Genomic DNA, 57,671 nt, shown 5'->3' with positions numbered 1-57,671 from the left:
CTGAAGTCTTCTTTATTTTTCACAAAATCGAGCAGTTCCGCGCCCTTGTTATAGTGAATGCCCATGCTCTGCTCCTGGAACACCGCGTTGCGGGAGACAAAGTCGACGTGCAGACAGGCAGCCAGCGCGATTGGTCCGAGCGGGCAGTGCGGCGCCAGCGCCACATCGTAGGCTTCGGCCATCCCGGCAATTTTGTAGCATTCGGTGATGCCGCCCGCGTGAGAGAGATCCGGCTGCAGAATCGCAATGCCGCCCGCTTCGAGCACGCGTTTAAACTCGAAGCGCGAGAACATGCGTTCACCCGCCGCGATAGGAATGTGGGTCTGTTCTGCCAGCTTCGGATAGTACTCCGCCTGCTCGGCCAGCACCGGCTCTTCGATAAACAGCGGACGATGCGGCTCAAGCTCTTTGATCAGCACTTTGGCCATCGGCGCGCTGACGCGGCCGTGGAAATCCAGACCAAACTCGATCTCGTTGCCGAAGGCTTCACGGATTTGCGCCACGGTATTCACCGCGCGATCCACCGCGCGCGAGTTGTCGATAATGCCCATCTCTTCGCAACCGTTGAGCTTGAAGGTGTCGAAGCCGATGTTGCGCAGCTGCGTGATGCCGTCGATCACTTCCGCAGGACGGTCGCCGCCGACCCAGCTGTAGGCTTTTATTTTGTCGCGCACCAGGCCACCCATCAGCTGCCAGACCGGCGCGTTCAGCACTTTGCCTTTGATATCCCACAGCGCCTGGTCGATACCGGCGATGGCGCTCATCAGGATCGGTCCCCCGCGGTAGAAGCCCGCGCGGTACATTACCTGCCACAGGTCGTTGATGCGTGCCGGATCCTGACCAATCAGGTATTCCCCCAGCTCGTGCACCGCGGCTTCAACGGTGCGCGCACGCCCTTCAATCACCGGTTCGCCCCAGCCCACAACCCCTTCATCAGTCTCGATTTTCAGGAACATCCAGCGCGGGGGTAAACGGTACGTGGTGAGTTTGGTTATTTTCATTTCACTGCCTCTCGATACGCTTTCACAAATGCTGCCGCCTGCTGCGCGGTACGTTCCACGGACTGCCCGGCGCGATACAGATCGCTGCCCAGCCCCGCGCCCACACAGCCCGCGCTCATCCACTGGCCCAGGTTTTCTGGCGTTACGCCGCCCACGGCAAAGACCGGCACGCTGGCGGGTAAGATCGCTTTCAGCGCTTTGATGTAGTCCGGACCAAAGGCCGATGACGGGAAAATTTTGAGCGACTGTGCGCCCGCATCCAGAGCAGTAAAGGCTTCCGTGGCGGTGGCGCATCCCGGGCAGACGGTCATGCCGTAACCCACGGCGCGGCGGATCACCTCAGGCTGAATGTTGGGCGTGACGATAAGCCTGCAGCCCATTTTCGCCAGTTCATCCACCTGCTCCGGGTGCAGCACGGTGCCTGCGCCAATCAGCGCCTTCTCACCGAACGCCTCCACCACGGCCGAAATGCTTTTTTCCCATTCCGGCGAGTTGAGCGGGATTTCTACCGCGTCGAATCCGGCGTCGATAACCGCACCGACGTGGGCTAACGCCTCATCGGGCGTGATGCCGCGCAAAATCGCGATAAGGGGAAGATCAGTTTGCCACTGCATGAGCAATGCTCCTTATTCCTGCCTGAAATGCCGTGTCGCCGGATACCGTTGAAACGTTACGCCCAACGGCGCGAAACGCCTGCTCGTAGCGCGACGTTAGCGATGCGCCGGCGACAAGGGTGATGGCCTGCTCGTGCGCGACGAAATCACGCATGCTGGCGATTTCTGCGCCAATCAGCAGGCCGGAGAGAAATTCGCTGACCTGTTCGCGCGGGAGATTTCCCAGTACGTGCGAGGCGCGAACCTCAAAAAGCTGCGGCAAAACATCAGGGGAAGCGATCCCACGTTCAAGCCCGGCAGCAAATGCCTCTGACGAGGCTTCCTGCTCCGGCAAACCGGCTCCCACCAGTGAATGGTTGAGCAGTAAATGGTGCAGTTCGCCGGTCATTACGGTGCGAAAATCGTGGATTTGCTCAGCGTCGGCCTGGACCCACTTGCAGTGCGTCCCGGGCATGACGTAGACAGAAGAAGGAGAAAGCGTGCGCGCGCCAAGCAGCTGCGTCTCTTCGCCGCGCATCACGTTATGGTTATCGTCGCGAGAGACGCACAAACCGGGAATGATCCAGATATTGTCGCCAACGGACGTTAACTGCTCGCCAATAGCGGAAAAATGGGCAGGAACAGGCAGATATGGCGCGACTTTCCAGCCTACGTTACTGCCGACCATGCCCGCCATTACCACCGGCGTGGCGCTGTCGCGCCAGTGTTGTGTGACCTCTGCTAACACCGCCTCGGGGGATTTACCGTTCAGGCGCGTCACGCCTGCTTCTGATTGCCTGCTCTCCAGGCACTGCTCGCCCTGGTACAGCCAGGCGCGCAGATTGGTCGATCCCCAGTCAATTGCGATGTAGCGAGATGTCATGTGATTTCCTTCAGCCTTCGTGTCGAGCTGGCAATCATGGTAAGTGCCGCCTGCTCTGCCGCATCGCCGTCCTGATGCCGTATCGCATCGAACAGCGCTTTATGTTCCTGGAGCGTTTTCGGCATGTTGGCCTCATCGCCCATCCAGGTACGTTCAAATACTGCTCGCTGTAGCGAGCTGATCGCCACGCTAAGCTGCTGTAATACTGGGTTATGCACCGACTCCAGCACCGCTTCGTGATAGCGAATGTCCGCCTCGTTAAACGCCTCCCGGTTCTGGTTATTGGCGATCATGTCGTTTAAAGCCGACTCAATCTGGGCCAAATCGCCGGAGGTTGCGCGTTCCGCCGCCCAGCGGGCGATGGCCGGTTCCACAAGGTTTCGGACTTCGCTCATCGCGCCGATAAGCCGCGGGTCGTAGTCGTTTTCCAGCACCCACTGCAGTACGTCGGTATCGAGGTAGTTCCACTGGTTGCGCGGGGCAACAAACGCGCCGCGGTACCGTTTCATTTCAATGAGCCGCTTCGCCATCAGCGAGCGGAACACTTCCCGGATGATGTTGCGCGAGGTTTCAAACTCCTCACACAGTTCAGCCTCTGCTGGCAGCGGCGAACCGGGAACGTATTTGCCCCCCACAATCTGGGTGCCCAGCGTGATGACGATGCGATCGGTTTTATTGAGAGTCATGGAGAGTCCTTGTGCTCTGTATGTCCATCACTACTTTACCGCGACCGCTGAATTTCACCTCACTTTTGCAGTACAAACGTGAGAGAGTTCGTCTTTGCCGTGGTGACAATGTAGTACAATCAATTAATGTTGTACTACAATCAAGATCACAAAAAGAACAATCCAATAAATTCAGCGCAAAAAAAAGCCCCGGTTAATAACCGAGGCTTATTATTTAGAGCGACTGTTACTGCAGCACAAATTTCTCGATCGCGTAGGCAACGCCGTCTTCGAGGTTGGATTTGGTCACAAAATTAGCCACTTCTTTCACCGACGGGATCGCGTTATCCATCGCCACGCCCATACCCGCGAACTCGATCATCGCGATGTCATTTTCCTGGTCCCCCAGCGCCATGATCTCTTCCGGCTTGATACCCAGCGCATCAGCGAGCGATTTCACGCCGGTGCCTTTAGTGACGCGTTTATCGAGAATTTCGAGGAAGTACGGCGCGCTTTTCAGCACGGTGTACTTCTCTTTTACCTCGGCCGGAATGCGCGCAATCGCTTTATCCAGAATCTCCGGCTCGTCGATCATCATCACTTTCAGGAACTGCGTCGCCGGGTCCATTTTCTCCGCTTCACAGAACACCAGCGGAATGGTCGCAACGTAGGATTCATGTACCGTGTAGTAGCTGATATCGCGGTTGGCGGTATAGAGCGTATTGCGATCGAGCGCGTGGAAGTGGGACCCCACGTCGCGGGACAGTTTTTCCAGGAACAGGTAGTCATCGTAGCTCAGCGCGGTTTGCGCAACCGTACTGCCATCTGCGGCTTTCTGCACCAGCGCGCCGTTATAGGTGATGCAGTAGTCGCCAGGCTGATTCATGTGCAGCTCTTTCAGGTAGCTGTGTACGCCCGCATACGGACGGCCCGTGGTCAGGACCACATTCACGCCCTTTGCGCGCGCCGCAGCGATCGCGTTTTTAACGGCTGGAGAGATGGTGTGGTCTGGCAGCAGCAGCGTGCCGTCCATGTCGATTGCAATGAGTTTGATAGCCATGAGTTCCCCGGGATAAATGAGTGCTGCCTCATGCTAACGCGATTAAGCCCACAAAAATAGAGCTACATTGCGCAACAGAAACACCCCTTTTACGCTTATCCCGGGGAACAAAGGCTTACTCGCGGGTGAGAACGATTTTACCGAACGCGCCGCGGTCGAGGTGTTCAAACGCCTGTTCAAGCTCGTTAAAACGGTAGCGATGTTCGATCACCGGCTTCAGTCCGGTCACATCCACGGCGCGGATAAAATCTTCCAGCGCCCGACGATGGCCTACGCCAATCCCCTGAATGACGGGGGATTTCAGCAACAGTTCGCCAGCAGAGAGCGTAATCTCCGTCCCGGCCAGCACGCCGATAACGGAGATACGTCCGTGAACGGCAACGGCACGCAGGGAATGCTTCAGGTTCTCGCCACCTACGGTTTCAATAATATGGTCGATGCCGCGATCCTGCGTGAGCGCCAGCGTATTTTCAGCCCAGTCGCCTTTCAGCCGGTTGATGCCCTGGCTGGCCCCCAGCGTTTTGGCCAGCGCCAGTTTTTCATCGCTCCCCGAGGTGACAAACACCTCCGCACCGTGGGCTTTTGCAATTTGCAGGGCGAATATCGCTACGCCGCCCGTGCCCTGCACCAGTATCGATTGCCCGGCGCGGAGCTGGCCGCGCTCCACCAGCGCAAACCAGGCGGTAAGTCCTGCGCAGGGTAAGGTGCTGGCCTCGGCGTCATCCAGGGTCTCCGGGGAGGCCGCCAGCGCGTCTTCATTCACAATCACATACTCGGACAGCATGCCCTGGAAGTATCCGCCGGACGTTTTATAGGGCAGATTGCGCGCGTCCGCCTGCGGTTTACCGTCGAGCCACTCGGGAAAGAAGGTTGAGATGACGCGCGCGCCGGGTTTGAAGCGCGTAACGCCTTCACCAATGCTGTCCACCACGCCCGCCATGTCAGACGCCGGGGTAAACGGGAAGGAAAGCGGGATCGGCATGGTGCCTTCAACAACCATTTTATCGCGATAGTTAAGCGCAACGGCATTCACCCGTACGCGCACTTCACCCGGGCCTGGCTGTGGAACAGGCGCCTGAGTCAGCTTGAGGTTCTCGCGCCCGAGGGCGTCCATGGACCAGCGTTGCATTGTCTCTGTCATTTTATTTCTCCTGCCATCAGATGAGCTTTAGTCCTGACAGTCTACCGTTGACTAAAGGTCGCCAGTGGCGATAAGTTTTCCCTTTATTGACGCCATAATAGATACAATCCATGACCGATACGCTGAAGGATATTCCTGTTTTTGTGGCTGCCGTTGAGGCGGGAAGTTTTGCTCAGGCCGCAGTTCGCCTGCATTTGTCACGCTCGGCGGTAGGAAAAAGCATCGCTCGCCTCGAAGAGAGGCTGGGGGTACGCCTGTTTCAGCGCACCACCCGCAGCCAGAGTCTGACCGATAACGGCGCCCTTTTTTATGAACGCTGCCTGCGCGCGCTGGAGGAGATCCGAGGCGCGGAATCGCTGCTTGAAACAGGGAAACAGCAGGTCAGCGGCCGCCTGCGCGTTGCCATGCCGGTGCTGTTTGGCCGCCAGTGTGTCGCCCCGCTGCTGATAGCGCTGGCGCAGGAACACCCAGGGCTTGAACTGGAAATGTCGTTCAGCGACCGCGTGGTGGATCTCGTCGAGGAAGGGTTTGATATGGCGGTGCGTAACGGCACGCTTCAGGACAGCAGCGTTCTGGTCGCCAGGAAACTGGGGGAACACCGCATGGTGCTGTGCGCCGCGCCGGATTATCTGCTGAAGAAAGGCCAGCCGCAAAGCGTTGATGATTTATCCCAGCATACGGCGATTAACTATCTGCGCGCAGGCAGAGTGTTGTCCTGGCAACTGATGGATAACGAAGGAACGTCGCACACCTTTACACCCCGATCGTCGCTCAATATGGATGATTTGCAGGCGATTTGCGACGCTGTACTGGCCGGACACGGCATTGCATGGCTACCCTGCTGGATGGTCGTCAAAGATATTCACCAGGGTAAACTCGTCCCGCTCCTGAAGCAGGCACCGGATGTGCATTTCGACGTTCATGCGGTCTGGCAGCAGACGCCGCACCTGCCGCTGAGGGTAAGAATGGCGATAGATACGCTGGCGAGCCGTTTACCGTCCGTGATGTCGCTGGATATGCCTGCGCCCACAAAAAAGCCGCGCTAAAAGCGCGGCCAGTTATCGTGCGGTATAACGACGATTAAATATCGATATTTGCCGCTTTCAGGGCGTTCTCTTCGATGAAGGCACGACGTGGTTCAACCGCGTCGCCCATCAGGGTAGTGAACAGCTGGTCAGCAGCAATCGCGTCTTTAACGGTTACGCGCAGCATGCGGCGACTTTCCGGATCCATGGTGGTTTCCCACAGCTGATCCGGGTTCATTTCGCCCAGACCTTTATAACGCTGGATCGCGAGGCCACGACGGGACTCTTTCACCAGCCATTCCAGCGCCTGCTCGAAGCTGGCTACCGGCTGGCGACGTTCGCCACGTTCGATGAACGCATCGTCTTCGATCAGCCCGCGCAGCTTCTCGCCGAGCGTGCAGATACGACGATATTCCGGACCGGTCACAAACTCGTGTTCCAGCGGGTAGTCAGTATCAACGCCGTGGGTACGCACGCGAATAATAGGCTCGAACTGCTTATCGGCGTTCTGCTGGATATCGCATTTCCACATGCTGCCGTGCTGCTCTTTCTCGTTCAGATCGGTCACCAGGGCATTCACCCAGCGGGTCACGGTCTGCTCGTCGCTCAGATCGGCTTCGGTCAGGGTTGGCTGATAAACCAGCTCCTTCAGCAGCGTTTTCGGATAGCGGCGTTCCATACGCGTGATCATTTTCTGCGTGGCGTTGAACTCGGACACCAGACGCTCCAGCGGCTCACCGGCCAGTGCAGGGGCGTGAGAGTTCGCATGCAGGGTCGCGCCATCAAGGGCGATCGCGATTTGGTACTGATCCATCGCTTCGTCGTCTTTAATGTACTGTTCCTGCTTGCCTTTCTTCACTTTGTACAGCGGCGGCTGTGCAATATAGACGTGGCCACGTTCAACGATTTCAGGCATCTGACGATAGAAGAAGGTCAACAGCAGCGTACGAATGTGCGAGCCATCGACGTCCGCATCGGTCATGATGATGATGCTGTGGTAGCGCAGTTTGTCCGGGTTGTACTCATCACGGCCGATGCCGCAGCCCAGCGCGGTGATGAGCGTCGCCACTTCCTGAGAAGAGAGCATCTTGTCGAAACGGGCTTTCTCAACGTTGAGGATTTTACCCTTCAGCGGCAGGATAGCCTGGTTCTTACGGTTACGGCCCTGCTTCGCAGAACCGCCCGCGGAGTCCCCTTCCACGAGGTACAGTTCAGACAGCGCCGGGTCGCGTTCCTGGCAGTCAGCCAGTTTGCCCGGCAGGCCTGCTAAGTCCAATGCGCCTTTACGACGGGTCATTTCACGGGCTTTACGCGCCGCTTCACGGGCACGCGCCGCATCAATAATTTTGCCCACCACGATTTTCGCGTCGGACGGGTTTTCCAGCAGGTATTCGCTCAGCAGTTCGTTCATCTGCTGTTCAACCGCCGATTTCACCTCGGAAGAGACCAGCTTGTCTTTGGTCTGTGAGGAGAACTTCGGATCCGGCACCTTCACGGAGACAACGGCAATCAGGCCTTCACGGGCGTCATCACCGGTGGCGCTGACTTTCGCTTTCTTGCTGTAGCCTTCTTTGTCCATGTAGGCGTTCAGGGTACGGGTCATCGCCGCACGGAAGCCTGCAAGGTGAGTACCACCGTCACGCTGTGGAATGTTGTTGGTGAAGCAGTAGATGTTTTCCTGGAAACCGTCGTTCCACTGCAGCGCCACTTCCACGCCGATACCGTCTTTTTCGGTGGAGAAGTAGAAGATATTCGGGTGAATTGGCGTTTTGTTCTTGTTCAGATACTCAACGAACGCTTTGATACCACCTTCGTAATGGAAGTGGTCTTCTTTGCCGTCACGCTTGTCTTTCAGGCGAATAGAGACGCCGGAGTTCAGGAACGACAGTTCACGCAGGCGTTTCGCCAGGATGTCGTACTCGAATTCGGTGACGTTGGTGAAGGTTTCGTGGCTCGGCCAGAAGCGTACCAGGGTACCGGTTTTGTCGGTATCGCCGGTAACGGCCAGCGGCGCCTGCGGCACGCCGTGCGTATAGAGCTGACGGTGAATTTTGCCTTCGCGCTGGATAACCAGCTCCAGCTTCTGCGACAGGGCGTTAACCACGGAGACGCCTACGCCGTGCAGGCCGCCGGAAACTTTATAGGAGTTATCGTCGAACTTACCGCCTGCGTGCAGCACGGTCATGATCACTTCCGCAGCAGAGACGCCCTCTTCCGGGTGAATACCCGTTGGGATGCCACGACCATCATCGGTGACGGAGACGGAGTTGTCCGCATGGATGGTGACCACGATGTCTTTACAGTGACCCGCGAGCGCTTCGTCGATAGCGTTATCTACCACCTCGAATACCATGTGGTGCAGACCGGTGCCGTCATCCGTGTCGCCGATATACATACCCGGGCGCTTACGCACCGCATCCAGCCCTTTCAGGACTTTGATACTGGAGGAGTCATAAGAATTCGACATCAACGTTTCTCGCTCATTTCAACTTGGGTTAATCCGTTATTTTACCCTTTTCCACGGTAAACATCTTCGAATTTTCGTCCGACATGTCTATAACGTGTTCAGCGCTAATGGCGCTGACGAAAACCTGCGACTGCGTGGCTTTTAAGCGGCTGGCAAGCAGCCCGCGCCGCGCGTCGTCGAGTTCCGAGGCAAAATCATCTATCAGGTACAGGCAGCGTCTTCCGCTCTCGCGGGTGAGAAACTCTCCCTGTGCCAGGCGCAGCGCACACATCAGGAGCTTGAGCTGCCCGCGCGACAGCGTGTCTTCCACCGGCGCACCGTCGGCACGTATGCGGAAATCCGCCTTGTGCGGGCCGTGCGCGGTGTAGGTCAACATGCGGTCGCGCTCGAAGTTTCTCTCTAACACCTCGGCATAATCCGTCTCTTTCTCCCAGCCGCGCTGGAAGGAGAAGGTGAGAGAGAATTCGGGTAAAAACTGTTTGCAGGTGTCGGCCATGTCTTCGGCGATACCTGCGCTGTATTCGGCACGCCAGCGGCTGATTTGTTCCGCGAGAGGGATTAACTCCATGTCCCACGGACGCAGCTGGGCGTAACGAGTAACCTGGCGCAACGCGGCGTTACGCTGCTTGAGCAGACGCTTCAGGTTGCTCCAGGCGTTAAAGAAACCGGCTTCGTTGTGAAAGCATCCCCAGTCGAGGAACGCTCTTCTGTATTTGGGGCCGCCGTTGAGTAAAGTAAACCCCTCCGGCGTAATCAGCTGCATTGGCATCAGCAGCGCCAGCTCGGCTACTTTGTGACCGTCGGTGCCGTCGATGCGCACCTTGCTGTCGCCCTGCTTGTCTTTGGTCAGGCCGATGGCGGTTTCCCGCTCCGCCCCCTGCAAACGCCCGTGCAGAACAAAGGCTTCCTGCTCGTGGCGAATGACGCGACCAATCTGCAAACTGCGAAACGCCCGACCGTGGCCGAGCGTATAGATGGCCTCAAGCACGCTGGTTTTGCCGCTGCCGTTTGCGCCAACCAGGAAGTTAAAGCCAGGGGATAAAGCGAGATCCGCGCTTTCGATATTGCGAAAGTCGCGGATCAACAGACGGGTGAGCGACATTACAGTCTCATTGGCATGACAACATAAGCCGCGCTTTGGCTGGCCGCATCTTCAATCTGTACGCTTGAAACGGAGTCGGTCAGCAGAATGCGAACGTTCTCGCATTTCAGTGCATTAAGCACATCCAGCACGTAGCTGACGTTAAAGCCGATTTCCATCTCGGTTCCGGCGTAGGTGACGTCCAGAATTTCTTCTGCCTCTTCCTGCTCCGGGTTGTTAGCGGTGATTTTGATCTGGTTTTCACTCACGTACAGCCGCACGCCGCGGAATTTCTCGTTAGAGAGAATGGCCGCACGGGCAAACGCCTGCTTAAGGCTATCGCAGCCTGCTTCAAGCGTTTTGTCCGGATTCTTCGGCAATACGCGGCGATAATCCGGGAAACGACCGTCAACCAGCTTAGACGTGAAGACAAAATCGCCCACGTGTGCGCGGATGTTGTTGCTACCGATCTGCACGCGCAGCGGCGTGTCGCCACCGTCGAGCATACGCATCAGCTCAATCACCCCTTTACGCGGCACGATCACCGAATGGTTTGGCAGTGAATCGCCAATCGGCATAGAACAGACCGCCAGACGGTGGCCGTCGGTCGCCACGGTACGCAGCTCTTCACCTTCGGTTTCGAACAGCATGCCGTTTAAGTAGTAACGAACGTCCTGATGCGCCATGGAGAACTGCGTGGCTTCAATCAGACGCTTCATCGTCGCCTGTGGCAGAGTAAATTCAACTTCACTCTGCCAGTCGTCCAGGTTCGGGAAGTCCGCAGCAGGCAGCGTGGAGAGCGAGAAACGGCTGCGGCCAGAGCGCACCAGCATACGGTCGCCTTCCAGCTGCACCGCGATTTCAGCGCCTTCCGGCAGCCCGCGGCAGATGTCAAAGAATTTACGTGCCGGAACCGTGGTCGCGCCCGCATCGTGCGGCTGCGTCAGCGTAACGCGCGCGATCATTTCCATTTCCAGATCTGTACCGGTCAGCGACAGCGTACCGTCCGCGACCTGAAGCAGCAGGTTTCCGAGAATAGGCAGCGTTGGGCGGCCACCTAATGGGCCACTCACCTGTTGCAGCGGTTTTAATAAATGTTCACGTTCAACGGTAAATTTCATAGCGTCACGATGATAATGTTCTGATTAGATTGGAAAAATCTTCTTTTATGTCGTGGCTTTCTTCGCGTAACTGCTCAATCTTGCGACAGGCGTGCAGCACGGTCGTATGGTCACGGCCACCAAACGCATCCCCGATTTCCGGCAGACTGTGGTTGGTTAACTCCTTAGCCAGCGCCATCGCCATCTGACGCGGACGCGCCACCGAGCGGGAACGGCGTTTAGACAGTAAATCTGCCACTTTGATCTTGTAGTACTCAGCCACCGTCTTTTGAATATTGTCGATAGTGACCAGTTTTTCCTGCAATGCCAGCAAATCTCGCAGCGCTTCACGCACAAAATCGATGGTGATCGCACGACCGGTGAAGTTGGCATTGGCGATAACGCGGTTCAGTGCCCCTTCCAGCTCACGCACGTTGGAGCGCAGACGCTTGGCAATGAAGAACGCCACTTCGCCCGGCAGGCGAATGTCGTTTTCATCGGCTTTCTTCATCAGGATCGCGACGCGAGTTTCCAGCTCCGGTGGCTCGATCGCCACGGTCAGGCCCCAGCCGAAGCGGGATTTCAGACGATCTTCAACGCCGTTGATCTCTTTTGGATAACGATCCGAGGTCAAAATGATCTGCTGATTGCCTTCCAGCAGGGCATTGAAGGTGTGGAAAAACTCTTCCTGCGATCGTTCTTTATTGGCAAAGAACTGAATGTCATCGATGAGCAGCGCGTCAACAGAACGATAGTAGCGTTTAAACTCTTCGATCGCATTGTTTTGCAGGGCTTTTACCATGTCCTGAACGAAGCGTTCGGAGTGCATATACACCACTTTGGCATTGGGCTTGCGCGCCATAATGCCGTTGCCCACCGCATGCAGCAGGTGCGTTTTACCCAGGCCCGTGCCGCCATAAAGGAACAGCGGGTTGTAGGCCCCACCGGGATTATCAGCAACCTGACGAGCCGCCGCGCGCGCCAGCTGGTTCGACTTACCTTCAACGAAGTTATCGAACGTGTGTTTCACGTTGACGTTAGAGCGGTAGGTTGGCTCAGCCGGTGCAGGGACATTATCCCAGCCCTGACGAGCGGGTGCGACGCGAGGGGCCGGAGCAGGAGCAGCCTGAGCAGGCGCTGCTACGTTCACGGTTTCACGAACGGTTTGGGTGACCGGCTTTGTGCCCACTTCAAAGCGCAGCTGCGGGGCATCTGACCCGCAGAAATCGTTTAGCAGTCCATTGATGTTATTAAGGTACTTGTCCCTTACCCAATCGAGCACAAAACGGTTTGGCGCATACAAAGCCAGCGTGTTATCGCTCAGTTCCGCCTGCAACGGGCGGATCCACATACTGAATTCTGTGGCTGGTAACTCATCCTGCAATCGGGCAAGACACTGCTGCCAAAGCGAAAGTGACACGGCGGACTCCACTCGAACAATAAAAGAAAACTTATTGAATATTCATGATTGTTGGCGCACATCGACATGACCCTGTGTAAAGGGGGACGTGCGAATTGCTATCTGCAATTTATCCTGACCAGGATCCTGGGATCCCGATCGGGACCGCGGATCATAGCCTAAACTGAGCCAGAGATCTTCTGTTTCTCACAGATTCTTCCCGATTTATCCACAGGAAGATCCGAAACCGGGTAAGTGTAAACGATCCTGGCGCGAGTGCCCCGCGATTTAGTCCGCATATTGGAAAAATTAATGAGCACAGACAATTTATTGCTTAAATGATCTAACGAAGATCCGGGACGATCCTTGCGCTTTATCGTCGAGCCCGTATAATCCTCGACCCGGCGCGTGATGCTCATCTTCCTGCGTCGTCCGTTGCTCATTTTCCACGCGAAAACGTGCGGAAATACGCGGGAAATAAGGAAAGAGAATTGACTCCGGAGTGTACAATTATTACAATCCGGCCTCTTTAATCACCCACGCTGAGGCGTTAGTCGTTCGAAACTCGTTCGGGTATACGCAAAAGTCAGTGAATTTATTCAAGTTTAGGTAGAAATCGCCATGAAACGCACTTTTCAACCGTCTGTACTGAAGCGCAACCGTTCTCACGGCTTCCGTGCTCGTATGGCTACTAAAAATGGTCGTCAGGTTCTGGCACGTCGTCGTGCTAAAGGCCGCGCTCGTCTGACCGTTTCCAAGTAATAAAGCTAACCCCTGAGTGGTTAAGCTAGCATTTCCCAGGGAGTTACGTTTGTTAACTCCCGCTCATTTCACTTTCGTCTTCCAGCAGCCACTACGGGCTGGCACGCCGCAAATCACCATCCTCGGCCGCCAAAATTCGCTGGGGCATCCCCGCATCGGTCTCACAGTCGCCAAGAAAAATGTTAAGCGTGCGCATGAACGCAATCGGATTAAACGTCTGACGCGTGAAAGCTTCCGTTTACGTCAGCACGAACTGCCTTCAATGGATTTCGTGGTGGTGGCGAAGAAAGGGGTTGCCGACCTCGATAACCGTGCTCTCTCGGAAGCGTTGGAAAAATTATGGCGCCGCCACTGTCGCCTGGCTCACGGGTCCTGATAGCCCTCATTCGGGTCTATCAACGCCTGATTAGTCCGCTACTCGGGCCGCACTGCCGTTTCACACCAACATGCTCAAGCTACGGAATTGAGGCATTGCGCAGGTTTGGAGTGATAAAAGGCAGTTGGTTGACGGTGAAACGCGTATTAAAATGCCACCCTTTACACCCCGGTGGAGACGACCCCGTCCCCCCAGGACCCTTTGATACCAGAGAACACTAACGATGGATTCGCAACGCAATCTTCTTATCATCGCTTTGTTGTTCGTGTCTTTCATGATCTGGCAGGCATGGGAGCAGGATAAAAATCCTCAACCCCAGCAGCAGACCACGCAGACTACGACCACCGCAGCGGGTAGCGCCGCCGACCAGGGCGTACCGGCCAGTGGCCAGGGGAAACAGATTACGGTTAAGACCGATGTGCTTGAGCTGACAATCAACACCCGTGGTGGTGATGTTGAGCAGGCGCTGCTGTTGACCTACCCGAAAGAGCTGAAGTCTAACGAACCGTTCCAGTTACTGGAAACCACGCCTGAGTTTATCTACCAGGCGCAGAGCGGCCTGACCGGTCGTGATGGCCCGGATAACCCGGCTAACGGTGCGCGTCCACTGTATACCGTCGAGAGCGACACCTTTGTGCTGGCTGATGGCCAGAACGAACTCGCGATCCCGATGACGTACACCGACGCCGCAGGCAACACCTTCACCAAAACCTTCACCCTGAAACGCGGTGAATATGCGGTGAACGTGGGCTACAGCGTACAGAACGCCAGTGCGAAACCGCTGGAACTGTCGACCTTTGGCCAGCTGAAGCAGTCCATCAATCTGCCGTCTCACCGTGACACCGGAAGCAGCAACTTTGCGCTGCATACCTTCCGTGGCGCGGCGTACTCCACGCCAGACGCGAAGTATGAGAAATACAAATTCGACACCATTGCCGATAACGAAAACCTGAACGTCAGCGCTAAAGGCGGTTGGGTGGCAATGCTGCAGCAGTATTTCGCCACTGCGTGGGTGCCAAATAACGACGGTACCAACAACTTCTATACCGCGAACCTGGGTAACGGTCTTGCAGCCATCGGCTACAAATCTCAGCCGGTTCTGGTTCAGCCGGGTCAAACCGGTAAGATGGCAAGCACCCTGTGGGTCGGCCCGGAAATTCAGGACAAAATGGCCGCTGTTGCGCCGCACCTGGATCTGACCGTCGACTACGGTTGGTTGTGGTTCATCTCTCAGCCGCTGTTCAAGCTGCTGAAGTTCATCCACAGCTTCCTGGGTAACTGGGGCTTCTCCATCATCGTTATCACCTTCATCGTTCGTGGCATCATGTACCCGCTGACTAAAGCGCAGTACACCTCCATGGCGAAGATGCGTATGCTGCAGCCGAAGATTGCGGCGATGCGCGAGCGTCTGGGCGATGACAAACAGCGTCAGAGCCAGGAAATGATGGCCCTGTATAAAGCAGAGAAAGTAAACCCACTGGGTGGTTGCTTCCCGCTGCTGATTCAGATGCCAATCTTCCTTGCGCTGTACTACATGCTGATGGGTTCCGTTGAGCTGCGCCACGCGCCGTTCGCACTGTGGATCCATGACCTGTCCGCACAGGACCCGTACTACATCCTGCCGATCCTGATGGGCGTGACGATGTTCTTCATCCAGAAGATGTCGCCGACCACCGTGACCGACCCGATGCAGCAGAAGATCATGACCTTTATGCCGGTCATCTTCACCGTGTTCTTCCTGTGGTTCCCGTCAGGTCTGGTGCTGTACTATATCGTCAGCAACCTGGTGACCATCATCCAGCAGCAGCTGATTTACCGTGGTCTGGAAAAACGTGGCCTGCATAGCCGCGAAAAGAAAAAGTCCTGATTCGGTAAGTTAACGCTAAAATAAGGGCGGTCGATTGACCGCCTTTTTTATTTGTATTGAACGAGACCAACCATGAGCCATAACGACACTATCGTCGCCCAGGCAACCCCACCGGGACGCGGTGGTGTAGGCATTCTGCGCATCTCCGGCCTGAAGGCGCGCGAGGTGGCCGAAGCGGTGCTGGGTAAACTGCCAAAGCCGCGCTACGCTGATTACCTGCCGTTTAAAGACACCGACGGCACGCCGCTGGACCAGGGCATTGCGCTGTGGTTCCCCGGCCCGAACTCCTTTACCGGCGAAGACGTGCTGGAGCTACAGGGCCACGGCGGCCCGGTTATCCTCGACCTGCTGTTAAAACGTATTCTGACCCTGCCAGGCCTGCGCATTGCGAAGCCGGGCGAGTTCTCCGAGCGTGCTTTCCTCAACGACAAGCTCGACCTGGCGCAGGCCGAAGCGATTGCAGACCTGATCGACGCCAGCTCTGAACAGGCGGCCCGCTCCGCGCTTAACTCGCTGCAGGGCGCATTCTCAGCCCGCGTAAATCACCTTGTGGAAGCACTTACTCACCTGAGGATCTACGTGGAAGCGGCTATCGACTTCCCGGACGAGGAGATTGACTTCCTCTCTGACGGTAAAATCGAAGCGCAGCTCAACCAGGTGATGAACGATCTCGACGCCGTGCGTGCCGAAGCACGCCAGGGCAGCCTCCTGCGTGAAGGGATGAAAGTGGTGATTGCCGGACGTCCTAACGCCGGGAAATCGAGCCTGCTGAACGCCCTGGCGGGACGTGAAGCGGCAATCGTCACCGACATTGCCGGCACCACCCGCGACGTGCTGCGCGAGCATATCCACATCGACGGGATGCCGCTGCATATTATCGACACAGCGGGCCTGCGCGATGCCAGCGACGAAGTGGAGCGCATCGGTATCGAACGCGCCTGGCAGGAGATCGAGCAGGCCGACCGCGTGCTGTTTATGGTGGACGGTACCACGACCGACGCCGTGGACCCGGCAGAGATCTGGCCAGACTTTATTGCCCGTCTGCCGGCCAAGCTGCCAATCACCGTGGTGCGTAACAAAGCGGACGTCACCGGCGAAACGCTGGGCATCAGCGATGTGAATGGTCACTCACTGATTCGCCTGTCGGCGCGAACCGGTGAAGGCGTTGACGACCTGCGTAATCACCTCAAGCAGAGCATGGGCTTTGATACCAGCATGGAAGGCGGCTTCCTGGCGCGTCGTCGTCATCTGCAGGCGCTGGAAGAGGCGGCGAACCACCTGGTTCAGGGTAAAGCGCAGCTGATCGGCGCGTGGGCGGGCGAGCTGCTGGCGGAAGAGCTGCGCCTGGCGCAGCAGAATCTGAGCGAGATCACCGGGGAGTTTACGTCGGACGATCTGCTGGGACGGATCTTCTCGAGCTTCTGTATTGGTAAATAATGCCCGCTCATTGATGGTGATTTCCTCCCAGGAAATCACCATTGTCCAAATGGCAACTCGCCTAATCCCTTTTCACCCCCTATCCTGCATGCCTGCATCTATGGGGGGTTTATGGCGCGTTTTCTGTTTTGTAGTTTTGCATTAGTTCTGCTTTATCCGTCTGGTATTGATATGTATCTGGTGGGATTACCGCATATCGCCCGCGATCTGGGCGCCAGCGAAGCGCAGCTGCACATCGCGTTTTCGGCCTACCTCGCGGGGATGGCGTCGTCGATGGTGTTTGCCGGGAAGATCGCGGATAAGGCAGGCCGTCAGCCTGTCGCCATAACGGGTGCCATCATTTTTGCCCTGGCCTCTCTTCTCTGCTCACAGGCGCAGAACAGCACCTTGTTCCTGACCGGACGGTTTATCCAGGGCATTGGAGCCGGGGGCTGCTACGTCGTCGCGTTTGCGATTTTGCGCGATACCCTAAGCGCCCAGCGTCGCGCTAAGGTGCTGTCGATGCTGAACGGAATTACCTGCATCATCCCGGTGCTGGCGCCGGTAGTGGGATATCTGATCATGCTGAAATTCCCGTGGCAGAGCCTGTTCTGGACCATGGCGGCCATGGGCGCGCTGGTGTTTATCCTGTCCATCTCCGTGCTGAAAGAGACCCACCCGGGCTCGCAGAATACCGGTCATACCCCAACGATTCACCCAGCCGAGAAGCTGCTTAACCGCTTCTTCCTCAGTCGTCTGGCCGTGACCACGTTAAGCGTGGCGGTGATCCTGACCTATGTAAACGTTTCCCCGGTTTTACTGATGGAAACCATGGGCTTCGATCGGGGTGAGTATTCAACGGTGATGGCATTAACCGCCATGGTCAGTATGGCGGTCTCGTTCTCCACCCCGTTTGCGCTAAATGTTTTCAGCCAACGCGCGTTAATGCTGACCTCACAGGTTTTATTCCTCACGGCGGGCGTGCTCCTGGCGACCGCCAGCTCACATGCGGTGATGCTGGTGGGTATTACCCTCATTTGTGCCGGGTTCTCGGTTGGCTTTGGCGTGGCGATGAGTCAGGCGCTTGGCCCCTTCTCGCTGCGGGCAGGCGTGGCAAGCTCGGTGCTGGGGATTGCGCAGGTCTGCGGCTCGTCGCTGTGGATTTGGCTGGCGGCGGTCATCGGGCTTAACGCGCTGAATATGCTGATCGGGGTTCTGATTGGCTGTAGCATACTGTGCATTACCTTACTTATGGTCATCCGGCCCGCGGCGAATTATGAAGAAGCCCATCAGCAGTCTCGATCTTAACCTGTTGCTGTGCCTGCAGCTTTTGCTGCAGGAGCGCAGCGTCACCAAAGCCGCGAAGCGGATGAACGTGACGCCGTCGGCGGTGAGTAAATCACTGGCCAAGCTGCGCGACTGGTTTGACGACCCGCTGTTTGTCAAAACGCCATTAGGACTGCTGCCAACCCCGCTGACGGTAAGCCTGGAGCAGGATCTGGCCGAGTGGATGCAAATCGGCAACCAGATCCTCGATAAATTCCACCATGATTCGCCAGGCGGGCTGACGTTTGTGCTGGCAGCCGAAACGCCGTTGATGCTGATCCGCTTTAACGCCCTGCTGGAGCAGGTGAACCAGCGCTATCCGCAGGCTACGGTGAAGATGCGTCACTGGGATTACGATTCGCTGGATGCCATTACGCGTGGAGAGGTGGATCTTGGCTTTACCGGCCGAGAAACGCATCCGCGCTCCCGTGAGCTGCTGAAGCTGTTGCCGTGGTTTATTGACTACGAGATCCTGTTTAGTGACCGCCCCTGCGTGTATCTGCGTGAGGATCACCCCGCGCTTCAGGATGAATGGAACCTCGAAACCTTCCTGCGCTATCCGCATATCAGTATCTTCTGGGAACGCAGCGACACCTGGGCGCTGGACGAAGTGCTAAAGGAGATGGGGCGAGAGAGAAATATCGCCATGTGCCTGCCGGGCTTTGAGCAGTCGATGTTTATGGCAGCCCAGCCCGGGCATAACTATATCGCCACGGCTCCGTACTACTGCCACCACTACAATCAACTCCACCAGCGGAAGCTGATCGCGCTTCCTATTCCCATTGATGAAGCCCAGGCTGAAAAGCTTACCGTTCCCTTCACGCTGATCTGGCATAAACGGAACAGCCATAATCCGAAAATCCTCTGGCTGCGGGAGACCATCAAGGCGCTGTACGGTGCCACCGATCCAATTTTTGCCTAAGAAAATGTAAAGTTCGGTCCTAAGGCTTCTCTTACTCCCATTTACTGATTAAAACAGGAGTCAAGTTAAGCGATAATCATGTAACCGTTTAACCGATTACGACCATTATCAAGGAGCGAAAAATGGCTACGCACTTTGCAAGAGGGATACTTACGGAAGGACGTCTCGTATCGGCAAGAATTTCTTCAGCCTGTCACAGTGAAGCACTCACTCTCCCGGAGCACCGCAGAACGCGGTTTTTAGGGTCCAGAGCGCTTCTCGCAGAACTGCTGTTTATGCTGTACGGCACCAGCGAGCTGCCGGACATCATTACCCAACCCGAAGGCCGCCCGGTCTTTGCCGACCCGGATCTCCCTCGTTTTTCGATTGCCTACGCGGGCAATATCATTGGCGTCGCGCTGACCACCGAAGGGGATTGTGGGCTCGACATGGAGCTTCAGCGCGCGACGCGCAGCTTCCATGGCGGTAATGCGCATGAAGACTATCCGCTCTCCAGCAATGAGAAGCTGTGGGTACGCAACCAGAACGATCCTGTCGAAGCCAGAGCCCAGCTCATTACCTTGCGCCAGAGCATTCGCAAACTCTGTGGATGCGCCTCAGACGACGCCAGCCTGCTGCAGCTGCTGCCAGGCTCCGGACGTCTTCGTGCCACCCAAGCCACGCTGGTAGAGGCGCTCAGTGACGCAGAGGATGTGCTCATTTGGTCCATTGCGGTTACCCCCGCCATCGAACGCATGAAAATCTGGGAATTTGACAGTCAACAGGGATGGCGTAGCCTTCCTGATGTGCCCGAGCGCGCCAACGAGCCCGCCGCACGCCTGATGCGTTTAACCAGTTTACCGGCAGAAAAAGCATTCACCCTTAGCTGATCCAATCAGGGTCATCATGATGAAACAGGAGTAATCATGTCTGATACGTTGAAAGTAGTTACGTTACTGGGAAGCCTGCGCAAAGGTTCATTTAACGGGATGGTTGCCCGCACGCTGCCACAGCTGGCACCGGCAGGAATGGAAATTAGCGCCCTGCCGTCTATTGGCGATATTCCGCTGTATGATGCAGACGTGCAGCAGGAAGAGGGTTTCCCGCAGAGCGTTGAGGCGCTGGCAGAGCAGATCCGCCAGGCTGACGGCGTGGTCATCGTCACGCCGGAGTATAACTACTCTGTTCCGGGTGGCCTGAAGAATGCCATCGACTGGCTGTCCCGTTTACCCGAGCAGCCGCTGTCCGGCAAACCGGTGCTGATCCAGACCAGCTCAATGGGCGCGATTGGCGGCGCGCGCTGCCAGTATCATCTGCGCCAGATCCTGGTATTCCTGGATGCGATGGTGATGAACAAGCCGGAATTTATGGGCGGTGTGATTCAGAACAAAGTCGACCCGCAAACGGGTGAAGTGGTGGATCAGAGCACGCGCGATCATCTGTCTGGCCAGCTGACGGCGTTTGGGGATTATATTAAGCGGGTTAAAGCCTGATAAAAAAGCCCGGTGGCGCTAGCGCTTACCGGGCCTACACTCGTCAGTAGGTCAGGTAAGCGAAGCGCCACCTGACACCACAAACCGCACCTTAGTGCGCGTCAATAAACACAATCTTCAGCACAAACAGCAACGCCACAATGATGACGCACGGGCTGAGGTCGCGGAAGCGGCCGGTACCGATCTTCATTACGCAGTAAGAGATAAAGCCCAGCGCGATACCTTCGGTAATCGAAAAGCTGAACGGCATCATCACGGCGGTAATAAACGCCGGCACCGCTTCGGTTAAATCATCCCACTTCACGCGTGACAGGCTGGAGGTCATCAGCACACCCACATAGATCAGCGCGCCGGCTGCCGCATACGGAGGAACCATACCCGCCAGCGGAGAGAGGAAGATCACCAGCAGGAACAGAATACCCACGACCACCGCCGTCAGGCCGGTACGGCCGCCCACGGACACGCCGGAAGAAGATTCAATGTACGCGGTAACGGACGAGGTTCCGATAAAAGCACCGGTCACAGAGGAGACGCTGTCCACAAACAGCGCCTGCTTCATGCGCGGGAATTTCCCTTTTTCATCCGCCAGACCCGCTTTGTCGGTCACGCCAATCAGCGTACCGGACGAGTCAAACAGGTTGACCAGCATGAAGGAGAAAATTACGCCCGCCAGGCCCAGGTTCAGGGAGCCCGCCAGATCGACGTGACCAATCACGGTAGATACGCTCGGCGGCGCGGAGACGATACCGTTATAGTGAACGTCGCCCAGCATCCAGCCCAGCAGGGTGGTGACCACGATGGACACCAGCACCGCCGCGTGAATATTGCGGGAAGCCAGGATCGCGATGATAAAGAAGCCCAGCACGCCCAGCAGCACGTTATGAGAGGTCAGGTGACCGATGCTGACCAGCGTATCCGGGTTCGCCACGATAACGCCGGCGTTTTTCAGCCCCATCATACCGATGAACAAACCAATACCGCTGGTGATGCCCACGCGCAGGCTCACAGGAATGTTCGCAATCATCCAGTAACGCACGCGGAAAATGGTCAGCAGCAGCAGGCCAACCGCGCCCCAGAAGATAGCGCCCATGCCAACCTGCCACGGCAGACCCATCGCCTGAACGACAACGAACGCGAAGAACGCATTCAGGCCCATCGCCGGTGCCAGCGCAACCGGCAGGTTAGCGAACACACCCATCAGAATGCTGCCAAGGGCCGCAATCAGGCAGGTGGTTACAAAGACGGCGCTGGTATCCATGCCAGCAACGCCCAGAATTTGAGGGTTCACAAAAACGATATAGACCATCGTCAGGAAGGTGGTGAAACCAGCGATCACTTCGGTGCGTGCCGTTGTGCCGTGCTCGCGCAGTTTGAAAACGCGCTCAAGCAGACCCTGACCAGACGTCTGGGTAGTGTGTTGTTGACTCATCATCAATTTCCGAACAAGGAGGGAAAATTCGTCGCTATCCTATACCAAAATGCGACAATAGTGGCGGTTACGTGATACTTTTTTCATTGATTTTGCTTATACGGCAACGATTGCGTCCCGGTGAACTACCGTACGTAAACGTTAAACTTGTTAAAAGGGAAAGGCATGTCCGGAATTGAAGCGGTATTTTTCGACTGCGACGGTACGCTGGTCGACAGTGAGGTCATTTGTTCCCGCGCGTATGTCACTATGTTCCAGGAATTTGGCATTACGCTGGAACTCGAAGAGGTGTTTAAACGCTTTAAGGGCGTGAAGCTCTACGAGATCATCGACATTATTAACGAAGAACACGGTGTGAATCTGGCGAAAGCCGATCTGGAACCGGTGTACCGCGCCGAGGTCGCACGCCTCTTCGACTCCGAGCTGGAGGTTATCTCCGGGGCTAACGCGTTGCTGGATGCGATGACGGTGCCAATCTGCGTCGTCTCTAACGGCCCGGTCAGCAAAATGCAGCACTCGCTCGGCAAGCTTGAGATGTTGCACCATTTCCCGGAAAAACTGTTCAGCGGCTACGATATCCAGCGCTGGAAGCCAGACCCGGCGCTGATGTTCCATGCGGCAAAAGCGATGAACGTTAACGTAGAGAACTGCATCCTGGTGGATGACTCGTCTGCGGGTGCGCAGTCGGGGATTGATGCGGGGATGGAGGTGTTTTACTTCTGCGCCGATCCGCACAACAAGCCGATCGATCATCCAAACGTGACGACCTTTACCGATCTGGCGCAGTTGCCTGAATTGTGGAAGGCACGCGGGTGGAATATTACTCGCTGAAAAAACAAAGCCGGATGGCGCTAGCGCTTATCCGGCCTACAAGACTCGTAGGGCGGGTAAGCGTTAGCGTCACCCGCCACAAACATCACTCTTTCGGATCTTTACCCGCCAGCAGCTTGTCCAGCTCGTCGCCGCCCACGTGACGGAAGTCCTGACCTTTCACGAAGTAGAAAATGTATTCGCAAATGTTCTGGCAGCGGTCGCCGATACGCTCGATGGAGCGCGCGCAGAACAGGGCAGTCAGTACGCTTGGGATCGTACGTGAATCTTCCATCATGTAGGTCATCAGCTGACGCACGATGCCTTCATACTCCTGGTCGACCTTCTTGTCTTCACGATAGATACGCACCGCTTCGTCCAGATCCATACGCGCAAAGGCATCCAGCACGTCGTGCAGCATCTGCACGGTGTGGCGGCCCAGCGACTCCAGGCTCACCAGCAGCGGCTGGTGCTGCTGAGAGAACTTCTCCAGCGCGGTGCGGCAGATTTTATCCGCAACGTCACCAATACGCTCCAGCTCGGCGATGGTTTTGATGATCGCCATCACCAGACGCAGGTCGCTCGCCGTCGGCTGACGTTTCGCAATAATGCGCACGCAGGCCTCGTCGATAGCGACTTCCATCATGTTGACGTTTTTGTCGCCTTCAATGACGCGCTTCGCCAGCTCGCTGTCCTGGTTGTGCATTGCCGTAATCGCATCAGAAAGCTGCTGCTCAACCATGCCGCCCATGGTCATCACCTGCGTGCGAATGCTTTCCAGCTCTGCGTTGAACTGGCCTGAAATGTGTTTATTAAGATTGAGGTTGTCCATGGTTTCTCCACATGCACTAAGGCAAATCAACCGTAGCGGCCAGTAATATAATCTTCGGTTTGTTTCTTCGCGGGCCTGGTGAACAGCGCGTCCGTATCGCTGAACTCAATCAACTCGCCCAGGTACATAAACGCCGTGTGATCGGAACAACGTGCAGCCTGCTGCATGTTGTGGGTCACGATAACCACGGTGTAATCCTGCTTCAGCTCGGTGATCAGCTCTTCAATACGGCCGGTTGAGATCGGGTCCAGCGCTGAACACGGCTCATCCAGCAGCAACACTTCCGGGCGAATAGCAATACCGCGCGCAATGCACAGACGCTGCTGCTGGCCACCGGAGAGAGAGTAACCGCTCTGGTGCAACTTATCTTTGGTTTCGTTCCATAATGCGGCCTTGGTCAAAGCCCACTGTACGCGCTCGTCCATATCGGCACGGGAGAGCTTTTCGAACAGGCGAACGCCAAAGGCGATGTTGTCATAAATGGACATCGGGAACGGCGTTGGTTTCTGGAACACCATCCCCACTTTGGCGCGCAGCAGGGCGATATCCTGAGCCTGGGTCAGAATGTTTTCGCCGTCCAGGATGATTTCACCTTCAGCGCGCTGCTCCGGATAGAGCGAATACATTTTGTTAAAGGTACGCAGCAGCGTGGATTTTCCACAGCCGGACGGACCGATAAATGCCGTGACCTGGTTCTTGGCGATATCCAGGTTGATGTTCTTCAGGGCATGGAATTTGCCGTAGTAGAAGTTCAAATCACGAACCTGAATCTTACCCGGGGCAGTATCAACCATACTCATTGACTCATTTCCTCATTCGGTGCCGCGAGCTGCCGCGCCGTAAAAAATTAACCGTGTTTCTTCTTCGCGAAAATGACGCGCGCCAGAATGTTCAGCAACAGTACGCAAAGGGTAATGATCAGCACCCCGGCCCAGGCCAGCTGCTGCCATTCCGCGAATGGGCTCATCGCAAATTTAAAGATCGTCACCGGCAGGTTGGCGATCGGCTGCATCATGTCCGTGCTCCAGAACTGATTGGAGAGAGACGTAAACAGCAGCGGCGCCGTTTCACCCGCGATACGCGCAACCGCCAGCAGGATACCGGTCATGATCCCGGAGATGGATGCTTTGAGCGTAATCGCAGAGATCATCTTCCATTTCGGCGTACCCAGCGCATAAGCCGCTTCACGCAGGCTGTCCGGCACCAGTTTCAGCATGTTCTCGGTGGTACGAATAACAATCGGCACCTGCAGCAGCGCCAGTGCAATCACACCCGCCCAGCCGGAGAAGTGTTCCATCTGCGCCACCACCACGGTGTAAACAAACAGACCTACCACGATAGACGGGGCTGAGAGCAGAATGTCGTTGATGAAGCGAATGACTTCCGCCAGCCAGGATTTACGACCGTATTCTGCCAGGTAGATGCCCGCCATGATGCCCAGCGGCGTGCCGAAGACCGTCGCCCAGAGGATCAGCAGGCCGCTGCCCGCCAGGGCATTCGCCAGGCCACCACCCGCCGTGTTCGGCGGCGGCGTCATTTCGGTGAACAGCGACAGTGACATACCGTCAATCCCGCGAACGACCGTCGAGAAGAGGATCCAGACCAGCCAGAACAGGCCGAATGCCATCGTCGCCATCGAGAGCGACAGGGCAATACGGTTTTTTATGCGGCGTCTGGCCTGCATTTTGCGGCGGGATTCCGCCAGTTCAGCCGTAGCTTGCATTTCGAGAGTGGCCATTAGCGTGCTCCCTCATTTTTAGCGAGGCGCATAATCATCAGCTTGGAAATCGCCAGAACAATGAAGGTGATAACGAACAGAATCAGACCCAGCTCCATCAGCGCCGCCACGTGCAGCCCCGATTCCGCTTCGGCAAATTCATTCGCCAGCGCCGAGGTAATACTGTTACCCGGCATGTAGAGCGACACGCTGTCGAGCTGGTAGGTGTTACCGATGATAAAGGTGACCGCCATGGTTTCACCCAGCGCACGACCTAAGCCCAGCATCACGCCCCCGATCACCCCATTTTTGGTGAACGGAAGGACAATGCGCCAGATAACTTCCCAGGTGGTGCAGCCGATGCCGTAGGCCGACTCTTTCATCATCACCGGCGTTTGTTCGAAGACATCGCGCATAACCGCCGCAATGTACGGAATTATCATGATGGCGAGGATCACACCTGCCGCCAGAATGCCGATACCGAAAGCCGGGCCAGAGAACAGGGCCCCCACAAACGGAATGGCTGAAAGAACGTTACCGACCGGTTCCTGGAAGTATGTGGCGAACAGCGGAGCAAAGATGAACAGGCCCCACATGCCGTAAACGATACTCGGAATAGCGGCCAGCAGTTCGATGGCAATACCCAGCGGGCGTCGCAGCCAGCCCGGCGCCAGCTCCGTCAGGAACAGGGCAATACCAAAGCTCACCGGAACGGCAATCAGCAGGGCGATGAACGAGGTCACCAGCGTGCCGTAAATCGGCACCAGGGCACCGTAGATGTCGTTCGGCGCGTCCCACTCTTTGGTCCAAAGGAAGGAGAAACCGAATTTCTGGATGCTCGGCCATGAGGAGAAAATCAGAGACACGATAATGCCGCCCAGCAGCAATAGCACAATCAGCGCAGCCAGTTTTACCAGCGCGCTGAAAATCATGTCACCTTTTTTACCCGGAGGGTTAAATGCAGGCTTGGTTGCAGCCATAAATTACTCTTCTGTTTGAGACGTTTTTACGAATATGCCCGGTGGCGCTGACGCTTACCGGGCCTACAGCTTAAACCGTAGGGCGGGTAAGCGCAGCGCCACCCGCCATCTTCGTTAAATATATCCTGTTAGTACAGCGCTTTACCGCTGCTGTCTTTCACGTTGGTTTTCCATGCAGCACGAATCTGCTCAACCACGCTGTCCGGCAGGGTGGCGTAATCCAGGGCGTTAGCCTGTTTGCCGCCGTTTTTGTACGCCCAGTCGAAGAACTTCAGCACTTCGGTGCCCTGCTCAGGTTTCTTCTGCTCTTTGTGAACCAGGATGAAGGTAGTAGAGGTGATTGGCCATGCACCTTCGCCTTTCTGGTTAGTCAGATCCTGCGCGAACGATTTGCTCCAGTCAGCGCCTTTCGCTGCGTTAGCAAAGTTCTCTTCGGTCGGGCTAACCGGTTTGCCGTCGGCTGAAACCAGTTTGGTGTAGGACAGGTTGTTCTGCTTAGCGTACGCATACTCTACGTAACCAATTGAGCCAGGCAGACGCTGTACGAACGCGGCGATACCGTCGTTACCTTTACCGCCCAGACCGGTTGGCCAGTTAACGGTAGAGCCGGAGCCGACTTTAGATTTCCACTCTTCGTTCACTTTTGCCAGGTAGCTGGTGAACACGAAAGAGGTACCGGAACCATCCGCGCGGCGAACCACGGCGATGTTCTGAGAAGGCAGCTTCAGGCCTGGGTTGAGTTTAGCGATCGCTTCGTCATCCCATTTTTTGATTTTGCCCAGGTAGATGTCACCCAGGGTTTTGCCGTCCAGCACCAGCTCACCCGACTTCACGCCCGGCAGGTTGATGGCCAGGACCACGCCACCGATCACGGTCGGGAACTGGAACAGACCTTCCTGAGCCAGTTTGTCATCAGACAGCGGAGCGTCTGATGCGCCGAAATCAACCGTGTTCGCGGTAATTTGTTTAACGCCACCGGAGGAGCCGATACCCTGATAGTTAACCTTGTTACCGGTTTCTTTCTGGTAGGTATCCGCCCATTTGGCATACACCGGCGCAGGGAAGGTTGCACCAGCGCCAGTCAGGCTTGCTTCTGCAAATACAGAGAACGCGCTCAGAGATAAGGTCGCGGCGACAACAGTTGCGACAGTGGTACGCATAACTTTCATAATGTCTCCTGCAAGATTTTCGTAAATCGTTGTTTAGTGGCTACGATGAGCAAAATAGGACAAACAGGTGACAGATAAATGTACGAATTATGACAGTTTTATGACAACGGAAATTTCACTTAAAAATCAGCAAAAGAAAGCTTAATTTTCATCGCGTTAGCCACTTTTATGACAAGACGTTTTCAGAAATATTTTCTTTATATGACACTGAAAAAAGTAGCTGAAGATGACAAATTGTCATTATTAAAAACGAGAAAGGATTGATTAAAAACAAACCGGGCGGGATAAAAAAGCTCCACCCGAAGGTGGAGCCTGAAGGGATTATTCTACGGTAACCGATTTCGCCAGGTTACGCGGCTGGTCAACGTCGGTGCCTTTGATCAGCGCAACGTGATAGGCCAGCAGCTGCAGCGGAACGGTGTAGAAGATTGGCGCAATCACCTCTTCCACATGCGGCATCTCGATGATGTGCATGTTGTCATTGCTGACAAAACCGGCATCTTTGTCGGCGAAGACGTACAGTACGCCGCCGCGGGCGCGGACTTCTTCGATGTTAGACTTCAGTTTTTCCAGCAGTTCGTTGTTTGGTGCCACAACGATGACCGGCATATCCGCGTCAATCAGCGCCAGCGGGCCGTGTTTCAGCTCGCCTGCCGCATAGGCTTCAGCATGAATGTAGGAAATCTCTTTCAGCTTCAGCGCGCCTTCCAGCGCAATCGGATACTGATCGCCACGACCTAGGAACAGGGCGTGATGTTTGTCAGAGAAATCTTCCGCCAGCGCTTCAATGCGTTTGTCCTGAGACAGCATCTGCTCAATACGGCTCGGCAGCGCCTGCAGGCCGTGAACGATGTCGTGCTCAACGGAAGCATCTTCGCCTTTCAGACGCGCCAGCTTCGCCACCAGCATCAGCAGAACGGTCAGCTGAGTGGTAAACGCTTTGGTGGAGGCCACGCCGATTTCGGTACCCGCATTGGTCATCAGCGCCAGATCGGATTCACGCACCAGCGATGAGCCAGGAACGTTACAGATGGCCAGCGAGCCCAGGTAACCCAGCTCTTTAGAGAGACGCAGCGCGGCCAGCGTATCCGCCGTTTCGCCAGACTGGGAAAGGGTGATCATCAGGCTGTTACGACGCACCGCGGATTTGCGATAGCGGAATTCAGACGCGATTTCCACATCGCACGGCACGCCCGCCAGGGATTCAAACCAGTAGCGAGAAACCATACCGGAGTTGTAGGAGGTGCCGCAGGCCACGATCTGAATATGCTCAACTTTACCGAGCAGTTCGTTCGCGTTTGCGCCCAGCTCGCTCAGATCCACTTCACCGTGGCTGATGCGCCCGGTCAGGGTGTTTTTGATGGCGTTTGGCTGTTCGTAAATCTCTTTCTGCATGTAGTGACGGTAAGCGCCTTTGTCGCCGGCGTCGTACTGCAGATTCGATTCGATCTCCTGACGTTTCACCTGCTCGCCTTTGGTATCGAATACGGTCACGCTGCGGCGAGTCACTTCCGCGATATCACCCTCTTCGAGGAAGATAAAGCGACGGGTAACCGGCAGGAGCGCCAGCTGGTCAGAAGCGATGAAGTTTTCGCCCATGCCCAGACCGATAACCATCGGGCTACCGGAACGCGCGGCCAGCAGCGTGGACGGGTCGCGGGAATCCATGATCACCGTACCGTACGCACCGCGCAGCTGAGGGATAGCGCGCAGCACCGCGTCACGCAGCGTGCCGCCCTGCTCCAGCTCCCAGTGCACCAGGTGAGCAATCACTTCGGTGTCAGTTTCAGAGACGAAGGTGTAGCCGCGCGCTTTCAGTTCTTCGCGCAGCGGTTCGTGGTTTTCGATAATGCCGTTGTGTACGACCACGATGTGTTCAGACACATGCGGGTGCGCGTTACCTTCAGACGGTTCGCCGTGCGTCGCCCAGCGGGTGTGCGCAATACCGGTACCACCGTGCAGCGGATGTTCTTCCGCGGCCTGGGCCAGCATCTGCACTTTACCGAGACGACGCAGACGGGTCATATGACCTTCTGCATCAACGACAGCCAGACCGGCTGAGTCGTAACCACGGTATTCCAGACGACGTAAACCTTCGAGAAGGATTTCAGCAATATCACGCTGCGCAACTGCGCCAACAATTCCACACATAATTTTAGATTCCGAATTTAGGCATTATGCCTGCGTTGTCGCTGACCTGTATTTGCCCTTTCCGGGCGCCCCGAGCCTTGTAGAGAGTGGGGTTATTTTTATGGGTACTGCTTGTGGGGGGAGATATATATTTATCTCCTCACCCGGGTTTGCCTGATGACGGCTATGCCTTATCAGGCCTACTCAATCGTAGGGCGGGTAAGCGTAGCGCCACCCGCCTTGCTGTTACTTTTTCTTCACCGGGCGTTTCCAGCCCTGCTTGCTGACCTGCGGAACGCGGCTTAACACCAGCTCGTTCTCGGCCACATCGCGCGTCACGGTTGTTCCGGCGGCAATGGTCACCCCGTTACCCACGGTTACAGGCGCCACCAGCTGCGTATCGGAGCCAACGAACACGTCGTCACCGATGATGGTTTTAAACTTATTCGCGCCGTCATAGTTACAGGTAATAGTCCCTGCACCAATATTCACGTTATTGCCAATTTCCGCGTCGCCAAGATAGGTCAGATGACCGGCTTTCGAGCCTTTACCCAGACGCGCTTTTTTCATTTCCACGAAGTTACCCACGTGAGCGCCTTCCAGCAGCTCAGCGCCCGGGCGCAGACGCGCAAACGGGCCGATGGTACAGGCGGCATCCAGACGGGCATCTTCCACCACGCTGTACGGGCTGATTTCGCAGTCGTCACCGATGACGCTGTTTTTAATCACGCAGCCGGCACCAATTTTGACGCGATCGCCCAGAGTGACGTGACCTTCGAGGATAACGTTAGTATCAATCTCAACGTCACGCCCGTGAGATAACGAACCACGCAGATCGAAACGTGCCGGATCGCGCAGCATCACGCCCGCCAGCAGCAGTTTTTCGGCCTGCTCGGACTGATAAATACGCTCAAGACGGGAAAGCTGCAGGCGGTTGTTCACGCCGTCCGTTTCGCTGATGCGCGCCGGATGAACGGCGGCAATTTCACGCCCTTCGTGGTACGCCATCGCAATGATGTCGGTGATGTAGTATTCACCCTGCGCGTTGTTGTTGTTGAGTTTGGACAGCCAGCGCTTCATATCCGCGCCATTGGCAATCAGGATACCGGTGTTGATCTCCTGAATCTGGCGCTGTTCGTCGCTGGCATCTTTATGCTCAACAATACCCGTGACGTTGCCGTTTTCACGGGTGATGCGGCCATAACCGCTTGGATCGTCCAGCACGACGGTCAACAAACCGATGCCGCCCTGCGGTTTGGCTTCACGCAGGCGAGTCAGGGTTTCAACGGAGATCAGCGGGACATCGCCGTAGAGCATCAAAATGTCTTCGTCATCCGCAAAGAAAGGCGCTGCCTGCTGCATCGCATGGCCTGTACCCAGCTGTTCGGCCTGAAGCACCCAGTTGAGCTTGTCATCGCTCAGCGTCTTTTTAAGCAGATCGCCGCCGTGGCCGTAGACCAGGTGGACCTGACTGGCACCCAGTTCATTCGCTGCATCAATGACATGCTGCACCATTGGCTTTCCTGCAAGCGTGTGGAGCACCTTAGGCAGATCGGAATACATGCGGGTCCCTTTGCCAGCGGCAAGGATCACCACGCTCATCGCACTGTTTGACATACGCATCCTGACGGTAGTTTGAGTGTGAAGTAAAAACGTTTGATGCTTAAAATTCTACATCTTTTTAATCATGAATTAAGGCCCAAAAAAAAAGCCAGCCTGGTATCCAGACTGGCTTTTGTGCTTTTCAAGCCGGTGTTACATCGCTTTTTTGGTCAACTCGATAACGCGCAGTTTCGCGATCGCTTTGGCCAGCTCCGCAGACGCCTGAGCGTAATCCACGTCACCATGAGAGCTGCTAATGTGCTCTTCAGCCTTACGCTTCGATTCCAGGGCTCGCGCTTCGTCGAGATCCTGGCCACGGATAGCGGTATCGGCCAGAACGGTCACACTGCCAGGCTGCACTTCAAGAATGCCGCCGGACAGATAGATAAACTCTTCGTGACCGAACTGTTTAACGATGCGGATCATACCAGGCTTAATGGCGGTGAGCAGCGGTGCGTGGCCCGGGAAAATACCCAGTTCACCTTCACTACCCGTTACCTGGATTTTCTCGACCAGACCAGAGAACATTTGTTGCTCTGCGCTGACGACGTCCAGGTGGTAAGTCATTGCCATATCACCCTCCGATTAAGGCGTTAAAGTTTTTTGGCTTTTTCCACGGCTTCGTCGATGGAACCAACCATGTAGAACGCCTGCTCTGGCAGGTGATCGTATTCGCCTTCCATGATGCCTTTAAAGCCACGGATGGTGTCTTTCAGGGAAACGTATTTACCCGGAGAACCGGTGAATACTTCCGCAACGAAGAATGGCTGGGACAGGAAGCGCTGGATCTTACGCGCACGTGCTACCACCAGTTTGTCTTCTTCAGACAGTTCATCCATACCCAGGATGGCGATGATGTCTTTCAGTTCCTGGTAACGCTGCAGCAGGGACTGTACGCCACGCGCGGTGTCGTAGTGTTCCTGACCAACAACCAGTGGATCCAGCTGACGGCTGGTGGAGTCCAGCGGGTCAACGGCTGGGTAGATACCCAGAGACGCGATCTGACGGCTCAGTACCACGGTTGCATCTAAGTGCGCAAAGGTGGTTGCTGGAGATGGGTCAGTCAAGTCATCCGCAGGTACGTATACCGCCTGAACGGAGGTGATAGAACCAGTTTTGGTAGAGGTGATACGTTCCTGAAGAACACCCATCTCTTCCGCCAGCGTAGGCTGATAACCTACCGCTGAAGGCATACGACCCAGCAGTGCAGATACTTCCGTACCGGCCAGGGTGTAACGATAGATGTTATCAACGAACAGCAGAACGTCACGGCCTTCGTCACGGAACTTCTCAGCCATAGTCAGACCGGTCAGCGCAACGCGCAGACGGTTTCCTGGTGGCTCGTTCATCTGGCCGTAAACCAGGGAAACTTTGTCCAGAACGTTGGAGTCGGTCATTTCGTGGTAGAAGTCGTTACCCTCACGGGTACGTTCACCTACGCCCGCAAACACAGAGTAACCGGAGTGCTCGATCGCGATGTTACGGATCAGCTCCATCATGTTTACAGTTTTACCAACACCCGCACCACCGAACAGACCGACTTTACCGCCCTTCGCGAACGGGCACATCAGGTCGATAACTTTGATACCGGTTTCCAGCAGTTCCTGAGAGCTGGACAGCTCTTCGTAGGAAGGTGCCGCGCGGTGGATAGCCCAACGCTCTTCTTCACCGATGTCGCCTTTCATGTCGATTGGTTGACCCAATACGTTCATGATACGACCCAGTGTTGCTTTACCTACCGGGACTTCGATCGGGTGCTCAAGGTCTTTAACTTCCAGACCACGACGCAGACCGTCGGAAGAACCCATCGCGATGGTACGCACGATACCGCCGCCGAGCTGCTGCTGAACTTCCAGCACCAGGCTCTCGTTACCATTCTGTACCTCAAGCGCGTCGTACACGCGTGGTACGGCGTCCTGAGGGAACTCGACGTCCACCACGGCGCCGATTACCTGGACAATCTTTCCAGTAGCCATCTTGAATCCTCTACGTAATTCGTAAACCTGGTTAAACCGCGGCGGCCCCCGAGACGATCTCGGTGAGTTCCTGAGTAATGCTGGCCTGACGAGCTTTGTTGTAAACCAACTGCAGCTCTTTAATCAGGCTGCCGCCATTATCGGTCGCGGCTTTCATCGCCACCATTCGTGCGGCCTGCTCGCTGGCCAGGTTTTCTACAACGCCCTGATAAACCTGAGATTCAACGTAACGACGCAGCAGGGTATCCAGCAGCGGTTTCGGATCGGGTTCATACAGGTAATCCCAGGCTTTTTGCTTCAGCTCGTCATCTTCTGATGCCGGTAACGGCAGCATCTGAGTGAGCGTTGGAACCTGAGACATGGTGTTAATGAATTTGTTGCTGACAACGTACAGTCTGTCCAGACGGCCTTCATCATAGGCCTGCAACATCACTTTAACCGGGCCGATCAGTTCGGACAGGGACGGGTTATCACCCATACCGGTCACCTGAGCGACAATGTTGCCACCAACGGAGTTAAAGAAAGAGACGCCTTTAGAGCCGATCATTGCGATATCGCACTGAACGCCTTTTTCAGACCATGCTTTCATATCCGCCAGCAGTTTTTTGAACAGGTTAATGTTCAAGCCGCCACACAGACCACGGTCGGTCGACACCACCAGGTAGCCCACGCGCTTAACGTCGCGTTCTTCCAGGTAAGGGTGCTTATATTCCAGATTACCGTTTGCAAGGTGACCAATCACTTTGCGCATGGTTTCTGCATAAGGACGGCTGGCCGCCATGCGATCCTGCGATTTACGCATTTTGGAAGCGGCGACCATCTCCATCGCTTTAGTGATCTTTTGCGTGTTCTGGACGCTTGCGATCTTACTACGTATCTCTTTTGCGCCGGCCATGAGCTTCTCCTCAATGCCAGGCGGCTTGTCCTGAGACAAGCCGCCGGACGATTACCAGGATTGGGTTGCTTTGAAGGAATCGAGGATAGCTTTCAGCTTGCCTTCGATTTCGTCGTTATAGCCACCGGTCTGGTTGATCTCTTGCATCAGCGGAGCGTGATCACGGTCGACGTAAGCCAGCAGAGCGGCTTCGAAGCTACCGATTTTCGCCAGTTCCACATCTTCGAGGTAACCGCGTTCAGCCGCGAACAGTACCAGGCCCTGCTGAGCAACAGACATTGGTGCGTACTGTTTCTGCTTCAGCAGCTCGGTCACTTTCTGACCGTGGCTCAGCTGTTTACGGGTTGCTTCGTCCAGATCGGATGCGAACTGAGAGAACGCAGCCAGTTCACGATACTGTGCCAGCGCGGTACGGATACCACCGGACAGTTTCTTGATGATCTTGGTCTGAGCAGCACCACCAACACGGGATACGGAGATACCCGGGTTAACCGCCGGACGAATACCGGAGTTAAACAGGTTGGTTTCCAGGAAGATCTGACCGTCGGTAATGGAGATTACGTTGGTCGGAACGAACGCAGAAACGTCACCCGCCTGGGTTTCAATGATCGGCAGAGCGGTCAGAGAGCCCGTTTTACCCTTCACTTCACCTTTGGTGAAGTTCTCGACGTATTCCGCGTTAACGCGGGAAGCACGCTCCAGCAGACGAGAGTGGAGGTAGAATACGTCGCCAGGGAACGCTTCACGTCCTGGTGGACGACGGAGCAGCAGGGAAACCTGACGATAAGCAACAGCCTGTTTAGACAGGTCATCGTATACGATCAGCGCATCTTCACCGCGGTCACGGAAGTATTCGCCCATTGCGCAACCGGCGTATGGCGCCAGGTATTGCAGTGCAGCGGATTCAGACGCAGTTGCTACCACAACGATGGTGTTAGACAGTGCGCCGTGCTCTTCCAGTTTACGAACCACGTTGGAAATGGTGGACGCTTTCTGGCCGATGGCCACGTACACGCATTTGATGCCGGAGTCACGCTGGTTGATGATGGCATCAATTGCCATCGCGGTTTTACCGGTCTGACGGTCACCGATGATCAGTTCACGCTGACCACGACCGATTGGGATCATGGCATCAACGGACTTATAACCTGTCTGAACAGGCTGATCTACGGACTGACGGTCGATAACGCCTGGTGCGATAACTTCAATTGGGGAGAAGCCATCGTGCTCAACCGGACCTTTACCGTCGATTGGCGCACCCAGGGTGTTAACAACGCGACCCAGCAGGCCACGGCCAACCGGCACTTCCAGAATACGGCCAGTACACTTAACCTTCATGCCTTCGGCAAGGTCAGCGTATGGACCCATCACAACTGCACCTACGGAGTCGCGCTCCAGGTTCAGTGCGATAGCGTAACGGTTACCCGGCAGGGAAATCATCTCACCCTGCATACAATCGGCCAGGCCGTGGATGCGGATAACACCGTCACTTACAGAAACAATAGTACCTTCGTTGTGAGCTTCACTCACAACACTGAACTGAGCAATGCGCTGCTTGATCAGTTCGCTGATTTCGGTGGAATTCAGTTGCATGCTCCAGTCCCCTTAAGACTGCAAGACGTCTGCAAGGCGTTCAAGACGGCCGCGTACGCTGCCATCAATGACCATATCACCCGAACGGATGATTACGCCTGCCATTACAGACTTATCGATTTTGCAATTCAGCTTAACTTTGCGTGACAGACGTTTTTCCATCGCGGCGGTGATTTTCGCAAGCTGTTCGTTACTCAGTTCAGTCGCAGAAGTCACTTCAACTTCAGCGGTTGCTTCACTAAGGGCACGTAAGTGCTCAAACTGCTCGAGAACATCCGGGAGCACACGGAGACGACCATTTTCTGCCATGACCTTAATCAGGTTCTGGCCGTTGGCATCCAGTTGCTCTCCGCACACGGCGATAAACGACGCGGCGAGAGTTTCAGGTGCTAACGCACCGGAAAGCAACTCAGCCATTTGTTCGTTTTTCGTCACCTCAGCGGCAAACGCCAGCATATCCTGCCAGCGATCGACATTTTGGTGTTCGACAGCAAAGTCAAAAGCTGCTTTGGCGTAGGGGCGAGCTACCGTAACAAATTCAGACATCAGCCCCTCCCTCCTTACAGTTCAGCGACAAGTTTGTCCACGATGTCGCTGTTAGCAGCTTCATCCACGGAACGTTCGATGATCTTCTCGGCGCCAGCAACAGCCAGAATCGCAACCTGCTTACGCAGTTCTTCACGAGCACGTTTACGCTCAGCATCAATTTCTGCCTGAGCCTGTGTCACGATCTTAGTACGTTCCTGTTCTGCTTCAGCTTTGGCTTCGTCCAGGATCTGCGAACGGCGTTTGTTAGCCTGTTCGATGATTACCTGAGCTTCCGCTTTCGCTTTTTTCAGCTGGTCTGTCGCGTTGGCCTGTGCAAGGTCCAAATCTTTCTTAGCGCGTTCTGCAGAAGCCAGACCGTCAGCAATTTCTTTCTGACGTTTTTCGATGGCAGCCATTAAAGGCGGCCATACATACTTCATGCAGAACCAGACAAAGAGAATAAACGCGATGGCCTGGCCGAGGATTGTTGCGTTCATGTTCACAGCACAATACCTCTTTAATTTCTGTGGCTTAGGGTTTTAAAACTACTACTACGCGACAGCAAACATCACGTACAGACCCAGACCTACAGCGATCATTGGGATAGCATCCACCAGACCCATAACGATAAAGAACTGAGTACGCAGCAGAGGAATCAGATCAGGTTGACGCGCTGCGCCTTCCAGGAATTTGCCCCCGAGGATGCCGATACCGATCGCAGCACCGATAGCCGCCAGACCCATCATCACAGCGGCAGCCATGTACAGCAGATCCATATTCAGGTTTTCCATGACAGTCTCCAGTTTGTTTCAATTAAAACGTAGTAGTGTTGGTAAAAAATCAGTGCTCTTCAGACGCCATCGACAGATAGACGATCGTCAGAACCATGAAGATAAAGGCTTGCAGCGTAATGATCAGGATGTGGAAAATGGCCCAAGGCACATTAAGAATCCACTGTGACCACCACGGCAGAAGACCCGCGATCAGAATGAAAATCAGCTCACCCGCATACATGTTGCCGAACAGTCGCAGACCCAGTGAAACAGGTTTGGACAGCAGGCTAACGCCTTCCAGGATCAGGTTGACCGGAATAAACGCCCAGTGGTTGAACGGCTGCAAGGTAAGCTCTTTCACAAAGCCGCTTACGCCTTTCATTTTGATGCTGTAGAAAAGAATCAGGATAAACACGCCCAGCGCCATCGACAGGGTGATGTTCACGTCCGCAGACGGTACAACACGCAGCGCAGGCAGGCCGAAGATGTGCTCGCCGATAAACGGCAGCAGATCGATTGGCAGCAGGTCCATCAGGTTCATCAGGAAGACCCAAACGAACACGGTCAGGGCCAGCGGAGCAATCAGCTTGCTCTTGCCATGGTACATGTCTTTGACGCTGCCATGGACGAAGCCGATGATCATTTCGATGAAGGTCTGGAATTTCCCTGGTACACCGCTGGTCGCTCGTTTAGCAACACCGCGGAACATGGCCAGGAACAGAAGACCCAAAACCACCGAGAAGAACATGGAGTCGATGTTGATCGTCCAGAAGGTGGCCGGGGGGTTATGTGGATCCACCAGCGAGAATGTACGCAGGTCCAGCTGAAGGTTATTCAGATGGTGACCTATGTAATCCTGCGGCGTCATATTTTCTGAAGCCATGATGCCTTTTACCCTTTGTTATTGATTACAGCTGGAGCCAGAACTTGTACCACCAGCACCAAAACCCACGTTGCTATCAGCGGCATGAAGACCACTTCCAAAACCGCCAGCGCCATCACCAGTAGAGCAAAGGTCAGCAACACCTTACACACTTCGCCGAGGGCGAAGGACCAGGCCACGCGGCCTTTGGCGGGTGTATGCGCCTGATGACGCCAGGCAAAAATCATAAACAACACATTTGGCAGCACAACCGCCAAACCCCCGCACACGGCGGAGATGCCCCAGAAGGGGTCTTTGAGGCTAAACAGCAGTCCACTTGCTATCACAGCCAGAAACTGAATGAACAGAAGCTTACGAGCAACGTTTCTACTCAAGAGCGACACAGACATCACGTTTTTACTCCTGCTCCCTTCGAGGTATGCCGCGTGTCGTATAAAACGTCCTTTAAGGCTCAGAGTCAAGCATCAAAAAGCGGTCAAATTATACGGTGCGCACCCGTGATTTCAAACATTAAGTAGCGAAAAGGTGAATAAATGTTTAAATATTTTTCCCCACCGCTATTTTTTAACTTTCGCTGAAAGCGTCAACCTTCGACCAAAACTGCAAACAGCGCGAAAACGTTGACGATAAAGCGTGCACGAGATCACAAAACACACATTTGCGATAAGGTTGTATTTATCAAAGGCGCAAATCGCGTAAATTTATCTTTATGAAATTAAAAGCAAAACGTCGTAACTATTTTCAAAACAGCCCAGTACACAATAAAAACCTTTTATTGACATTCTTAATAAATAATTAACATTGCGTTCTGGTGACTGCCTTCCACTTTTAGCAGACTTATATTTTCACAGATGACTATCTTCACGGTGAATAATAGACGCTACGTTAACCGGAAGAAAAACCTTAGTGAAAAAGAGGTTAAACGCTCACCGGTAAATCCCCGGTAGTTGTGCTGTTTTTTAACATGCCAGGAACAGCACAAATTCCACATTTTTTATTAATTTTTTAAAAATTGTTTGGCTTAATTATCACCAGATGACGTTCCCCATCGAGCTGAGGAATGTTTAATTTCTCGATGGATTCAACAGCAAATCCATCCGGAAGCTGTTCAATCTCATCGCCTGGCAACTGCCCTTTCAGCGCATAGAAGCGGCCGTTCTCTGCGGGTAAGTGCTTGCACCAGCTCACCATATCGTTGAGCGACGCAAAAGCACGGCTGATAACCCCATCAAACGGCGGCTCTGCCGGGAATTCTTCTACCCTGCTCTGCACGGGCGTGATGTTCTCAAGCTTCAGCTCATGCTGAACCTGCCGTAAAAAGCGCACGCGCTTGCCAAGGCTGTCCAGCAGCGTGAAATGGCTTTCCGGGCGAACAATCGACAGCGGAACGCCCGGTAAACCAGGCCCCGTTCCCACGTCGATGAAACGCTCACCTTTCAGCCAGGGGGCAACCACAATGCTATCGAGAATATGGCGAACGAGCATCTCGTTGGGGTCTCGAACGGACGTCAGGTTGTACGCTTTGTTCCATTTGTTCAGCATATCGACATAGGCCACCAGCTGATTTTTCTGGTGATCGGTGAGCGAAATACCTGCCTGATCCAGCAGACGAGAGAGTTTGTTGAGCACGGTGAATACCTGTTGGAAAACTTAGGTGGCGGGTGGCGCTTCGCTTACCCGCCCTACGGGTTCAGTAGGCCCGGTAAGCGCAGTGCCACCGGGCAATGTTCTGGGCATTACGCGCTGCGGCGCAGCATACCCTGCTTTTTCAGCCACACCAGCAGGATAGAAATCGCTGCTGGCGTGACGCCGGAGATACGTGAGGCCTGGCCGATCGACACCGGTTTGTGATCGTTCAGCTTGGCGATCACTTCGTTGGAAAGACCCGTCACCTGGCGGTAGTCCAGCATTTCCGGCAGCAGCGTGTTTTCGTTACGCTGCTGTTTTTCGATCTCATCCTGCTGACGCGCGATGTAACCTTCGTACTTCACCTGGATCTCAACCTGCTCTGCCGCTTCAGCGTCTTCCAGCCCCGGCGCGAACGCGGTCAGTTTGACCAGGTTCTCGTAGGTGACTTCAGGACGGCGCAGCAGATCTTCCCCGCTGGCTTCACGCGACAGCGGTGCTGTTAAGTGAGCGTTTACTTCGGCAGCGGTTTCCGCCTGCGGATTCACCCAGGTGGTTTTCAGGCGCTGACGTTCCTGTTCAATGCGCTCCAGCTTCTCGTTAAAGCGCGCCCAGCGTTCGTCATCGACCAGACCCAGCTCGCGACCCATTTCGGTCAGACGCAGGTCGGCGTTATCTTCACGCAGCATCAGGCGATATTCCGCGCGAGAGGTAAACATACGGTACGGTTCTTTGGTACCCAAAGTGCAGAGATCGTCAACCAGCACGCCCAGATACGCCTGAGAACGGCCTGGCGCCCAGCCCTCTTTCTCAGCTGAGAAGCGCGCGGCGTTCAGACCGGCAAGCAGACCCTGCGCAGCCGCTTCTTCGTAACCGGTGGTGCCGTTAATCTGCCCCGCGAAGAACAGACCGTGGATGAATTTGCTTTCCAGGGTTGGCTTCAGGTCACGCGGATCGAAGAAATCGTACTCAATAGCGTAGCCAGGGCGAACGATTTTCGCATTCTCCATCCCCTGCATTGAGCGAACAATTTGCATCTGCACATCGAACGGCAGGCTGGTGGAGATGCCGTTCGGGTAAATTTCGTTTGAAGTCAGCCCTTCCGGCTCCAGGAAGATCTGGTGCTGGTTACGATCGGCAAAGCGCATCACTTTGTCTTCGATCGACGGACAGTAGCGTGGGCCGATCCCTTCGATCACGCCAGCATACATGGGGCTGCGATCGAGGTTGTTGCGGATCACGTCATGAGTTTTCTCGTTGGTGTGCGTGATGTAGCACGGTACCTGCTGCGGATGTTGCGCCGCATTGCCCATGAACGAGAAGACCGGCATTGGGTTATCGCCGTGCTGTTGCGCCAGCACGCTGAAATCAATGGTGCGCGCATCAATACGCGGCGGCGTACCGGTTTTCAGGCGGCTGACGCGCAGCGGCAGTTCACGCAGACGACGAGACAGTGGAATAGACGGCGGATCGCCAGCACGGCCACCGCTGTAGTTATCCAGACCGATATGAATTTTACCGTCCAGGAATGTACCCACGGTCAGCACCACGGCTTTCGCGCGGAATTTGAGGCCCATCTGGGTCACGGCACCTACGACGCGATCGTTCTCAACGATAAGATCTTCAACTGCCTGTTGGAAGATCATCAGGTTCGGCTGGTTCTCCAGCGCGGTGCGCACAGCCTGACGGTAAAGCACTCGGTCTGCCTGGGCACGAGTCGCCCGAACAGCAGGTCCTTTGCTCGCGTTTAGTATCCTAAACTGGATGCCTGCATGATCGATCGCTTTCGCCATCAGGCCGCCAAGTGCATCCACTTCTTTTACCAGGTGTCCTTTCCCAATGCCGCCAATCGCCGGATTACAGGACATTTGTCCCAGCGTGTCGATATTGTGTGTCAAAAGCAGGGTCTGCTGACCCATACGCGCTGCGGCCATTGCGGCCTCAGTGCCTGCATGACCCCCGCCAATGATGATGACGTCAAAAGGATCCTGATAAAACATGGTGGTCTGCCTCGCGTAAAGCGGTATGAAAATGGATTGAAGCCCGGGCCGTGGATTCTACTCAACTTTAGTCTTTCGAGAAAGCATTGGGATCCTGGGCTATTAAAAAGAAGATCTTTTTATTTAGAGATCTGTTCTATTGTGATCTCTTATTAGGATCGCCAACATGTGTGGATAAGTCCGATCTCATAAAGAAGATCATACGGTTAGAAAGGATCGTTTGTTGTGAATGATCGGTGATCCTGGACAGTATAAGCTGGGATCAGATCGCGACTTTATACACAGGTCAAAAACTGCACTACAGTTATTCTTTGGATAACTACGGGTTAATACGAGCTTTTAACCAGAGTTATCCACATCTGTTCGCGCGATCTTTAATCGTTTTTGAGTAAATTTTTCCATTCCGCGAGCCAGATCTCGGCTGGATCCTCCGGAATGTCATGATCGAGTATGTTGATCTTGAGTGTTTCACCCAGCTGTTTTGCTCCGCAGGAGGTTACAGCGGCTTCAACTTTCTCTATTGCCCCGCAAAAGGTGTCATATTCACGACTGCCGATCCCCACCGCGCCAAAACGGACGTTTGACAGGTCGGGCTGCTGTTCCAGCAGTTCGTCATATAAAGGTTGCAGGTTATCCGGCAGATCGCCCGCGCCATGCGTGGAGGTGATCAGCAGCCAGACCCCGTCAGCCGGGAGATCTTCAAGCAACGGGCCGTGCAGGGTTTCCGTGGAAAAGCCCGCATCTTCCAGCTTTTCAGCCAGGTGTTCCGCTACGTATTCCGCACCACCAAGGGTGCTGCCGCTGATAAGGGTAATGTCCGCCATTGATCGCTCGCCCAGATAAAGAGACGGCCATTGTACGCTGTGAACGAGCTGGGATCTACCTGTGGAAAATGTGGGAATGAATTTGCCCGATCACGGGCGGATGGTACGCATGATCGGGTTTTGCAGGGAGATCAGAGTCTCGGTGGACTGAATTTCATCGATTGTTTGGATCTTGTTGATAAGTACCTGCTGGAGGGCGTCGATGGATCGGCACATGACCTTAATAAAGATGCTGTAGTGCCCGGTGGTGTAATACGCCTCGGTAACCTCATCCAGCGCGTTCAGCTTCGCCAGGGCGGAAGGGTAGTCTTTGGCGCTTTTAAGAATGATGCCGATGAAGCAGCAGACGTCGTAACCCAGATGTTTAGGGCTGACGTCTATGCGTGCGCCGGTAATGATCCCCGCCTGTTTCATCTTCTCTACGCGAACGTGAATGGTTCCCGGGCTGACGCCAAACTGTTTCGCCAGCTCGGCGTAGGCGGTACGGGCATTGGCCATTAACGCCTCCAGGATGCCGCGGTCGAGATTGTCGATTTGATAATTTTCCATAGCTTTTTCTTATGAAGATTAATGAATCACTCTATTCTAGCGTTTAATTTTATCGAATTAAAAGTAAAGGTGGCTTTTTGTTGATGAGTTATTGAATGTGATGCCATTTCTGTTGCTTAATCAATATCAACAGGACGCAGGAGTATAAATAATGAAAACCGCTTACATCGCTAAACAACGCCAGATCAGTTTCGTTAAATCCCATTTTTCACGCCAGCTGGAAGATAAACTTGGACTAATTGAAGTCCAGGCGCCGATTCTGAGCCGCGTGGGCGACGGAACCCAGGATAACCTGTCTGGATGCGAAAAAGCGGTACAGGTGAAAGTGAAAACACTGCCAGACGCTCAGTTCGAAGTGGTTCATTCCCTGGCGAAGTGGAAGCGTCAAACCCTGGGGCAACACGACTTCAGCGCGGGCGAAGGGCTCTACACGCACATGAAAGCCCTTCGCCCCGATGAAGACCGCCTCACCCCAATTCACTCTGTCTATGTTGACCAGTGGGACTGGGAGCGGGTAATGGGTGACGGTGAGCGTCACGTTGGCACGCTGAAATCTACCGTTGAGGCGATCTACGCCGGGATCAAAGCGACCGAAGCAGCTGTAAGCAAAGAGTTTGGTCTGGCACCGTTCCTGCCGGATACGATCCACTTTGTACACAGCCAGGAATTGCTGAGTCGCTACCCGGATCTGGACGCTAAAGGCCGTGAGCGTGCGATCGCCAAAGAGCTGGGCGCGGTATTTCTGATTGGGATCGGCGGCAAACTGTCTGATGGCAAACGCCACGACGTTCGCGCGCCGGATTATGATGACTGGAGCACTATGGGTGAGGGCGAATTTGCCGGGCTGAACGGCGATATTCTGGTGTGGAACCCGGTACTGGAAGATGCATTCGAGCTTTCTTCTATGGGGATCCGCGTGGATGCTGACGCGCTGAAGCGCCAGCTGGCGGTCACCGGTGATGAAGATCGTCTCAAGCTCGAGTGGCACCAGGCGCTGCTGCGCGGTGAAATGCCTCAGACGATCGGCGGCGGTATCGGCCAGTCCCGTCTGACCATGCTGCTGCTGCAATTACCCCATATCGGTCAGGTCCAGTGTGGCGTCTGGCCGCAGCAGGTACGTGAAAGCGTTGGCTCGCTTCTGTAATTAACGCCGCCAGCGTCTGAGCAGGCGGCTACGCAGCCCGGTATCGAAGCGCCAGATATGATCGAAGATGCGCATGATGCCGGGTTTTCCATGGGCGGACATCGCCACCGCGTGAAAACGGTGCTGATGCACTCGCTGTAATTCCTTCACCTTATTCACCACGTCATCCGGCAGTCGCTGGGCAATAAAATCGGAAATCACCACCGCGTCAGCGTCGTACCAGTCGCCGCCCTGCATACGCTCCACAATGCTGCGAAAGCAGCTGGCCAGATCCGTGCCGCCGCGAAAACGCTGGCTCAGGAAGCGGATTGCCTGCTCGATCCCCTGCTGATTCGTCAGCTCATAGCCCACAACCTCGCTGGAGAACAACATGATGAAGCAGCGACGGCGATCGGCGAGCGCCACGCGCATCAGCGCCAGACAGAATGCCTTCGCACACTGCTCGTTAAACCCGCCCATCGATCCGGACGTATCCACGCAAACAATGAATGGCCCGCGCGGCTGCTCATCAAAGTCCTGATGGACCACCGGCCGTTGGCTGACTTTCTCGCGCCAGGCTTCGCCGTGCAGTCGGTAGGTGAGAAGCTGTTTTTCCACCAGCCGACGATAGAACTCATACTCCAGCTCGGTCATCCCCAGCGTGCTCAGCTCGGTCGGCAGCAGGCGCAAGATGTCGTCGCTTTGCTGCAATCCATCCACCTGTTCCGGTACGGTGGCCGGTTCGCGCACCAGGGTGCGGAAGGTTTCCATCGGGGCATCTTTCTTTGGGACGGATTTTGCTTCCCTTGAGCGCCCCAGCTGTTCTGCAAGCTTCATCAGCTCGGGCTGCTGCGTTAGAAAGTCGCCGTACTTGACGATCAGCTGGTAGTCACCGCGCTTCAACTGCCCGGCGCTCATGTCCCACAAACGTCCGGCGGCGTTTTCATTTTCTACCAGCACCTCTTCAAGCTGACCGCTCAGCGTCATACGCTCCTGAACTTCGCTAAGCAGCTGTTCACGCTCTTCATCCAGCAGCTGCTGGTTAAGGGTTGTGGCCTGAACGACCAGGCTCAGCCGCCAGCGCTGTAAAAACAAGGTATGCAGCGCCGGAGTAAAGGTGGCGTTATCCGTCACCAGCGCCCGCGCCTGGCCGGCAAACGGAGAGTGGACTTTATCAAGCAGCGTAAGGGTTTGCGGTAGCTGGACGATAAACTGCGGTGTCGACAGCCGTTGGCACTGCTGATAGCTGGCGACCTCCTCCGTCAATTCAGGCGGGACTTCCGTCTCCTTAAACCGCTGGCGAAGGTTATCGCGCCAGCGCGGGAGATCGTCGGTCATCGCCTTTTTGAGCTTCGGGAATTTTTCAAAAAACGCCGCCAGCTGCGGCGATGCCAGAAGGGTAATGACCACTTCTTCGATCAACCCCTCCTCGCTGACGGCCAGCATGACGTTAAGCGTATCCAGCGTTAGCATTGACGCGCCTGTTTGATCTGCGCGCTGACGTCCTGCAGGCTGGCTTCGATGCGACCTAACCAGTCGCTATGAATAAAGAGGCATTTTTGCTGATCGCTGAAGCGGGTGTGCTGCTGGTGCCATTCGGTATCCAGCGCTTCCAGCTGCTGCTTAATCTCTTCGGGGACGCTGTCAGAAGCGGTTCCCGGCAGCGCCAGACGCGATCCCTGCAGGCTGACGTCGCGGATCACCAGATGCTGGCTGCTGTCCACTTCCATCGTCAGCGGCTGCGCGAAACCAATGCCGTTGAGCTTGCCGCGGATCTCTCCGCCCTTATCCAGCCACTGCGCCAGCGCCTCGCGCTCAATCGTAATGTGTACCACCTGCATATCATGCAGTTTGAGCGGCTGCTGGAGCAGCAGCGTGAGCGTTGCGCCGGTCAGATCCGCGGGAAGCTCGTAGTGCGGTTTGCGGGCGAACATGCCCCCCAGGCGATTCACTTTCAGCGCGGTTTTATCACTTTGCTGCTGCTGAAGCTGGATGCGCCGCTGGGCAATCGCCCCCAGCTGATTGAGCATCGCCTGCTGTCCCCAGGCGTGCCCGGTCATCAAAACGTCAAGCTGCTGCTGCATCAGGTTCATGCCTTCTGCATCATGCCAGAGGCAGTCTTTGAGCAGGATCAGGTCGATTGGCGCAACGGCGTCACGCCCGCTGAACAGGGCGCTGGCCTGCAGCAGGCGGATCGCTTTTTTCCAGCGGCGATCGGAAACATAGGGCGCAGAAGGGAGGAGATCGAGCTGCTGGCGCAGCAGATATATCAGCTCAAATACGGCGTCAGGCAGTTTGATTTTGCTGATATCCTGCTGCCACTGGTGATACTCCTCATCGGTGATCTGTAGCGAAGCAGACACCGGATTTTCGTTCTCATCCTGCTGGCTTATCAGCAGGGAGCGGAAATTGGATTTATCCTGCACTTTGTCCAGCCACAGGCGGATCAGCATACGGTCATACAGCGCTTCCAGACTGCTGTCGGCTTCAGGCAGTTCGTTAGAGGCGGCCACCAGCAGGCGCATCGGGATTTTCTCTTCACTGGCGCCGTTACGGAACCGACGTTCATTTATCGCCGTGAGCAGGGTGTTCAGAATAGCCGGCCCTGCTTTCCAGATCTCATCAAGAAAAACAATCTCAGCCTCCGGAAGATACCCTTCTGTCAGACGCTGATAGCGCCCCTCATCTTTCAATGCCTGAATAGAAAGCGGGCCAAAAACTTCTTCTGGGGTGGAAAACCGGGTCATGAGATATTCGAAGGCGCGGGCGTTCTGAAAAGCAAATTTTAGCCGGCGGGCGATCAGGCTTTTGGCAATGCCCGGTGGTCCCAGCAAAAACACGCTTTCACCGCTCAGCGCCGCCAGTAAACAGAGGCGAATGGCGTGGCTACGCTCGAAAAGGCCTTTCTCCAGCGCGCTGCTGAGGCGGGAAATTCTTTCTGCTAATAAATGTGAGTGAGCCATAATAGTTTTGCATCCTTTCGCCGTCGTGGCGGCCAATTGAAGCGAGTATAGACGTTTCAGTCAGGGCTGGTAATAGACTGAAGTGCGGCGCAATTTTCTTTGCGCTACATTAATGCGGTTGCATTTAGGGGTACGATTTTGCAATGAATCGTGCATACTGTGCGCTTTTTGTGGGCCAAGGGACCGGGAACACATTTGTTATTTAAACGAAAAGACTAGTCTATGAGCACTGATAATAAGCAATCATTACCCGCAATAACGCTTGCGGCGATCGGGGTTGTCTACGGTGATATCGGCACCAGCCCGCTTTATACGCTTCGTGAATGTCTGTCCGGCCAGTTTGGCTTTGGTGTTGAACGCGATGCCGTGTTTGGCTTCCTGTCCCTCATTTTCTGGCTGCTGATCCTGGTGGTTTCCGTTAAATATCTCTCCTTCGTTATGCGTGCTGATAACGCAGGTGAAGGTGGGATCCTGACCCTGATGTCCCTTGCCGGGCGCAATACCTCGGCCAGAATGACCTCAGTACTGGTCATTATCGGCCTGATTGGCGGCAGTTTCTTCTACGGGGAAGTGGTGATAACGCCGGCTATCTCGGTGCTGTCGGCGATAGAGGGGCTGGAGATTATCGCGCCACAGCTCGATACGTGGGTGGTTCCGCTGGCCATTATTGTCCTGACGCTGCTGTTCATGATCCAGAAGCACGGTACAGGGCTGGTGGGTAAACTGTTTGCACCGATTATGCTGGCCTGGTTCCTGATCCTGGCGGCGCTTGGCTTGCGCAGTATTATCGCGAACCCGGAAGTGCTGCATGCGCTGAACCCTTACTGGGCCGTGCATTTCTTCCTCGAATACAAAGTGGTTTCCTTCGTGGCGCTGGGGGCCGTCGTGCTCTCCATCACCGGTGTGGAAGCGCTGTATGCTGACATGGGCCACTTCGGGAAACTGCCTATCCGCGTGGCATGGTTTATTGTGGTGCTCCCGTCGCTGGTGCTGAACTACTTCGGTCAGGGTGCGCTGTTGCTTAAAAACCCGGAAGCGATCAAGAACCCATTCTTCCTGCTGGCGCCTGACTGGGCGCTGGTGCCGATGCTGATTCTGGCGACGCTGGCGACCGTCATTGCCTCCCAGGCGGTGATTTCCGGCGTGTTTTCTCTGACGCGCCAGGCCGTGCGTCTGGGCTATCTCTCACCGATGCGCATCATCCATACCTCAGAGATGGAGTCGGGTCAGATTTACATCCCGTTCATTAACTGGCTGCTCTATTTCGCTGTTGTCATTGTTATCGTCAGCTTCGAGCACTCCAGTAACCTGGCGGCGGCGTACGGTATTGCCGTAACCGGTACGATGGTTCTGACATCGCTTCTCTCCACCACGGTGGCGTACCGAAACTGGCACTGGAATAAATTCCTCGTGGCGATGATTTTGGTGGGCTTCCTGTGCATCGACGTGCCGCTGTTCTCTGCGAACCTCGACAAAATTGTCTCCGGTGGCTGGCTGCCGCTGACGCTGGGTCTGGTGATGTTCATTGTCATGACCACCTGGAAAAGCGAGCGTTTCCGCCTGCTGCGACGCATGCATGAGCACGGGAACTCTCTGGAGGCGATGATCGCTTCTCTGGAGAAATCCCCGCCTGTCCGCGTGCCGGGGACCGCGGTATATATGTCGCGCGCGCTGAATGTCATTCCGTTCGCGCTGATGCATAACCTCAAGCACAACAAAGTCCTGCACGAGCGCGTGATCCTGCTGACGCTGCGCACCGAAGATGCGCCGTATGTTCATAACGTCCGTCGCGTGCAGATTGAGCAGCTGTCGCCGACCTTCTGGCGCGTGGTGGCAAGCTACGGCTGGCGTGAAACGCCAAACGTGGAAGAGGTGTTCCACCGCTGCGGCCTGGAAGGGCTAAGCTGCCGGATGATGGAGACGTCGTTCTTTATGTCGCACGAGTCGCTGATCATCGGCAAGCGCCCGTGGTATCTGCGCCTGCGCGGCAAGCTTTACCTCATCCTGCAGCGTAACGCCCTGCGTGCGCCAGACCAGTTTGAGATCCCGCCTAACCGCGTGATTGAGCTGGGAACGCAGGTTGAGATCTAAGTCTTTGTGCGGCCTGATGCCCTCACCCCGACCCTCTCCCACAGGGAGAGGGCGCAAACATAAAAAACGGTAACCTTGGGGTTACCGTTTTGCATTTACCTCCACTCCATTTCACTTAGCGAAACGTTTCGACGTCGATCACAAATCTGTTACGTCATGATGGTTTTCTGAACATTTCTGGCGCTACACTACTTTTAGCGAAACGTTTCGCTAGTGGAGCAAGAAAATGAAGAAAGGCACTGTACTCAACTCAGAAATCTCATCGGTTATTTCCCGTCTTGGGCATACCGATACGCTGGTGGTTTGCGATGCAGGCTTACCGGTTCCGCGCAGCACAACCCGTATTGATATGGCGTTAACGCAGGGTGTTCCTTCGTTTATGCAGGTACTGGAAGTCGTGACCGCGGAGATGCAGGTTGAGGCGGCCATTCTCGCGGCGGAAATCAAACAACATAATCCGCAACTCCACGAAACGTTGCTCAGCCACATTGAGCAACTGCAACAACACCAGGGAAACACCATAGAAATTCGTTACACAACGCACGAGCAGTTCAAACAACAAACCGCAGACAGTCAGGCGGTGATTCGCAGCGGGGAGTGTTCCCCGTATGCGAATATCATTCTCTGTGCTGGCGTCACCTTCTGAGGCCACCATGGACGCATTACTGCAGCTTAAAGGGATCGATAAGTCGTTCCCGGGTGTAAAAGCCCTCTCCGGTGCGGCACTGAACGTTTACGCCGGGCGCGTGATGGCGCTGGTGGGCGAAAACGGTGCCGGCAAATCCACCATGATGAAAGTGCTGACCGGTATCTACCAACGCGATGCCGGTTCACTCGTCTGGCTGGGTAAAGAGACCACCTTCAATGGCCCAAAATCCTCTCAGGAAGCGGGCATCGGTATTATTCACCAGGAGCTGAACCTCATCCCGCAGCTCACCATTGCGGAAAACATCTTCCTCGGCCGCGAGTTTGTTAACCGGTTCGGCAAAATCGACTGGAAAACCATGTATGCCGAAGCGGATAAGCTGCTGGCGAAGCTGAACCTGCGCTTTAAGAGCGACCGCCTGGTGGGCGATCTCTCGATTGGCGATCAGCAGATGGTGGAAATTGCGAAGGTGCTGAGCTTTGAGTCGAAGGTCATCATTATGGATGAACCGACCGACGCCCTGACCGATACCGAAACCGAATCCCTGTTCCGTGTGATCCGCGAGCTGAAGTCGCAGGGGCGCGGGATTGTCTATATCTCTCACCGCATGAAAGAGATCTTCGAAATCTGCGATGACGTCACCGTCTTCCGCGACGGGCAGTTTATTGCCGAGCGCGAAGTGGCCACGCTGACCGAAGATACGCTCATCGAAATGATGGTGGGACGTAAGCTCGAAGATCAGTATCCGCATCTGGATAAAGCGCCGGGTGAGATCCGCCTGAAGGTGGACAACCTCTGTGGTCCGGGTGTGAACGACGTGACCTTTACCCTACGCCAGGGCGAGATCCTGGGCGTGGCGGGCCTGATGGGGGCCGGACGTACCGAGCTGATGAAAGTGTTGTACGGCGCACTGCCGCGCACCAGCGGTTATGTCACCCTCGACGGTCATGAAGTGGTCACCCGCTCTCCGCAGGATGGTCTGGCGAACGGCATCGTCTATATCTCCGAAGACCGCAAACGCGACGGCCTGGTGCTGGGGATGTCGGTAAAAGAGAACATGTCCCTGACCGCGCTGCGCTATTTCAGCCGCAGCGGCGGGAGCCTGAAGCATAAAGATGAGCAGCAGGCGGTGAGCGATTTTATTCGCCTCTTTAACGTCAAAACTCCGTCGATGGAGCAGGCGATTGGCCTCTTATCCGGCGGGAATCAGCAGAAAGTGGCGATTGCGCGCGGGCTGATGACGCGCCCGAAAGTTCTGATCCTCGACGAGCCAACCCGCGGCGTGGACGTGGGCGCGAAGAAAGAGATCTATCAGCTGATTAACCAGTTTAAGGCCGACGGTCTGAGCATCATTCTGGTCTCTTCCGAGATGCCAGAAGTATTAGGCATGAGCGATCGCATTATCGTCATGCATGAAGGGCATCTCGGCGGTGAATTCACTCGCGAGCAGGCCACCCAGGAAGTTCTGATGGCTGCCGCTGTGGGCAAGCTTAATCGCGTGAATCAGGAGTAAGAAGATGACTACCCAGGCTGTTTCTGGTCGCCGCTATTTCACAAAAGCATGGCTGATGGAACAAAAATCGCTGATTGCCCTGCTGGTGCTGATCGCGATTGTGTCCACCATGAGCCCGAACTTTTTCACCGTTAATAACCTGTTCAACATTCTGCAGCAGACGTCGGTGAACGCCATTATGGCGGTCGGCATGACGCTGGTGATTTTGACCTCGGGTATCGATCTGTCCGTCGGTTCCCTGCTGGCCCTGACCGGCGCTATCGCCGCTTCGATTGTCGGCATTGAAGTCAACGCGCTGGTGGCCGTGGCCGCTGCCCTGGCTGCAGGCGCGGCGATTGGTGCTGTAACCGGCGTGATTGTGGCAAAAGGCCGCGTTCAGGCGTTCATCGCCACGCTGGTGATGATGCTGCTGCTGCGCGGTGTGACCATGGTTTACACCAACGGCAGCCCAGTCAATACCGGCTTTACCGATAACGCGGATCTGTTTGGCTGGTTCGGTATTGGTCGCCCGCTGGGTGTTCCGACCCCGGTCTGGATCATGGCTATCGTCTTCCTGGCGGCGTGGTACATGCTGCACCACACCCGTCTGGGGCGTTATATCTACGCGCTGGGCGGTAACGAAGCGGCAACGCGCCTGTCCGGTATCAGCGTTAATAAAGTCAAAATTATCGTTTACTCCCTGTGCGGTCTGCTGGCGTCACTGGCGGGCATCATCGAAGTGGCGCGCCTCTCCTCCGCGCAGCCGACGGCGGGTACGGGATATGAGCTGGATGCTATCGCGGCAGTGGTTCTGGGCGGTACGAGTCTTGCGGGCGGTAAAGGTCGCATTGTTGGGACATTGATCGGCGCACTGATTCTTGGTTTCCTGAATAATGGTTTGAATTTGTTAGGTGTTTCCTCCTATTACCAGATGATCGTTAAGGCAGTGGTGATTTTGCTGGCGGTACTGGTAGACAACAAAAAACAGTAACTGACGACACTACAGGACATCTTAGATATGAACATGAAAAAACTGGCTACCCTGGTTTCTGCTGTCGCGCTGAGCGCAACCGTAAGTGCTAACGCGATGGCGAAAGATACCATCGCGCTGGTTGTCTCTACCCTGAACAACCCGTTCTTCGTCTCCCTGAAGGACGGTGCGCAGAAAGAAGCGGACAAGCTGGGCTACAACCTGGTCGTTCTGGATTCACAGAACAACCCGGCGAAAGAGCTGGCTAACGTTCAGGACTTAACCGTTCGTGGCACCAAAATTCTGCTGATCAACCCAACCGATTCCGATGCCGTAGGCAACGCCGTGAAGATGGCAAACCAGGCGAAGATCCCGGTAATCACCCTGGACCGTCAGGCGTCTAAAGGTGAAGTGGTCAGCCACATTGCCTCTGATAACGTGCTGGGCGGCAAAATCGCGGGTGATTACATCGCGAAGAAAGCCGGTGAAGGCGCGAAGGTTATCGAACTGCAGGGGATTGCCGGGACTTCCGCAGCCCGCGAGCGTGGTGAAGGCTTCCAGCAGGCTGTAGCTGCACACAAATTCAACGTGCTGGCCAGCCAGCCGGCAGACTTCGACCGTACTAAAGGTCTGAACGTTATGCAGAACCTGCTGACCGCGCACCCTGACGTGCAGGCTGTGTTCGCACAGAACGACGAAATGGCGCTCGGCGCGCTGCGTGCTCTGCAGACCGCAGGTAAATCTGATGTGATGGTTGTCGGATTTGACGGCACGCCGGATGGTGAAAAAGCAGTAAACGATGGCAAACTGGCTGCGACCATCGCTCAGCTGCCTGAGCAGATTGGCGCCACTGGCGTTGAAACTGCCGACAAAGTGCTGAAGGGCGAAAAAGTTCAGGCCAAATACCCGGTTGACCTGAAGCTGGTCATCAAGCAGTAAAAGGCGAATCAGGCAGTCGCTGGCTGCCTGAGGGACACCAATAAAGAAAAGTGTGGCATACGCCACCGGGTAATACCGGTGGCGCTCTCAGATGGACAACCCAACCATGAAAACCGCAGGCAACCTCGTCGTCCTTGGCAGCATCAATGCCGATCACATTCTTAACCTTGAATCATTCCCGACACCGGGCGAAACCGTCACGGGTAACCAGTATCAGGTGGCCTTTGGCGGTAAAGGTGCAAACCAGGCCGTCGCCGCCGGTCGCAGCGGGGCAAACATTGCATTTATCGCCTGCACGGGTGATGACGATACCGGTGAGCGCGTACGCAAGCAGCTGGCGAGCGACAATATTGATATCGCACCGGTTAGCGTTGTTGCAGGGGAATCTACCGGCGTGGCGCTGATTTTCGTCAATGCGGAAGGTGAGAATGTTATCGGTATTCATGCTGGTGCTAACGCTGCGCTGACGACGGATCGCGTTGAAGCGCAACGTGCAATCATCGGCGGAGCCGAAGCCCTGCTGATGCAGCTGGAATCGCCGGTCGAAAGCGTGCTGGCCGCTGCCAAAATTGCGCATGAAAATCATACCACTGTCGTACTTAACCCTGCCCCAGCCCGTGTATTATCAGACGAGCTGCTGGCGCTGGTGGACATCATTACGCCGAACGAAACCGAAGCCGAAAAGCTGACGGGTATTCGCGTTGAAAATGATGACGATGCCGCGCGCGCCGCGCGTGCGCTGCACGATAAGGGCATTGGCACCGTGATTATCACCCTGGGTAGCCGTGGGGTGTGGGCAAGCGTCAATGGCGAAGGTCGTCGCGTGCCGGGCTTTAAGGTCAAAGCGATTGATACCATCGCAGCGGGAGATACCTTCAATGGTGCACTGGTGACCGCGCTGCTGGAAGGCAAGAGAATGGATGATGCTATTCGCTTCGCACACGCTGCCGCCGCGATTGCGGTGACGCGCAAGGGTGCCCAGCCTTCCGTTCCGTGGCGTAAAGAGATCGATGAATTCTTAAGTCAGCAGGGGTAACGCTTGGCCACAATGAAAGATGTCGCCCGCATGGCGGGCGTTTCTACCTCGACGGTCTCTCACGTTATAAACAACGATCGCTTCGTCAGCGAGGCGATTCGGGAGAAAGTTGAAGCGGCGGTAAAAGATCTCAACTATGCGCCGTCTGCGCTGGCGCGCAGCCTTAAGCTCAACCAGACGCGCACGATCGGTATGCTGATCACCGCCAGTACCAACCCCTTTTATTCAGAACTGGTTCGCGGCGTGGAGCGCAGCTGCTTCGAGCGCGGCTACAGCCTGGTGCTGTGCAATACCGAGGGTGACGAACAGCGCATGAATCGTAACCTGGAAACGCTGATGCAAAAGCGCGTCGACGGGCTACTGCTGCTCTGCACCGAAACGCACCAGCCCTCGAAAGAGATTATCCAGCGTTATCCTTCTATCCCAACGGTGATGATGGACTGGGCGCCGTTCGACGGGACCAGCGATCTGATTCAGGATAACTCCCTGCTGGGCGGCGATATGGCGACTCAGCATCTGATTGATAAAGGCTATACCCGCATCGCCTGTATTACCGGTCCGCTGGATAAAACTCCGGCGCGTTTGCGTCTGGAAGGGTATCTCTCTGCAATGGAACGGGCGGGGCTGGCCATTCCTGATGGCTATCGGATCACCGGCGACTTTGAATTTAACGGTGGCTTCGAAGCAATGCAGAAACTGCTGGCGCAAAAGCCGCGCCCGCAGGCGGTGTTTATTGGTAATGACGCGATGGCGTTTGGTGCCTACCAGGCGTTGTATCAGGCGGGGCTACGCGTGCCGGACGATATGGCGGTGATTGGCTACGATGATATCGAACTTGCCCGTTACATGACGCCGCCGCTGACCACTATTCATCAGCCGAAGGATGAACTGGGCGAGCTGGCCATCGATGTGTTGATCCACCGTATGGCGCAGCCCACGCTGCAACAGCAACGCCTGCAGCTTACTCCTGTTCTGATGGAACGCGGTTCGGTTTAGCTTTCTCTTTGTGACGCTCTTTAATCAGGTTTCGGCCGTCTTTCGGTTTTAACAGCATAAAGACCAGCGCCGATACCACGGTAAGTGCGCCCATGGTGATAAAGGTATAGTGGAACTGCTCAACGGTATTTGCGCTGTCGAAACCTTCATAAAACCTCAGCACCGCTGCACTTACGGCAACCCCTAAACTGATCGACAGCTGCTGCGTTACCGCCAGCACGCTGTTGCCGCTGCTGGCGTTCTCGTCAGTCAGATCGGCGAGGGTGATGGTGTTCATCGACGTGAACTGCGTCGACATCGCCATGCCCAACACAAACAGCGGCAGGATCAGCATCCAGACGGGTAACGCGGCGGATTGCAGCGAGAACTGCGCAATCATCAGCCCGATAAAGACCGTCACGCCGACCAGCGTCTTACGATAGCCAAACCAGCGCAGCACCTGCGTGACGGTTGATTTTGCCAGAATCGAGCCCATCGCCGTCGGCGCCATCATGCAGCCGGCAATCAGGGCCGGGTAGCCGAAACCCACTTGCAGCATCAATGGCATCAGGAACGGCACACAGCCTGTCCCCAGGCGAGACGCAATGTTGCCCGCAATCCCTACGGAAAACGTTCGCGTGTTAAAGAGTCCCAGGGAGATTAACGGCGTCGGGTGACGGCGCGCGTGACGTATATAAAGAAGGAATAGCAAAATACCGCCGAGGATAACGGAGAGCGCCATCCACGTCGCGACGATCTTCTCGCCAAACAGCTCCATCCCGCTGGAGAATAACACCAGGCTCAGGCCAAACAGGAAAAAGCCTCCCATGTCGAAGCTGCGCCTTGGCGTGGTGAAGTTCGGCATATATTTGCGGGCATACAGCAGCCCAGCAACGCCAATTGGAATATTAATCAGGAAGATCCAGTGCCAGCTTGCCCAGGTGACAAACACGCCACCGAGTACCGGGCCAAGTATCGGGCCGACCAGTCCCGGCATGGTGACGAAGTTGAGCACGGGAAGCAGTTCGCTCCTGGGGTAGGCTCGCAGCAAGGCAAGGCGCGCCACCGGCATCATCATCGCGCCGCCAATGCCCTGTAATACGCGGAAGATAACCAGCTCCGTTAAGGATGAGGAGAGCGCACAGGCCAGCGAACCGAGCGTAAAGAGCGTTACGGCCAGCATGAAAATTTTGCGGGTGCCAAAGCGGTCGGCCAGCCAGCCGCTGACCGGAATTAACATTGCGACCGTCAGGGTGTAGCTGATGATGGCGGACTGCATCGCCAGCGGGGAGCGGTTAAGGCTTTGCGCAATAGCGGGAAGCGCTGTGTTGAGGATGGTGGCATCCAGTGCCTGCATAAAAAACGCCATGGCTGCAATCCACGGCAATCCGGCCATGCTGCGCGCTTTTTTCTTTGTCATTTATTTACCTGCTGGTGGGTTGGCGCGGCCAGCAATGCCTGGCACGCACTCAGGGCTCGCTGCCCGTCGCTTTCCTGAATGGCATCCACTATCGCCTGATGCAAATCCAGTTTTACCACTTCGTTTTGTGTAATAGAGGTAAAGTAGGTGTGATACACCGAATGAAATAAAGAGGCAAAAGAGGTGAGGAACGGATTGGCGCTCATCATATAGATGTGTTCATGCCAGGCCATATCGACCTCAACCCAGCGTTCGCGGTTGAAGTGCTTTTTCAGGAACACCATCTCTTCCATCAGCGCGTTAAGCTGCGCTTTCTGCTCTGCTGTTCCTAGCGTGGCGGCAAGCAGACATGCCTGAGGTTCAAGGCTGCTGCGCATCACCAGAAAGTGATCGACGACCTGATGAAAGTTATCTTCCGTCATCCACCAGGAGAGCAGCTCCTGATCGAGAAAATTCCAGTTACTCTGTGGCATCACACGTGTGCCAATACGAGGACGTGGAAGCACCATACCTTTTGCCGTCAGGGTTTTCACCGCTTCGCGCACGGCGGTTCGGCTTACCCCAAACTGCTCACCCAGCTCCATTTCACCCGGCAGGATGCTACCCGGGGCATATTTACCCGCTAAAATCCGCTGAGCCAGCTTTTCTGCCAGCACGTACGACAGGTTTTTTTGGGCGGCCAGCTGTTGTGCGCTTAATGGCATCGCTTTTATTCCTTAAAGATTCATGCTGATAATTATGCCACCTCGAATGTGATTGTGGTTGCAGATACATCAAATAGAACAATTTGTAGCTTGATTTCACCTCTATTGGTGAAAAAAAACGCGGATGGAAACTTTTTTTAAATTTCCTCTTGTCACGTCGGAATAACTCCCTATAATGCGCCTCCACTGACACGGAACAACGGCTTACAGGCCGCCGGGTTAGCGGGGTTCAGAGATGAACGCCAGCAGAGAAAAGCGAAAATAAACGCTTGACTCTGAAGCGGGAAAGCGTAATATGCACACCCCGCGCCGCTGCGAAAAGCGAAGCGGCACTGCTCTTTAACAATTTATCAGACAATCTGTGTGGGCACTCAAAGTGACATGGATTCTTAATGTCTTCGGACAATAAATGAATACCAAGTCTCTGAGTGAACATACGT

55 protein-coding genes (1 of these 55 running past the window's edge) are annotated in these 57,671 nt (G+C 55.3%); 19 read left to right on the top strand and 36 right to left on the bottom strand.

The window, feature by feature from the left end:
* The 6 genes from dgoD to AB8846_RS12115 all read right to left on the bottom strand — a co-directional run.
* On the bottom strand, nt 1-1,001 hold the 5' portion of the coding sequence (gene dgoD, locus AB8846_RS12140) for a galactonate dehydratase (RefSeq protein WP_370732781.1). The gene continues 148 nt to the left of window position 1, outside the view; the window shows 1,001 of its 1,149 coding nt (coding positions 1-1,001); its start codon is at nt 999-1,001; the stop codon falls past the left edge of the window.
* Nucleotides 998-1,615, bottom strand: a complete 618-nt coding sequence (locus tag AB8846_RS12135; RefSeq protein ID WP_370732780.1) for a 2-dehydro-3-deoxy-6-phosphogalactonate aldolase — start codon at nt 1,613-1,615, stop codon at nt 998-1,000. Before AB8846_RS12135 ends, dgoD begins: the two co-directional genes overlap by 4 nt.
* Complete coding sequence (locus tag AB8846_RS12130; protein WP_370732779.1) at nt 1,599-2,477, bottom strand: 2-dehydro-3-deoxygalactonokinase; 879 nt, start codon at nt 2,475-2,477, stop codon at nt 1,599-1,601. Before AB8846_RS12130 ends, AB8846_RS12135 begins: the two co-directional genes overlap by 17 nt.
* Nucleotides 2,474-3,163, bottom strand: coding sequence for a D-galactonate utilization transcriptional regulator DgoR (dgoR, locus tag AB8846_RS12125; RefSeq protein WP_063145113.1), 690 nt, complete (start codon nt 3,161-3,163; stop codon nt 2,474-2,476). Before dgoR ends, AB8846_RS12130 begins: the two co-directional genes overlap by 4 nt.
* 226 nt (nt 3,164-3,389) lie before the next feature.
* Entirely contained in the window at nt 3,390-4,202 is an 813-nt protein-coding gene (yidA, locus tag AB8846_RS12120; protein WP_063145112.1) for a sugar-phosphatase, read from the bottom strand.
* 115 nt (nt 4,203-4,317) lie between these two features.
* Nucleotides 4,318-5,343 (bottom strand): NAD(P)-dependent alcohol dehydrogenase, encoded by a 1,026-nt coding sequence (locus AB8846_RS12115; protein ID WP_370732778.1) that lies wholly within the window; start codon nt 5,341-5,343, stop codon nt 4,318-4,320.
* A gap of 110 nt (nt 5,344-5,453) precedes the next feature.
* On the opposite strand from AB8846_RS12115, the gene AB8846_RS12110 reads away from it, so the two are divergent.
* Nucleotides 5,454-6,389, top strand: coding sequence for a LysR substrate-binding domain-containing protein (locus tag AB8846_RS12110; protein WP_370732777.1), 936 nt, complete (start codon nt 5,454-5,456; stop codon nt 6,387-6,389).
* Between the two features lie 34 nt (nt 6,390-6,423).
* Here AB8846_RS12110 and gyrB read toward each other — a convergent pair whose 3' ends face one another.
* Genes gyrB through dnaA form a run of 4 tightly spaced genes read right to left on the bottom strand, consistent with a single transcriptional unit; the run spans nt 6,424 to nt 12,436 of the window.
* Nucleotides 6,424-8,835 (bottom strand): DNA topoisomerase (ATP-hydrolyzing) subunit B, encoded by a 2,412-nt coding sequence (gene gyrB / locus AB8846_RS12105; protein ID WP_331413964.1) that lies wholly within the window; start codon nt 8,833-8,835, stop codon nt 6,424-6,426.
* A gap of 28 nt (nt 8,836-8,863) precedes the next feature.
* Nucleotides 8,864-9,937, bottom strand: a complete 1,074-nt coding sequence (gene recF / locus AB8846_RS12100; RefSeq protein WP_063145108.1) for a DNA replication/repair protein RecF — start codon at nt 9,935-9,937, stop codon at nt 8,864-8,866.
* Entirely contained in the window at nt 9,937-11,037 is a 1,101-nt protein-coding gene (gene dnaN / locus AB8846_RS12095; protein WP_010426557.1) for a DNA polymerase III subunit beta, read from the bottom strand. Before dnaN ends, recF begins: the two co-directional genes overlap by 1 nt.
* A gap of 4 nt (nt 11,038-11,041) precedes the next feature.
* Entirely contained in the window at nt 11,042-12,436 is a 1,395-nt protein-coding gene (dnaA, locus tag AB8846_RS12090; protein ID WP_010426558.1) for a chromosomal replication initiator protein DnaA, read from the bottom strand.
* A 600-nt stretch (nt 12,437-13,036) separates the two neighbouring features.
* Between dnaA and rpmH the strand changes: the two genes are divergently transcribed.
* From rpmH to AB8846_RS12045, 9 genes are all read left to right on the top strand, one after another.
* The gene (gene rpmH / locus AB8846_RS12085) at nt 13,037-13,177 is read left to right on the top strand and encodes a 50S ribosomal protein L34 (protein ID WP_000831330.1); all 141 of its coding nucleotides are present in this window, start codon (nt 13,037-13,039) and stop codon (nt 13,175-13,177) included.
* A gap of 16 nt (nt 13,178-13,193) precedes the next feature.
* A complete protein-coding gene (gene rnpA, locus AB8846_RS12080) occupies nt 13,194-13,553 on the top strand; it encodes a ribonuclease P protein component (RefSeq protein ID WP_032640303.1) in 360 nt (119 codons plus the stop codon).
* Nucleotides 13,517-13,774: a membrane protein insertion efficiency factor YidD gene (gene yidD / locus AB8846_RS12075; RefSeq protein WP_001307474.1), complete on the top strand. Its 258-nt coding sequence runs from the start codon at nt 13,517-13,519 to the stop codon at nt 13,772-13,774. The genes rnpA and yidD overlap by 37 nt, the downstream gene beginning before the upstream one ends.
* 2 nt (nt 13,775-13,776) lie before the next feature.
* The gene (gene yidC, locus AB8846_RS12070) at nt 13,777-15,420 is read left to right on the top strand and encodes a membrane protein insertase YidC (protein WP_029741445.1); all 1,644 of its coding nucleotides are present in this window, start codon (nt 13,777-13,779) and stop codon (nt 15,418-15,420) included.
* Between the two features lie 72 nt (nt 15,421-15,492).
* The gene (mnmE, locus tag AB8846_RS12065; RefSeq protein WP_023333930.1) at nt 15,493-16,857 is read left to right on the top strand and encodes a tRNA uridine-5-carboxymethylaminomethyl(34) synthesis GTPase MnmE; all 1,365 of its coding nucleotides are present in this window, start codon (nt 15,493-15,495) and stop codon (nt 16,855-16,857) included.
* Nucleotides 16,858-16,968: 111 nt separating this feature from the next.
* Nucleotides 16,969-18,144 (top strand): MFS transporter, encoded by a 1,176-nt coding sequence (locus AB8846_RS12060; RefSeq protein ID WP_370732776.1) that lies wholly within the window; start codon nt 16,969-16,971, stop codon nt 18,142-18,144.
* Nucleotides 18,113-19,084 (top strand): HTH-type transcriptional regulator YidZ, encoded by a 972-nt coding sequence (gene yidZ / locus AB8846_RS12055; RefSeq protein ID WP_370732775.1) that lies wholly within the window; start codon nt 18,113-18,115, stop codon nt 19,082-19,084. Before AB8846_RS12060 ends, yidZ begins: the two co-directional genes overlap by 32 nt.
* A 122-nt stretch (nt 19,085-19,206) precedes the next feature.
* Entirely contained in the window at nt 19,207-19,953 is a 747-nt protein-coding gene (locus AB8846_RS12050) for a 4'-phosphopantetheinyl transferase superfamily protein (protein WP_370732774.1), read from the top strand.
* Nucleotides 19,954-19,989: 36 nt separating this feature from the next.
* Complete coding sequence (locus tag AB8846_RS12045) at nt 19,990-20,556, top strand: NADPH-dependent FMN reductase (RefSeq protein ID WP_014833835.1); 567 nt, start codon at nt 19,990-19,992, stop codon at nt 20,554-20,556.
* 91 nt (nt 20,557-20,647) lie between these two features.
* Here AB8846_RS12045 and adeP read toward each other — a convergent pair whose 3' ends face one another.
* Nucleotides 20,648-21,985, bottom strand: a complete 1,338-nt coding sequence (gene adeP / locus AB8846_RS12040) for an adenine permease AdeP (RefSeq protein WP_154816159.1) — start codon at nt 21,983-21,985, stop codon at nt 20,648-20,650.
* 165 nt (nt 21,986-22,150) lie between these two features.
* On the opposite strand from adeP, the gene yieH reads away from it, so the two are divergent.
* Nucleotides 22,151-22,816, top strand: coding sequence for a 6-phosphogluconate phosphatase (gene yieH / locus AB8846_RS12035; protein ID WP_063145551.1), 666 nt, complete (start codon nt 22,151-22,153; stop codon nt 22,814-22,816).
* 85 nt (nt 22,817-22,901) lie between these two features.
* Here the strand turns inward: yieH and phoU are convergent, their stop codons facing one another.
* From phoU to asnC, 20 genes are all read right to left on the bottom strand, one after another.
* On the bottom strand, nt 22,902-23,627 hold the full coding sequence (gene phoU, locus AB8846_RS12030; protein ID WP_008500182.1) for a phosphate signaling complex protein PhoU: 726 nt from the start codon (nt 23,625-23,627) through the stop codon (nt 22,902-22,904).
* A 26-nt stretch (nt 23,628-23,653) separates the two neighbouring features.
* Entirely contained in the window at nt 23,654-24,427 is a 774-nt protein-coding gene (gene pstB, locus AB8846_RS12025) for a phosphate ABC transporter ATP-binding protein PstB (RefSeq protein ID WP_010426574.1), read from the bottom strand.
* A 47-nt stretch (nt 24,428-24,474) separates the two neighbouring features.
* Complete coding sequence (gene pstA, locus AB8846_RS12020; protein ID WP_063145552.1) at nt 24,475-25,365, bottom strand: phosphate ABC transporter permease PstA; 891 nt, start codon at nt 25,363-25,365, stop codon at nt 24,475-24,477.
* Entirely contained in the window at nt 25,365-26,324 is a 960-nt protein-coding gene (pstC, locus tag AB8846_RS12015; protein WP_023333924.1) for a phosphate ABC transporter permease PstC, read from the bottom strand. Before pstC ends, pstA begins: the two co-directional genes overlap by 1 nt.
* Nucleotides 26,325-26,452: 128 nt before the next feature.
* The gene (pstS, locus tag AB8846_RS12010) at nt 26,453-27,493 is read right to left on the bottom strand and encodes a phosphate ABC transporter substrate-binding protein PstS (RefSeq protein WP_063145553.1); all 1,041 of its coding nucleotides are present in this window, start codon (nt 27,491-27,493) and stop codon (nt 26,453-26,455) included.
* A gap of 321 nt (nt 27,494-27,814) precedes the next feature.
* The gene (glmS, locus tag AB8846_RS12005; protein WP_331413971.1) at nt 27,815-29,644 is read right to left on the bottom strand and encodes a glutamine--fructose-6-phosphate transaminase (isomerizing); all 1,830 of its coding nucleotides are present in this window, start codon (nt 29,642-29,644) and stop codon (nt 27,815-27,817) included.
* A 225-nt stretch (nt 29,645-29,869) separates the two neighbouring features.
* Nucleotides 29,870-31,240: a bifunctional UDP-N-acetylglucosamine diphosphorylase/glucosamine-1-phosphate N-acetyltransferase GlmU gene (glmU, locus tag AB8846_RS12000; protein ID WP_370732773.1), complete on the bottom strand. Its 1,371-nt coding sequence runs from the start codon at nt 31,238-31,240 to the stop codon at nt 29,870-29,872.
* Nucleotides 31,241-31,378: 138 nt separating this feature from the next.
* Nucleotides 31,379-31,798 (bottom strand): F0F1 ATP synthase subunit epsilon, encoded by a 420-nt coding sequence (locus AB8846_RS11995; protein ID WP_006177560.1) that lies wholly within the window; start codon nt 31,796-31,798, stop codon nt 31,379-31,381.
* A 20-nt stretch (nt 31,799-31,818) separates the two neighbouring features.
* Nucleotides 31,819-33,201, bottom strand: coding sequence for a F0F1 ATP synthase subunit beta (atpD, locus tag AB8846_RS11990; RefSeq protein ID WP_006177559.1), 1,383 nt, complete (start codon nt 33,199-33,201; stop codon nt 31,819-31,821).
* 31 nt (nt 33,202-33,232) lie between these two features.
* Entirely contained in the window at nt 33,233-34,096 is an 864-nt protein-coding gene (gene atpG, locus AB8846_RS11985) for a F0F1 ATP synthase subunit gamma (RefSeq protein ID WP_008500191.1), read from the bottom strand.
* Between the two features lie 51 nt (nt 34,097-34,147).
* Nucleotides 34,148-35,689 (bottom strand): F0F1 ATP synthase subunit alpha, encoded by a 1,542-nt coding sequence (atpA, locus tag AB8846_RS11980; RefSeq protein ID WP_006808751.1) that lies wholly within the window; start codon nt 35,687-35,689, stop codon nt 34,148-34,150.
* A 12-nt stretch (nt 35,690-35,701) separates the two neighbouring features.
* Nucleotides 35,702-36,235 (bottom strand): F0F1 ATP synthase subunit delta, encoded by a 534-nt coding sequence (atpH, locus tag AB8846_RS11975; RefSeq protein WP_023309790.1) that lies wholly within the window; start codon nt 36,233-36,235, stop codon nt 35,702-35,704.
* A 14-nt stretch (nt 36,236-36,249) separates the two neighbouring features.
* On the bottom strand, nt 36,250-36,720 hold the full coding sequence (gene atpF, locus AB8846_RS11970; RefSeq protein WP_014072436.1) for a F0F1 ATP synthase subunit B: 471 nt from the start codon (nt 36,718-36,720) through the stop codon (nt 36,250-36,252).
* A gap of 48 nt (nt 36,721-36,768) precedes the next feature.
* A complete protein-coding gene (atpE, locus tag AB8846_RS11965) occupies nt 36,769-37,008 on the bottom strand; it encodes a F0F1 ATP synthase subunit C (RefSeq protein ID WP_000429386.1) in 240 nt (79 codons plus the stop codon).
* A 49-nt stretch (nt 37,009-37,057) separates the two neighbouring features.
* Nucleotides 37,058-37,873, bottom strand: a complete 816-nt coding sequence (atpB, locus tag AB8846_RS11960) for a F0F1 ATP synthase subunit A (RefSeq protein ID WP_023309789.1) — start codon at nt 37,871-37,873, stop codon at nt 37,058-37,060.
* An 8-nt stretch (nt 37,874-37,881) separates the two neighbouring features.
* Nucleotides 37,882-38,262 (bottom strand): F0F1 ATP synthase subunit I, encoded by a 381-nt coding sequence (atpI, locus tag AB8846_RS11955; protein WP_221553071.1) that lies wholly within the window; start codon nt 38,260-38,262, stop codon nt 37,882-37,884.
* A gap of 616 nt (nt 38,263-38,878) precedes the next feature.
* Nucleotides 38,879-39,502: a 16S rRNA (guanine(527)-N(7))-methyltransferase RsmG gene (rsmG, locus tag AB8846_RS11950; protein ID WP_121423348.1), complete on the bottom strand. Its 624-nt coding sequence runs from the start codon at nt 39,500-39,502 to the stop codon at nt 38,879-38,881.
* Between the two features lie 107 nt (nt 39,503-39,609).
* Entirely contained in the window at nt 39,610-41,499 is a 1,890-nt protein-coding gene (gene mnmG / locus AB8846_RS11945; protein ID WP_014072433.1) for a tRNA uridine-5-carboxymethylaminomethyl(34) synthesis enzyme MnmG, read from the bottom strand.
* 374 nt (nt 41,500-41,873) lie between these two features.
* Complete coding sequence (gene mioC, locus AB8846_RS11940) at nt 41,874-42,323, bottom strand: FMN-binding protein MioC (RefSeq protein ID WP_063145557.1); 450 nt, start codon at nt 42,321-42,323, stop codon at nt 41,874-41,876.
* A gap of 90 nt (nt 42,324-42,413) precedes the next feature.
* On the bottom strand, nt 42,414-42,872 hold the full coding sequence (gene asnC / locus AB8846_RS11935; protein ID WP_023333916.1) for a transcriptional regulator AsnC: 459 nt from the start codon (nt 42,870-42,872) through the stop codon (nt 42,414-42,416).
* Nucleotides 42,873-43,023: 151 nt separating this feature from the next.
* On the opposite strand from asnC, the gene asnA reads away from it, so the two are divergent.
* On the top strand, nt 43,024-44,016 hold the full coding sequence (gene asnA / locus AB8846_RS11930) for an aspartate--ammonia ligase (protein ID WP_370732772.1): 993 nt from the start codon (nt 43,024-43,026) through the stop codon (nt 44,014-44,016).
* On the opposite strand, the gene viaA is transcribed toward asnA, so the two are convergent.
* Nucleotides 44,017-45,468, bottom strand: a complete 1,452-nt coding sequence (viaA, locus tag AB8846_RS11925; RefSeq protein ID WP_370732771.1) for an ATPase RavA stimulator ViaA — start codon at nt 45,466-45,468, stop codon at nt 44,017-44,019. It lies immediately after the preceding gene.
* Nucleotides 45,462-46,958 carry an ATPase RavA gene (ravA, locus tag AB8846_RS11920; protein ID WP_370732770.1) on the bottom strand — a complete coding sequence of 499 codons (1,497 nt, stop codon included), beginning with the start codon at nt 46,956-46,958 and terminating at the stop codon, nt 45,462-45,464. The genes viaA and ravA overlap by 7 nt, the downstream gene beginning before the upstream one ends.
* Nucleotides 46,959-47,180: 222 nt before the next feature.
* Between ravA and kup the strand changes: the two genes are divergently transcribed.
* From kup to rbsR, 7 genes are all read left to right on the top strand, one after another.
* On the top strand, nt 47,181-49,049 hold the full coding sequence (gene kup / locus AB8846_RS11915) for a low affinity potassium transporter Kup (RefSeq protein WP_063145562.1): 1,869 nt from the start codon (nt 47,181-47,183) through the stop codon (nt 49,047-49,049).
* A 226-nt stretch (nt 49,050-49,275) separates the two neighbouring features.
* A complete protein-coding gene (gene rbsD / locus AB8846_RS11910; protein ID WP_003862392.1) occupies nt 49,276-49,695 on the top strand; it encodes a D-ribose pyranase in 420 nt (139 codons plus the stop codon).
* 7 nt (nt 49,696-49,702) lie between these two features.
* Complete coding sequence (gene rbsA / locus AB8846_RS11905; protein ID WP_370732769.1) at nt 49,703-51,208, top strand: ribose ABC transporter ATP-binding protein RbsA; 1,506 nt, start codon at nt 49,703-49,705, stop codon at nt 51,206-51,208.
* A gap of 4 nt (nt 51,209-51,212) precedes the next feature.
* Nucleotides 51,213-52,178 (top strand): ribose ABC transporter permease, encoded by a 966-nt coding sequence (gene rbsC / locus AB8846_RS11900; protein ID WP_006808742.1) that lies wholly within the window; start codon nt 51,213-51,215, stop codon nt 52,176-52,178.
* A gap of 27 nt (nt 52,179-52,205) precedes the next feature.
* Complete coding sequence (gene rbsB, locus AB8846_RS11895) at nt 52,206-53,096, top strand: ribose ABC transporter substrate-binding protein RbsB (RefSeq protein ID WP_023333911.1); 891 nt, start codon at nt 52,206-52,208, stop codon at nt 53,094-53,096.
* A gap of 106 nt (nt 53,097-53,202) precedes the next feature.
* Nucleotides 53,203-54,132, top strand: a complete 930-nt coding sequence (gene rbsK / locus AB8846_RS11890; protein WP_370732895.1) for a ribokinase — start codon at nt 53,203-53,205, stop codon at nt 54,130-54,132.
* A 3-nt stretch (nt 54,133-54,135) separates the two neighbouring features.
* A complete protein-coding gene (gene rbsR / locus AB8846_RS11885; protein ID WP_370732768.1) occupies nt 54,136-55,128 on the top strand; it encodes a ribose operon transcriptional repressor RbsR in 993 nt (330 codons plus the stop codon).
* On the opposite strand, the gene mdtD is transcribed toward rbsR, so the two are convergent.
* The 3 genes from mdtD to AB8846_RS11870 all read right to left on the bottom strand — a co-directional run.
* Nucleotides 55,094-56,527: a multidrug transporter subunit MdtD gene (gene mdtD, locus AB8846_RS11880; protein WP_063145566.1), complete on the bottom strand. Its 1,434-nt coding sequence runs from the start codon at nt 56,525-56,527 to the stop codon at nt 55,094-55,096. The genes rbsR and mdtD overlap by 35 nt on opposite strands.
* Nucleotides 56,524-57,231, bottom strand: coding sequence for a FadR/GntR family transcriptional regulator (locus AB8846_RS11875; protein ID WP_023309775.1), 708 nt, complete (start codon nt 57,229-57,231; stop codon nt 56,524-56,526). Before AB8846_RS11875 ends, mdtD begins: the two co-directional genes overlap by 4 nt.
* A gap of 229 nt (nt 57,232-57,460) precedes the next feature.
* Nucleotides 57,461-57,671, bottom strand: a 211-nt coding sequence (locus AB8846_RS11870) for a hypothetical protein (protein ID WP_370732767.1), incomplete at its 5' end; no start/stop codon positions are given.

Source organism: Enterobacter sp. KB-221C9, assembly GCF_041320715.1.
Taxonomy (GTDB): Bacteria; Pseudomonadota; Gammaproteobacteria; order Enterobacterales; family Enterobacteriaceae; genus Enterobacter; species Enterobacter asburiae_D.
The sequence above is the reverse complement of the archived record's forward strand: the minus strand, read 5'-3'. Positions and strand labels throughout refer to the sequence as shown.

Bases quoted from the DNA above. Each gene is read 5' to 3' on its own strand.
- yidD (WP_001307474.1), top strand. From the start codon at position 13,517: ATGGCGCCGCCACTGTCGCCTGGCTCACGGGTCCTGATAGCCCTCATT.
- AB8846_RS11995 (WP_006177560.1), bottom strand. From the start codon at position 31,798: ATGGCAATGACTTACCACCTGGACGTCGTCAGCGCAGAGCAACAAATG.
- rbsD (WP_003862392.1), top strand. From the start codon at position 49,276: ATGAAGAAAGGCACTGTACTCAACTCAGAAATCTCATCGGTTATTTCC.
- viaA (WP_370732771.1), bottom strand. From the start codon at position 45,468: ATGCTAACGCTGGATACGCTTAACGTCATGCTGGCCGTCAGCGAGGAG.
- recF (WP_063145108.1), bottom strand. From the start codon at position 9,937: ATGTCGCTCACCCGTCTGTTGATCCGCGACTTTCGCAATATCGAAAGC.
- mnmE (WP_023333930.1), top strand. From the start codon at position 15,493: ATGAGCCATAACGACACTATCGTCGCCCAGGCAACCCCACCGGGACGC.
- mdtD (WP_063145566.1), bottom strand. From the start codon at position 56,527: ATGACAAAGAAAAAAGCGCGCAGCATGGCCGGATTGCCGTGGATTGCA.
- phoU (WP_008500182.1), bottom strand. From the start codon at position 23,627: ATGGACAACCTCAATCTTAATAAACACATTTCAGGCCAGTTCAACGCA.
- AB8846_RS12060 (WP_370732776.1), top strand. From the start codon at position 16,969: ATGGCGCGTTTTCTGTTTTGTAGTTTTGCATTAGTTCTGCTTTATCCG.
- yidC (WP_029741445.1), top strand. From the start codon at position 13,777: ATGGATTCGCAACGCAATCTTCTTATCATCGCTTTGTTGTTCGTGTCT.
- AB8846_RS12115 (WP_370732778.1), bottom strand. From the start codon at position 5,343: ATGACAGAGACAATGCAACGCTGGTCCATGGACGCCCTCGGGCGCGAG.
- gyrB (WP_331413964.1), bottom strand. From the start codon at position 8,835: ATGTCGAATTCTTATGACTCCTCCAGTATCAAAGTCCTGAAAGGGCTG.
- atpG (WP_008500191.1), bottom strand. From the start codon at position 34,096: ATGGCCGGCGCAAAAGAGATACGTAGTAAGATCGCAAGCGTCCAGAAC.
- yidA (WP_063145112.1), bottom strand. From the start codon at position 4,202: ATGGCTATCAAACTCATTGCAATCGACATGGACGGCACGCTGCTGCTG.
- pstC (WP_023333924.1), bottom strand. From the start codon at position 26,324: ATGGCTGCAACCAAGCCTGCATTTAACCCTCCGGGTAAAAAAGGTGAC.
- yieH (WP_063145551.1), top strand. From the start codon at position 22,151: ATGTCCGGAATTGAAGCGGTATTTTTCGACTGCGACGGTACGCTGGTC.
- dnaN (WP_010426557.1), bottom strand. From the start codon at position 11,037: ATGAAATTTACCGTTGAACGTGAACATTTATTAAAACCGCTGCAACAG.
- AB8846_RS12130 (WP_370732779.1), bottom strand. From the start codon at position 2,477: ATGACATCTCGCTACATCGCAATTGACTGGGGATCGACCAATCTGCGC.
- mioC (WP_063145557.1), bottom strand. From the start codon at position 42,323: ATGGCGGACATTACCCTTATCAGCGGCAGCACCCTTGGTGGTGCGGAA.
- atpI (WP_221553071.1), bottom strand. From the start codon at position 38,262: ATGTCTGTGTCGCTCTTGAGTAGAAACGTTGCTCGTAAGCTTCTGTTC.
- atpH (WP_023309790.1), bottom strand. From the start codon at position 36,235: ATGTCTGAATTTGTTACGGTAGCTCGCCCCTACGCCAAAGCAGCTTTT.
- pstS (WP_063145553.1), bottom strand. From the start codon at position 27,493: ATGAAAGTTATGCGTACCACTGTCGCAACTGTTGTCGCCGCGACCTTA.
- glmS (WP_331413971.1), bottom strand. From the start codon at position 29,644: ATGTGTGGAATTGTTGGCGCAGTTGCGCAGCGTGATATTGCTGAAATC.
- ravA (WP_370732770.1), bottom strand. From the start codon at position 46,958: ATGGCTCACTCACATTTATTAGCAGAAAGAATTTCCCGCCTCAGCAGC.
- rbsK (WP_370732895.1), top strand. From the start codon at position 53,203: ATGAAAACCGCAGGCAACCTCGTCGTCCTTGGCAGCATCAATGCCGAT.
- atpE (WP_000429386.1), bottom strand. From the start codon at position 37,008: ATGGAAAACCTGAATATGGATCTGCTGTACATGGCTGCCGCTGTGATG.
- AB8846_RS12045 (WP_014833835.1), top strand. From the start codon at position 19,990: ATGTCTGATACGTTGAAAGTAGTTACGTTACTGGGAAGCCTGCGCAAA.
- yidZ (WP_370732775.1), top strand. From the start codon at position 18,113: ATGAAGAAGCCCATCAGCAGTCTCGATCTTAACCTGTTGCTGTGCCTG.
- AB8846_RS11875 (WP_023309775.1), bottom strand. From the start codon at position 57,231: ATGCCATTAAGCGCACAACAGCTGGCCGCCCAAAAAAACCTGTCGTAC.
- atpA (WP_006808751.1), bottom strand. From the start codon at position 35,689: ATGCAACTGAATTCCACCGAAATCAGCGAACTGATCAAGCAGCGCATT.
- rpmH (WP_000831330.1), top strand. From the start codon at position 13,037: ATGAAACGCACTTTTCAACCGTCTGTACTGAAGCGCAACCGTTCTCAC.
- AB8846_RS12135 (WP_370732780.1), bottom strand. From the start codon at position 1,615: ATGCAGTGGCAAACTGATCTTCCCCTTATCGCGATTTTGCGCGGCATC.
- AB8846_RS12110 (WP_370732777.1), top strand. From the start codon at position 5,454: ATGACCGATACGCTGAAGGATATTCCTGTTTTTGTGGCTGCCGTTGAG.
- dgoR (WP_063145113.1), bottom strand. From the start codon at position 3,163: ATGACTCTCAATAAAACCGATCGCATCGTCATCACGCTGGGCACCCAG.
- atpD (WP_006177559.1), bottom strand. From the start codon at position 33,201: ATGGCTACTGGAAAGATTGTCCAGGTAATCGGCGCCGTGGTGGACGTC.
- asnA (WP_370732772.1), top strand. From the start codon at position 43,024: ATGAAAACCGCTTACATCGCTAAACAACGCCAGATCAGTTTCGTTAAA.
- atpB (WP_023309789.1), bottom strand. From the start codon at position 37,873: ATGGCTTCAGAAAATATGACGCCGCAGGATTACATAGGTCACCATCTG.
- rbsB (WP_023333911.1), top strand. From the start codon at position 52,206: ATGAACATGAAAAAACTGGCTACCCTGGTTTCTGCTGTCGCGCTGAGC.
- kup (WP_063145562.1), top strand. From the start codon at position 47,181: ATGAGCACTGATAATAAGCAATCATTACCCGCAATAACGCTTGCGGCG.
- glmU (WP_370732773.1), bottom strand. From the start codon at position 31,240: ATGTCAAACAGTGCGATGAGCGTGGTGATCCTTGCCGCTGGCAAAGGG.
- AB8846_RS12050 (WP_370732774.1), top strand. From the start codon at position 19,207: ATGGCTACGCACTTTGCAAGAGGGATACTTACGGAAGGACGTCTCGTA.
- pstA (WP_063145552.1), bottom strand. From the start codon at position 25,365: ATGGCCACTCTCGAAATGCAAGCTACGGCTGAACTGGCGGAATCCCGC.
- asnC (WP_023333916.1), bottom strand. From the start codon at position 42,872: ATGGAAAATTATCAAATCGACAATCTCGACCGCGGCATCCTGGAGGCG.
- rbsA (WP_370732769.1), top strand. From the start codon at position 49,703: ATGGACGCATTACTGCAGCTTAAAGGGATCGATAAGTCGTTCCCGGGT.
- pstB (WP_010426574.1), bottom strand. From the start codon at position 24,427: ATGAGTATGGTTGATACTGCCCCGGGTAAGATTCAGGTTCGTGATTTG.
- rbsC (WP_006808742.1), top strand. From the start codon at position 51,213: ATGACTACCCAGGCTGTTTCTGGTCGCCGCTATTTCACAAAAGCATGG.
- mnmG (WP_014072433.1), bottom strand. From the start codon at position 41,499: ATGTTTTATCAGGATCCTTTTGACGTCATCATCATTGGCGGGGGTCAT.
- adeP (WP_154816159.1), bottom strand. From the start codon at position 21,985: ATGAGTCAACAACACACTACCCAGACGTCTGGTCAGGGTCTGCTTGAG.